Source organism: Streptomyces sp. AA1529 (assembly GCF_000280905.1).
Lineage (GTDB): Bacteria > Actinomycetota > Actinomycetes > Streptomycetales > Streptomycetaceae > Streptomyces.
This window is the reverse complement of record NZ_ALAP01000070.1, coordinates 54,994-99,842: the sequence shown is the minus strand read 5'-3', so window position 1 is coordinate 99,842 and position 44,849 is coordinate 54,994. Positions and strand designations below refer to the sequence as shown.

38 protein-coding genes (1 of these 38 running past the window's edge) are annotated in these 44,849 nt (G+C 73.3%); 22 read left to right on the top strand and 16 right to left on the bottom strand.

Annotated elements, in window-relative coordinates:
* Positions 1–71 precede the first annotated feature (71 nt).
* The 5 genes from A949_RS0119925 to A949_RS0119905 form a co-directional block, all read right to left on the bottom strand.
* The gene (locus tag A949_RS0119925) at positions 72–851 is read right to left on the bottom strand and encodes a succinate dehydrogenase iron-sulfur subunit (RefSeq protein ID WP_019357790.1); all 780 of its coding nucleotides are present in this window, start codon (positions 849–851) and stop codon (positions 72–74) included.
* On the bottom strand, positions 851–2,614 hold the full coding sequence (gene sdhA, locus A949_RS0119920; RefSeq protein ID WP_019357789.1) for a succinate dehydrogenase flavoprotein subunit: 1,764 nt from the start codon (positions 2,612–2,614) through the stop codon (positions 851–853). Before sdhA ends, A949_RS0119925 begins: the two co-directional genes overlap by 1 nt.
* A gap of 31 nt (positions 2,615–2,645) precedes the next feature.
* Positions 2,646–3,143, bottom strand: coding sequence for a succinate dehydrogenase hydrophobic membrane anchor subunit (locus tag A949_RS0119915; protein WP_019357788.1), 498 nt, complete (start codon positions 3,141–3,143; stop codon positions 2,646–2,648).
* Between the two features lie 6 nt (positions 3,144–3,149).
* Positions 3,150–3,530 (bottom strand): succinate dehydrogenase, cytochrome b556 subunit, encoded by a 381-nt coding sequence (gene sdhC / locus A949_RS0119910; RefSeq protein ID WP_037706945.1) that lies wholly within the window; start codon positions 3,528–3,530, stop codon positions 3,150–3,152.
* Positions 3,531–3,734: 204 nt separating this feature from the next.
* Positions 3,735–4,250: a 2-oxo-4-hydroxy-4-carboxy-5-ureidoimidazoline decarboxylase gene (locus A949_RS0119905; protein ID WP_019357786.1), complete on the bottom strand. Its 516-nt coding sequence runs from the start codon at positions 4,248–4,250 to the stop codon at positions 3,735–3,737.
* Positions 4,251–4,412: 162 nt separating this feature from the next.
* Between A949_RS0119905 and A949_RS0119900 the strand changes: the two genes are divergently transcribed.
* From A949_RS0119900 to A949_RS35640, 3 genes are all read left to right on the top strand, one after another.
* Positions 4,413–6,053: a beta-N-acetylhexosaminidase gene (locus A949_RS0119900; RefSeq protein ID WP_026004849.1), complete on the top strand. Its 1,641-nt coding sequence runs from the start codon at positions 4,413–4,415 to the stop codon at positions 6,051–6,053.
* A 466-nt stretch (positions 6,054–6,519) separates the two neighbouring features.
* A complete protein-coding gene (locus A949_RS0119895) occupies positions 6,520–7,251 on the top strand; it encodes an RNA polymerase sigma factor (protein ID WP_019357784.1) in 732 nt (243 codons plus the stop codon).
* A complete protein-coding gene (locus A949_RS35640; RefSeq protein ID WP_019357783.1) occupies positions 7,251–8,630 on the top strand; it encodes a hypothetical protein in 1,380 nt (459 codons plus the stop codon). Before A949_RS0119895 ends, A949_RS35640 begins: the two co-directional genes overlap by 1 nt.
* Positions 8,631–8,958: 328 nt before the next feature.
* On the opposite strand, the gene A949_RS0119885 is transcribed toward A949_RS35640, so the two are convergent.
* Positions 8,959–9,846 (bottom strand): L,D-transpeptidase family protein, encoded by an 888-nt coding sequence (locus A949_RS0119885; protein ID WP_037706943.1) that lies wholly within the window; start codon positions 9,844–9,846, stop codon positions 8,959–8,961.
* A 198-nt stretch (positions 9,847–10,044) separates the two neighbouring features.
* On the opposite strand from A949_RS0119885, the gene A949_RS0119880 reads away from it, so the two are divergent.
* Together A949_RS0119880 and A949_RS0119875 are read left to right on the top strand one after the other, a co-directional pair.
* A complete protein-coding gene (locus A949_RS0119880) occupies positions 10,045–11,532 on the top strand; it encodes an amidase (protein WP_078565480.1) in 1,488 nt (495 codons plus the stop codon).
* A gap of 262 nt (positions 11,533–11,794) precedes the next feature.
* Positions 11,795–12,166 (top strand): VOC family protein, encoded by a 372-nt coding sequence (locus tag A949_RS0119875; protein WP_019357780.1) that lies wholly within the window; start codon positions 11,795–11,797, stop codon positions 12,164–12,166.
* Positions 12,167–12,268: 102 nt separating this feature from the next.
* Here the strand turns inward: A949_RS0119875 and A949_RS0119870 are convergent, their stop codons facing one another.
* On the bottom strand, positions 12,269–13,612 hold the full coding sequence (locus A949_RS0119870; RefSeq protein ID WP_019357779.1) for a polysialyltransferase family glycosyltransferase: 1,344 nt from the start codon (positions 13,610–13,612) through the stop codon (positions 12,269–12,271).
* Positions 13,612–14,658: a glycosyltransferase family 2 protein gene (locus tag A949_RS0119865; protein WP_019357778.1), complete on the bottom strand. Its 1,047-nt coding sequence runs from the start codon at positions 14,656–14,658 to the stop codon at positions 13,612–13,614. Before A949_RS0119865 ends, A949_RS0119870 begins: the two co-directional genes overlap by 1 nt.
* Positions 14,659–14,932: 274 nt before the next feature.
* Between A949_RS0119865 and A949_RS0119860 the strand changes: the two genes are divergently transcribed.
* The 12 genes from A949_RS0119860 to A949_RS0119805 all read left to right on the top strand — a co-directional run bounded on the left by A949_RS0119860 (position 14,933) and on the right by A949_RS0119805 (position 30,507).
* The gene (locus tag A949_RS0119860; protein WP_019357777.1) at positions 14,933–16,408 is read left to right on the top strand and encodes a DUF6716 putative glycosyltransferase; all 1,476 of its coding nucleotides are present in this window, start codon (positions 14,933–14,935) and stop codon (positions 16,406–16,408) included.
* Between the two features lie 236 nt (positions 16,409–16,644).
* Positions 16,645–17,925, top strand: a complete 1,281-nt coding sequence (locus A949_RS0119855; RefSeq protein ID WP_019357776.1) for an acylneuraminate cytidylyltransferase — start codon at positions 16,645–16,647, stop codon at positions 17,923–17,925.
* A gap of 212 nt (positions 17,926–18,137) precedes the next feature.
* Positions 18,138–19,124 carry an N-acetylneuraminate synthase family protein gene (locus A949_RS0119850; RefSeq protein ID WP_051019564.1) on the top strand — a complete coding sequence of 329 codons (987 nt, stop codon included), beginning with the start codon at positions 18,138–18,140 and terminating at the stop codon, positions 19,122–19,124.
* A gap of 266 nt (positions 19,125–19,390) precedes the next feature.
* The gene (locus A949_RS0119845) at positions 19,391–20,608 is read left to right on the top strand and encodes a hypothetical protein (RefSeq protein WP_019357774.1); all 1,218 of its coding nucleotides are present in this window, start codon (positions 19,391–19,393) and stop codon (positions 20,606–20,608) included.
* Between the two features lie 231 nt (positions 20,609–20,839).
* Positions 20,840–22,168 carry an amidohydrolase gene (locus A949_RS0119840; protein WP_026004847.1) on the top strand — a complete coding sequence of 443 codons (1,329 nt, stop codon included), beginning with the start codon at positions 20,840–20,842 and terminating at the stop codon, positions 22,166–22,168.
* A 509-nt stretch (positions 22,169–22,677) separates the two neighbouring features.
* A complete protein-coding gene (locus A949_RS0119835; protein WP_026004846.1) occupies positions 22,678–23,709 on the top strand; it encodes a BMP family lipoprotein in 1,032 nt (343 codons plus the stop codon).
* Positions 23,710–24,032: 323 nt separating this feature from the next.
* The gene (locus A949_RS0119830; protein ID WP_019357770.1) at positions 24,033–25,796 is read left to right on the top strand and encodes an ATP-binding cassette domain-containing protein; all 1,764 of its coding nucleotides are present in this window, start codon (positions 24,033–24,035) and stop codon (positions 25,794–25,796) included.
* The gene (locus A949_RS0119825; protein WP_019357769.1) at positions 25,793–26,929 is read left to right on the top strand and encodes an ABC transporter permease; all 1,137 of its coding nucleotides are present in this window, start codon (positions 25,793–25,795) and stop codon (positions 26,927–26,929) included. The genes A949_RS0119830 and A949_RS0119825 overlap by 4 nt, the downstream gene beginning before the upstream one ends.
* Positions 26,926–28,218, top strand: coding sequence for an ABC transporter permease (locus tag A949_RS0119820; RefSeq protein ID WP_019357768.1), 1,293 nt, complete (start codon positions 26,926–26,928; stop codon positions 28,216–28,218). Before A949_RS0119825 ends, A949_RS0119820 begins: the two co-directional genes overlap by 4 nt.
* Before the next feature lie 2 nt (positions 28,219–28,220).
* The gene (locus A949_RS0119815; RefSeq protein ID WP_019357767.1) at positions 28,221–28,643 is read left to right on the top strand and encodes a cytidine deaminase; all 423 of its coding nucleotides are present in this window, start codon (positions 28,221–28,223) and stop codon (positions 28,641–28,643) included.
* 99 nt (positions 28,644–28,742) lie between these two features.
* Positions 28,743–30,020, top strand: a complete 1,278-nt coding sequence (locus tag A949_RS0119810; RefSeq protein WP_019357766.1) for a thymidine phosphorylase — start codon at positions 28,743–28,745, stop codon at positions 30,018–30,020.
* A 103-nt stretch (positions 30,021–30,123) separates the two neighbouring features.
* A complete protein-coding gene (locus A949_RS0119805; protein WP_019357765.1) occupies positions 30,124–30,507 on the top strand; it encodes a hypothetical protein in 384 nt (127 codons plus the stop codon).
* A 109-nt stretch (positions 30,508–30,616) separates the two neighbouring features.
* Here A949_RS0119805 and A949_RS0119800 read toward each other — a convergent pair whose 3' ends face one another.
* The 3 genes from A949_RS0119800 to A949_RS0119790 all read right to left on the bottom strand — a co-directional run bounded on the left by A949_RS0119800 (position 30,617) and on the right by A949_RS0119790 (position 32,807).
* Entirely contained in the window at positions 30,617–31,345 is a 729-nt protein-coding gene (locus tag A949_RS0119800) for an SDR family oxidoreductase (RefSeq protein WP_019357764.1), read from the bottom strand.
* Positions 31,346–31,776: 431 nt separating this feature from the next.
* The gene (locus tag A949_RS0119795; RefSeq protein ID WP_019357763.1) at positions 31,777–31,965 is read right to left on the bottom strand and encodes a DUF397 domain-containing protein; all 189 of its coding nucleotides are present in this window, start codon (positions 31,963–31,965) and stop codon (positions 31,777–31,779) included.
* On the bottom strand, positions 31,962–32,807 hold the full coding sequence (locus A949_RS0119790; RefSeq protein WP_019357762.1) for a helix-turn-helix domain-containing protein: 846 nt from the start codon (positions 32,805–32,807) through the stop codon (positions 31,962–31,964). The genes A949_RS0119795 and A949_RS0119790 overlap by 4 nt, the downstream gene beginning before the upstream one ends.
* Before the next feature lie 155 nt (positions 32,808–32,962).
* Between A949_RS0119790 and A949_RS0119785 the strand changes: the two genes are divergently transcribed.
* A complete protein-coding gene (locus tag A949_RS0119785; protein WP_019357761.1) occupies positions 32,963–33,403 on the top strand; it encodes an ATP-binding protein in 441 nt (146 codons plus the stop codon).
* Positions 33,404–33,456: 53 nt separating this feature from the next.
* Here A949_RS0119785 and A949_RS0119780 read toward each other — a convergent pair whose 3' ends face one another.
* Both A949_RS0119780 and A949_RS0119775 read right to left on the bottom strand, forming a co-directional pair.
* Complete coding sequence (locus A949_RS0119780) at positions 33,457–37,599, bottom strand: non-ribosomal peptide synthetase (RefSeq protein ID WP_019357760.1); 4,143 nt, start codon at positions 37,597–37,599, stop codon at positions 33,457–33,459.
* 280 nt (positions 37,600–37,879) lie between these two features.
* Positions 37,880–39,244, bottom strand: a complete 1,365-nt coding sequence (locus A949_RS0119775) for an MFS transporter (RefSeq protein ID WP_019357759.1) — start codon at positions 39,242–39,244, stop codon at positions 37,880–37,882.
* A 141-nt stretch (positions 39,245–39,385) separates the two neighbouring features.
* On the opposite strand from A949_RS0119775, the gene A949_RS0119770 reads away from it, so the two are divergent.
* Positions 39,386–40,363, top strand: coding sequence for a LysR family transcriptional regulator (locus tag A949_RS0119770; protein WP_051019567.1), 978 nt, complete (start codon positions 39,386–39,388; stop codon positions 40,361–40,363).
* On the top strand, positions 40,360–41,331 hold the full coding sequence (locus tag A949_RS0119765; RefSeq protein WP_019357757.1) for a class I SAM-dependent methyltransferase: 972 nt from the start codon (positions 40,360–40,362) through the stop codon (positions 41,329–41,331). The genes A949_RS0119770 and A949_RS0119765 overlap by 4 nt, the downstream gene beginning before the upstream one ends.
* A 173-nt stretch (positions 41,332–41,504) precedes the next feature.
* Here A949_RS0119765 and A949_RS0119760 read toward each other — a convergent pair whose 3' ends face one another.
* Positions 41,505–42,302, bottom strand: a complete 798-nt coding sequence (locus A949_RS0119760; protein WP_019357756.1) for a hypothetical protein — start codon at positions 42,300–42,302, stop codon at positions 41,505–41,507.
* 143 nt (positions 42,303–42,445) lie between these two features.
* Here A949_RS0119760 and A949_RS0119755 point away from each other — a divergent pair, with 143 nt between their 5' ends.
* Both A949_RS0119755 and A949_RS0119750 read left to right on the top strand, forming a co-directional pair.
* On the top strand, positions 42,446–43,585 hold the full coding sequence (locus tag A949_RS0119755) for an adenosine deaminase (protein WP_019357755.1): 1,140 nt from the start codon (positions 42,446–42,448) through the stop codon (positions 43,583–43,585).
* Between the two features lie 209 nt (positions 43,586–43,794).
* On the top strand, positions 43,795–44,220 hold the full coding sequence (locus A949_RS0119750; protein WP_019357754.1) for a hypothetical protein: 426 nt from the start codon (positions 43,795–43,797) through the stop codon (positions 44,218–44,220).
* A 115-nt stretch (positions 44,221–44,335) separates the two neighbouring features.
* Here the strand turns inward: A949_RS0119750 and A949_RS0119745 are convergent, their stop codons facing one another.
* Positions 44,336–44,539, bottom strand: a complete 204-nt coding sequence (locus A949_RS0119745) for a PspC domain-containing protein (protein ID WP_019357753.1) — start codon at positions 44,537–44,539, stop codon at positions 44,336–44,338.
* Between the two features lie 153 nt (positions 44,540–44,692).
* Positions 44,693–44,849: the final stretch of a VanZ family protein gene (locus A949_RS0119740; RefSeq protein WP_019357752.1), read on the bottom strand. It continues 542 nt past the right edge of the window; only the last 157 of its 699 coding nucleotides appear in the window; its start codon lies beyond the right edge, outside the window; it ends in the stop codon at positions 44,693–44,695.

The following is a 44,849-nucleotide window of genomic DNA, read 5'->3' as shown; positions in this document are numbered from 1 at the left end:
CGGGGGCACGCGAAAAGGCCCTCGCCCCGGAGGCGGGGCGAGGGCCGGAAGAGGGGTCTTCCGTGCAGGGGTCAGAAGCGGCGGGTGATCAGGGCCCGCTTGACCTCCTGGATGGCCTTGGTGACCTCGATACCCCGCGGACAGGCGTCCGTGCAGTTGAACGTGGTGCGGCAGCGCCACACTCCGTCCCGGTCGTTGAGGATCTCCAGCCGCTGCTCGCCGCCCTCGTCGCGCGAGTCGAAGATGAACCGGTGCGCGTTGACGATGGCCGCGGGCCCGAAGTACTGGCCGTCGTTCCAGAAGACCGGGCAGGACGAGGTGCACGCGGCGCACAGGATGCACTTGGTGGTGTCGTCGAACCGCTCCCGGTCCGCGGCGGACTGGTAGCGCTCACGGGTGGGCTCGTTGCCGTTGGTGATGAGGAAGGGCATCACGTCGCGGTAGGCCTGGAAGAACGGCTCCATGTCGACGACCAGGTCCTTGAGGACCGTGAGCCCCTTGATCGGCTCGACCGTGATCGGCTTCTCGGGGTTGATGTCCTTCAGCAGCGTCTTGCAGGCGAGCCGATTGCGCCCGTTGATCCGCATGGCGTCCGAGCCGCAGATGCCGTGGGCGCAGGAGCGGCGGAAGGTGAGGGTGCCGTCCTGTTCCCACTTGATCTGGTGGAGCGCGTCGAGGACGCGGTCCTTCGGGTCGATCTCCAGCGTGAAGTCCTGCCACTGCGCGTCCTCGGAGATCTCCGGGTTGAACCGGCGGATCCGCAGCGTGAGGGTGATCAGGTGCGAGGCGCTGTTCTCGGCCGAGTCGACGGGCCCGGCGGAGTCGTTCTTGTCCAGCGTTGCGGTGCTCATCAGTACTTACGCTCCATCGGCTGGTAGCGGGTCTGCACGACCGGCTTGTAGTCCAGCCGGATCGACTCGGTGCCGTCGTCGCCCACCTCGCGGTACGCCATGGTGTGCCGCATGAAGTTGACGTCGTCGCGGTTGGGGAAGTCCTCGCGGTAGTGACCGCCGCGGGATTCCTTGCGGGCGAGCGCGGAGACCGCCGTGACCTCGGCCAGGTCGAGCAGGTTGCCCAGTTCCAGGGCTTCCAGCAGGTCGGTGTTGAAGCGCTTGCCCTTGTCCTGGACGCTGATGTCGCGGAAGCGCCTGCGCAGGGCGCCGATCTCCTCGACGGCCTCCTTCAGCGTCTGCTCGGTGCGGAAGACCATGACGTTCTTGTCCATGGTGGCCTGAAGGGCCTTGCGGATGTCGACCACGCGCTCGTTGCCGGTGGCGTCGCGCAGGTTCTCGATCTCGTCGAGGACGAAGGTGGCCGGGTCCTCGGGCAGGTCGATGTGGTCGGCGGTGGCCGCGTGCTCGGCGGCGGCGATGCCGGCCCGACGCCCGAAGACGTTGATGTCCAGCAGCGAGTTGGTGCCCAGCCGGTTGGCGCCGTGCACCGAGACGCAGGCGACCTCGCCGGCCGCGTACAGGCCGGGGATGGGGGTGCTGTTGTCCCCCAGCACCTCGCCCTGCACGTTGGTCGGGATGCCGCCCATCGCGTAGTGCGCGGTCGGCTGGATCGGCACCGGGTCGGTGTAGGGCTCGATGCCCAGGTAGGTGCGCGCGAACTCGGTGATGTCGGGCAGCTTGGCGTCGAGCTGCTCCGGCGGCAGGTGCGTGAGGTCCAGGTAGACGTGGTCCTTGTCGGCGCCGCAGCCGCGGCCCTCGCGGATCTCGGTGTAGATCGCGCGGGAGACGACGTCACGCGAGGCGAGGTCCTTCATGACGGGCGCGTACTTCTCCATGAAGCGCTCGCCGTCCTTGTTCCGCAGGATGCCGCCCTCGCCGCGGGCGCCCTCGGTGAGCAGGATGCCCATCTTCCAGATGCCGGTCGGGTGGAACTGGAAGAACTCCATGTCCTCCAGCGGCAGCCCGCGCCGGAACGCGGCGGCCTGGCCGTCGCCGGTCAGGGTGTGCGCGTTGGAGGTGACCTTGAAGAACTTGCCGTTGCCGCCGGAGGCGAAGACGACGGACTTGGCGCGGAAGACGTGCACGTCGCCGGTGGCCAGCTCGTAGGCGACGACTCCGGCGGTCCTGCGGATGCCGTCGACCTCGTTGAGGAGCAGGTCCAGGACGTAGAACTCGTTGAAGAACTCCACGCCCTCCTTGACGCAGTTCTGGTACAGCGTCTGGAGGATCATGTGGCCGGTGCGGTCGGCCGCGTAGCAGGAGCGGCGCACCGGGGCCTCGCCGTGGTTGCGCGAGTGCCCGCCGAACCGCCGCTGGTCGATGGTGCCGTCCGGGGTGCGGTTGAAGGGCAGGCCCATCTTCTCCAGGTCGAGGACGGAGTCGATGGCCTCCTTCGCCAGGATCTCGGCGGCGTCCTGGTCGACCAGGTAGTCGCCGCCCTTGATCGTGTCGAAGGTGTGCCACTCCCAGTTGTCCTCCTCGACGTTGGCGAGGGCCGCGGCCATGCCGCCCTGTGCCGCGCCGGTGTGGGAGCGGGTGGGGTAGAGCTTGGTCAGCACCGCGGTGCGGCTGCGCTTGGTGGACTCGATGGCCGCGCGCATACCGGCGCCGCCCGCGCCGACGATGACGGTGTCGTACTTGTGGATCTTGACGTTGTTCATCGGGAAAACCTCAGCCTTCAGCCCCGGTACGTCAGCGGATGTTCGGGTCGAAGGTGAAGATCACCAGCGTGCCCAGCAGGACGGTGAAGACGGTGGCCGTGTAGAGCAGCATCTTCAGCCAGAAGCGGGTGTTGTCGCGCTCGGCGTAGTCGTTGATCACCGTGCGCAGCCCGTTGGCGCCGTGCAGCATCGCCAGCCACAGCATCGCCAGGTCCCACACCTGCCAGAACGGCGAGGCCCAGCGGCCCGCGACGAACGCGAAGCCGATCTTGCTGACGCCGCCGTCCAGCACCAGCTGGATCAGCAGGTGGCCCAGGACGAGCACCACCAGCACGATGCCCGACAGCCGCATGAACAGCCATGTCTGCATCTCGAAATTGCCGCGGGACGCCTTGGGCGTCTTCGCGGTCCGCTTGCGCGGCGGTTCGATGACGGGGGCCGGGTGGTCCACGTCGTACAGCGTGACGCTGTCGGTGGGCTCGTCCGCGCCGTCGTTCCTGGCGGCCTCGGTCGTCTCGGTCGTCGACATCACGGATCAGCTCCCGAACAGCTCGCGCAGCGTGTGCTGCAGGACCGGGTAGAAGGCACCGGCCATGAGGACGATCCACACGCCCAGCACGGTCCACAGCATCTGCTTCTGGTACCTCGCGCCCTTCGACCAGAAGTCCACGGCGATGACCCGCAGGCCGTTCAGCGCGTGGAAGAGGATGGCGGCCACCAGGCCGTACTCCATCAGGTTGACGAGCGGAGTCTTGTAGATCGCGACAGTGTCGTCGTACGCCTCTGGCGAGACGCGGACGAGCGCGGTGTCGAGGACGTGCACGAACAGGAAGAAGAAGATGAGGACGCCGGTGACTCGATGAGCCACCCAGGACCACATTCCTTCCCGGCCGCGGTACAGCGTTCCAGCCGGCACGGATAAACCCTCCGGGAGCGGATATTGGGGCCTGCCGGCTTCGGTAGGTCGGGCGGGCCCGGCCGGGTACGGTCCACCGGCCTCGGTCATCGTAGCGACGGGTTGTCGGCACGTTCGCCCAGGGGTGTGCAGGTGTGATCAATCAGGCACGGACGGCCTATCCGCAGTGTGAGCGGGGACACACCGCGGCCCGCGTGGCGGGCCTCAGTCCGCAGGTCCGGGCGCCGCCAGTCGGCCGAGCCGCCCGCGCGCCAGCCGCCGCAGCTCCTCCGCGGTGACCGCCCACTCCTCGTCGGCATCGTTCTCCAACCGCAACCTGATTCCCGCCAGCACCTGGTCCAGCCGCTCCTCGGCGGCGAACCCGTCCAGGCAGTACAGGAACGCGTGCCCGAATTTCCGCTCGTACGCGCCGTGCGCGGCCCGCAGGGCCGTGTGCGCGGCGAGTACGCCCGGCTGCGGCTCGCCCTCCAGGGGGTGTGCGGCCGACTCGCAGACCAGCGCCTCCCGCAGATCGGCCGGGGTCAGGTCGTAGCTCGCCTCGTCGGCCGCCGCCAGCAGGGCCTCCACGTCCGGGTAGGGCCGGTGCGCCACGAGCCGACGTGCCCAGCGGCGGCTGCCGCAGCAGCGCAGCAGCAGCGGCTCGACCGTCGCGCGGGCCGCGCCGTTGAAACGGTCCAGGGGTGTCCGCGTTCCGTGGCGGGGAGGGGTGGGAAGGGTCATGCGCTCCGTAAGTCCGATGGATCCGGATGTGGACCCGGATGCGTCACGGTAGTGGCGACCAGGCAAGATCGGCCGTACGAGTCGTGTTTTTCACCCGTAAGGGAACGCGTGGGCACGCATGGCTGACGGGGAAGGGTTGGGAAGGGGAAATACCGTATCCGTATGGGACGAAACTGGTCGAAGAAGTCGGGGCGGACTGCCATGGGGGCGCTCCGCCGCTCCGGCGCGCCACTGGCGCTCACCCTCGCCGTCAGCCTGCTCGGCCTGACCGCCTGCGGCGGTGACGGCGACGGAGGCGGCGATTCCCCCTCCGCCTCCGGAAGCGGCTCGGCGCAGCCGCCCAAGGGCCCCGACCGGCTCGGCCCCGCACCCTCGGCCGTGCCCTCGGTGCGCCAGTGGCAGGCCGTACGGGGCCCGGGCTGGCAGCGCACGGACCGCACCCGGGTCGTCCCCGCCGCCGACTCGCTCCGCGACGAGGCGAAGCTGCTCGCCGACGAGCTGAAGGTGCCGGTCGCCAAGGCGCCGTCCCGCACCGGCGACATCGAGCTCAAGCGCGGCGAGGACGGCGGGAAGTCCCCCGGCGGCAAGGTGAACGGCGGCCCCGAGAGCTACCGGCTGGTCAGCAAGGACGGCAAGGTCACGATCACCGGAGGCGGCGACGCCGGGGTCTTCTACGGCACCCGCACCCTCCTCCAGACCTGGCGGGCCCAGGGCCGGTTCGCCGAGGGCACCGTCGCCGACGCCCCCGACCGCCCGCAGCGCGGCTTCTCCCTGGACATCGCGCGCAAGAACTTCAGCGCCGACTGGATCAAGGCCCGGATCCGCCAGATGGGCGACCTCAAGCTCAACCAGCTCCAGCTCCACCTCTCCGACGACCAGGCGTTCCGCATCGAGAGCGAGACCCACCCCGAGATCGTCTCCGACCCCCACCTGACCAAGGCGCAGGTCCGCGACATCGTCGACCTCGCCGCCTCCCGGCACATCACCGTCATCCCCGAGATCGACTCGCCCGGCCACCTCGGCGCCGTCCTCAAAGCCCACCCCGACCTGCAACTGCGCAGCGCCTCGGGCGCCACCCCGCGCGGCGCGATCGACATCAGCAAGCCCGCCGCCGCCAAGCTCGTCGACGAACTGCTGGTCGAGTTCGCCGACCTGTTCCCCGGCAAGTGGGCGCACGCGGGCGGCGACGAGTACCAGGCACTGATGACGCAGAACCCGGAGCAGACCTACCCCGGGCTCGCGAAGAAGGCGCGGGAGAAGTTCGGGGACAAGGCCACCGTCCAGGACCTGGCGACCGCCTGGCTCAACGACCGCGCCTCGACCCTGGACAAGCAGGGCAAGATCCCGCAGGTGTGGAACGACGGCATGCACCGCGGCGGCGTCGTCGAGCCGAACAAGCCGCGCGAGGTCGCCTACTGGACCGGACGGGAAACGGGCGAGCGGGAGCCGTCCGAGTATCTGAAGGAGGGCTGGAAGGTCGTCAACCTCAACGACGAGTACCTGTACTACGTCCTCGGCCAGCCCAACAACTTCACCTACCCGACCGGCCGGCGCATCTACGAGGAGTGGACCCCCGCCGTGGTGCGCGGCACCGAACCGGTCCCGGACAAGTGGGCCGGACGGGACCGCATCCTCGGCGGCCGGTTCGCCGTCTGGGGCGACCTCGCCGACGCGCAGACCACCGGACAGGTCGCCCGCGGGATCCGGCTGCCGCTCGCCGCGACGGCCCAGAAGCTGTGGGACCCGCAGCGGCCCGAACGCTCCTGGGACGACTTCGTGAAGCTCGTCGACAAGGTGGACTGACCGGGACCGGCCCGGCCGCGGACCGACCGGCCCCGGTTCGGCGACCGGGGCGAGGGGGCCGGAGAAAGCCGAGGGCGACCGGGGTCGCCACCCCCCACAGGAGAGACCCCGGCCGCCGTCGGACACGGGCTCACTACGCCAGCGGCTTGCCCGTACTCTCCTCAGCGCCAACGCCGCGCAATGTGTTACGCGCCACGCCGCACCCGTTCGCGGGGGGTCGTTCCATGCCCACCGCGGGGGCCGGGTGCTGACGTTGGGCTACCTCCCCCTCACGCACAGCGCGCTGCCGCCCCGCCTCTCCCTTCGGCATGGACGAGCGTGCACACTTGGCCTTAGCGTGCTGCTCGCGCCGCGCCGGGTGGACCGAACCCGGCAGCCGGGACGCGAAAATCCGGCGGCCGGGATGCTGACTCCCGGCAACGGCGCACAGCACAGACACCTTCGCGGAGTGGGGCGAGAGACGGGCGTGCAGGGGGACGACGCGGAGCTGACCGCTGCGGTGCAAGCGGCGCAGGAGGGGGACGAGTCCGCCTTCCGCACCGTCTACCGCTCGGTGCACCCGCGCCTGCTCGGCTACGTGCGCACCCTGGTGCCGGACGCCGACGCCGAGGACGTGGCCTCCGAGGCGTGGCTGCAGATCGCCCGCGACCTGCCCCGCTTCCACGGCGACGCGGACCGGTTCCGCGGCTGGGCGGCGCGGATCGCCCGCAACCGGGGGCTGGACCATCTGCGGATGCGCGGCCGCCGCCCCGCCGTCGGTGGTGACGAGAGCGAACTGACCGTCCTTCCGGCGGGTACCGACACGGCGGACGAGGCGCTGGAGGCGCTGGGGACCAGCAGCACGATGGCGCTCATATCGCAGCTCCCGCGCGACCAGGCCGAGGCGGTCGTGCTGCGGGTGGTGGTCGGGCTGGATGCCAAGAGCGCGGCGCAGGTGCTGGGCAAGCGCTCGGGTGCGGTCCGGACGGCCGCGCACCGCGGACTGCGCAAGCTGGCGGAACTGCTGGAGGAGCGGGCCCTGGGGCCCTCCGGCGACGCGGTCGACGGCGCGGGCGGGGCGGTGGCCGACGGCCCGGCCGGAGATCCCGGCGGGCCGGAGCCCGGCCCCAGGCCGGGCGGTGGCATGGCGAAGGGCAGGACACGCGGCATGGCGCGCGGTGTGACGCATAAAGCCACCCGAACGCTGAGGGAAACGTGATGGCGGACGACCGGTACAGTTGGCTGGACGAAGAGACTGCGGAGCACTTGCTGCGCGGCCTGCCGGTCGAAGCCTGTGAAGACGGCAGACCGGGTTCCGGTTCCGGGCCGGCCGCCGAGGTGCGGGATGCCGAGCCGCGGGGCGGCTCGTCCGCCGAGCACGAACCCCCCGCCGGAGGGCGGGAATCCGACCCGGCCCAGGAGCACACGAACCCCGCGGCCGGAGACCCGGCGCAGGCGGACCCCGTTGCCGGCACCGGACGGTCGGGCCGAAGAGCCGGGGGCCGTCTCGACGTGCCCTCACCCGACTGGTTCCGCGAGGCCGACCGCCGTACGGCGGCCCGGCTCGCCGCAGCGCTGGACGAACTGTCCGCCGCCCACAGCGCTCCCCCTCCCGCCGCACCCGGCACCACGCCGGTCGAACTCCCCGGCGAGGCCGCGGCGCTGGACGCCTTCCGCGCCGCCCGGCTCGCCGCGCGTTCCGGCGGCACCTCCTCGGCCGCCTCCGCGGGCGCGCTCGGCGGCGGCGGTGCGCTGGGCGGTGCCCGCAGCCGTACCCGGCACATCCTCACGGGCCGGCCCCTGCGGGCCGGATTCGCCGTCGCGCTGGCGGGCTGCGCCCTCGGCGGGGTAGCGGTCGCGGCCGGAGCGGGCGTGCTGCCGACCCCGTTCTCGAGCGGCGACGCACCCGGCGTCAGCGCTTCCCCGGCCGCCAGCTCCGGCTCCGAGAGCCCGGAGGGGGACGGCGGGAGCGGCGCCGGTTCGCCGGGCCGGGACAGCGCGGGCGAGCGGCACGGCGGCCGCGACCGGTCCACCCGGCCCGGCGGCGGTGGCGGCGAGAACGGAGACGGCGGGGGCGCCGACGGCGGCAAGGGGAGCGGGCAGGACGGCTCCTCCCGGGACCTCGCCGACGGCGGTACCGGCGGCGACCTGGGCGGCAACGGCCCGCGGAAGGACAGGCCCGGCGGCACCTTCCCCGGTGCGGGCGGGCACCACGGCGGCTCCCGGAAGGAAGCCATCGCCGAGGCGCTGTGCAGGGCGTACGCGGCGGACAAGCTGGAGGCGGACGACCGCCGCAAGCTGGAACGCGCCGCCGGCGGCCGGGCCGTGGTCCGTAGGTTCTGCGCCCGGCACGGGGAGAGCGACGGCTCCGGCGGTGGCGGCGGAGAGAGCGCCGGCGGTGGCGGCGGCGGGCAGAGCACCGGCTCCGGCGGCGGCTCGGGGGAGAGCGCCGGCGGCGGCGACGGCGGTGGGGACACCGGCGGTTCCGGCGGCGCGGACACCGGCGGTTCCGGTGCGAGCGGGGGCGGCGTACCGTCCGAGCCCTCGGATCCCGCACCGAGCACGACGGCGACGACGCCCGCACCCTCGCGGCGGTGACTCGGGCCGCACCGGCGCGGCAGTGACCTCAGCCGTACCGGCTTCGCGGTGACCTCAGCCGTACCGGCGCGGCAGTGACAGGCGCCACACGCTTCCCCCGGCCGACGGTGTGACACTTTCGCCGGGCACGGCGCTGAAGAGAGTGAGCCGACTGGTCATCGGCGGCGCGGTAAGCCCGAGGTTCCCCCCGTACCTCTGGGTTCGCGCGATGGCGCGGGCGGGACACGTTCCCCCGGTCCCGCCCGCGCCCCCTCATCCCCTCGCCTCTTCCCGGCCGTTCGCGCGGCGGCCCGCTGCGCGGGTGGGTGTTCCGCCGCGCTGGGCGCGGTCACTTGTAGACCACGACCTTGTCGCCCGGGCGGATCTCCGCGAAGACCTTCGCGATCTTCTTCTTGTCCCGCACGTTCACGCACCCGTGGGACGCGCCCGCATATCCGCGGGCGGCGAAGTCGGAGGAGTAGTGCACCGCCTGGCCCCGGCTGAAGAACATCGCGTAGGGCATCGGACTGTCGTAGAGGGTCGAGTGGTGGTGCCGGCTCTTGAAGTCGACCTTGAACTGGCCCTCGCGGGTCGGCGTGTAGGCCGAGCCGAACCGCACGTCCATCGCCGTGCGCACCTTGCCGTCGACCATCCACACGGCGGTGCGGCTCGTCTTGCTGATGCACAGCGCGCGCCCCGTGGTGCAGCGCGGGTCCGGAACGGCCGGCGGCCGGCTGGTGGGCGGGTGCAACTCGGTGCGGGTGGGCTCGTGGGTGCGGGCCCGCAGCGCACTCAGCACCGCGTCGGTGACCTTGCCGGTGCGGGCCATGCCGCGCCGCTGCTGGAACGCGGAGACCGAAGCGGCCGTCACCGGGCCGTAGTAGCCGGTCGGATTGCGGTCGAAGTGGCCCAGTTGCCGCAGCCGCGCCTGGAGTTCGCGTACGTGCGCACCGCGCGCTCCGGGCGCCATCCGTACGGCCTGTGCGGCCGGCCGCGCGGCCTTCGGCTGCTGCGGCCGGGTGGGCTGCGCGGGCCGGGCCGGTGCCGAGTGCTCCGTCCGCGTGGGCGCCGGTGCGGGCGGCGGCTTCCCCGCGGCCTTCTGCGGGGCCGTGGAGATCCGCACGGACGGGCCGCTCGCCCCGTCCTCGACCTCGCATCCGGCGAGCGCGCCCACCGTCAGCAGCACCGCGGCCGAGGCCGCGGCACCGCGCACGGCCGTAGCTCCCCTCCCGCGCATCCCCACCCCCGGAGGTTCGACAGGTGTACGGGTCCATCACTGCCCAGCGTGCCGTCCCGTGAACCCGCCGTCGCCGTCGCCGATCGCCGCGGCGGATGCCGCGCCCGCTTTGTTACTGACGGGTTTAAAACCGGGTGCGGATCGGGGACAGTAGGCGCAGGCGTGACCGACGACCGACGAGCAGCCCGCGAGGTGTCCATGTCGACAGGAACCGGGACGGGGTCCGCCGAACAGCCGCAGCCCCGGCCCCAGCAGCCCGGGCCCGCCCGCGGAACCGGTGACGGCGTGCCGGGGCCGCTGCCCGGACTCGCCCGTGCCGCCGCCGCCCTCGCAGCGGGGGAGACCACCTCCCGGGCGCTCACCGAACGGGCGCTCGCCCGGATCGAGGCCACGCAGCCCACGCTGAACGCCTTCCGCCGGGTACGTGCCGAGGCGGCGCTGGCCGAGGCCGACGCCGCCGACCGGGCCCGCGAACAGGGCCGCGGCCGGCCGCTGCTGGGCGTCCCCGTCGCGGTCAAGGACGACACCGACGTGTGCGGGGAGCCCACCGCGTTCGGCTGCGCCGGGGACTTCCCGGTCAAGACCGCCGACGCGGAGGCGGTGCGCAGACTGCGGGCCGCCGGAGCGGTCGTCGTCGGCAAGACCAACAGCCCCGAACTGGGGCAGTGGCCGTTCACCGAGGGCCGCGCCTTCGGCGACACCCGCAACCCCTGGAACCCGGCACACACACCCGGCGGTTCCTCGGGCGGTGCGGCGGCGGCCGTCGCCGCCGGCCTGGTGCCCGCGGCACTCGGCTCGGACGGCGCCGGATCGATCCGGATCCCCGCCGCCTGGACGCATCTGGTCGGTATCAAGCCCCAGCGGGGCCGCATCTCCACCTGGCCGGACCCCGAGGCGTTCAACGGCATCACCGTCCTCGGGCCGCTGGCGCGCACCGTCGAGGACGCCGCGCTGCTGCTGGACGCCGCCGCCGGGAACCGGGAGGGCGATCTGCACCGGCCGCCGCCCGTGGACGTGCGCGGCGCGCCCGGCCGCGACCCCGGGCGGCTGCGGATCGCGCTCTCCACCCGGTGGGCGTTCACCGCCACCCCGAAGCGGCTGGACCCCCGTGTCGACACCGCCGTGCGCGCCCTGGCCGAACGGCTCGCCGTACTCGGACACGAGGTGGAGGAGGCCGACCCGCACTACGGTCCGATCGGGCTGACGTTCCTCCCCCGCGCCACCGCGGGCATCCGCACCTGGGCGCAGCGCACCCCCGACCCGGCGCTGCTGGACCCGCGCACCCGCGCCGCGGCCCGCACCGGGCGGCTGCTGGGCGGTCCGCTGCTGCGCGCGGCCCGCGCCGCCGAGGAGCCGCTGCGCCGCCACGTGGGCCGGATCTTCCGCCGCTACGACGTCGTCCTCGCCCCCACGACGGCCACCCCGCCGCCCCGGATCGGCGACCTGGCCCGGCTGTCGAACTGGCAGACGGACCGCCGGATGATCGCCCACTGCCCCTACGCCTGGCCGTGGAACGTCCTCGGCTGGCCCGGTGTCAACGTCCCGGCCGCCGTGACCGAGCCGGACCGGCTGCCGCTGGGCGCCCAGCTCCTGGGCCCCGCCGACAGCGAACCCCTGCTGGTCTCCCTCGCGGCCCAGCTGGAGGCCGACCAGCGCTGGTACGAACGGCGCCCTCCGGCGGTGTGAGCGTCCGCGGCGCGTGGTGAGCGGCCCTGTGCGGCGTCGGCGGCGCCCGCCGGGTGCGCCTCCCCACCGGGCCGTGGCCTCCGCCCGGGCCCTCTCCCCGGGCCCCTCTCCCCGGGCTCTCTCCGGCACGGCGGGTGTGCTCGGCAGGCCGATGCCGCAGGTGTCTGCCAGGGTGGGAGCAGTACCCGCCAGGCGCGCCGCACCGGGGGCCCGCGGGGCCCCGGAGGTCCGGCGGGGCGCGCGACGCACGAGGAGGGCCGGCATGCCGCTCAACCCCGCACTCACCTACCGCGATCCCCGCGCCGCGCTCGACTTCCTCCAGGCCGCTTTCGGCTTCGAACCCGTCCGCGTGCACGAGGGCGACGACGGTTCGGTGGTCCACGCCGAGCTGCGGTTCGGGGACGGCCTCGTGATGCTCGGCACCGCCCGCGACAGCGGTCTGATGGCGGGACTGGGCCCCGGCGCGGTCTATGTCTCGGTGCAGGATCCGGACGCGCACCACGCCCGCGCGGTGCAGGCGGGCGCGGAGATCGTGCTGCCGCCCACCGACCAGGACTACGGCTCGCGCGAGTACGCCGCCAGGGACCCGGAGGGCAACCTGTGGTCCTTCGGCACCTACGTCGCCACGGCCTGACCTGCTGTGCCCGTCGCGGGGCCCGGTGCGGGTGTGCTGGGCGGGCGGGTGAGCCCCCGTCCGGTGCCGCACCTGCCCCGCCGCCTGCCCCGCCGGGCGGGCTCAGCCCAGGGCCGCGCGTTTGAGCGCCCGCGCCCGGCGGGCGACACGGCGCACCGCACGGTTGCGGGGGACGAAAGCGAACTGGCGGGGCACCGCGCCGGGCAGTGCCAGCGCCGTCAGCCGGCGGCGCGTGAAGTAGCGGCGGGTCGCCGGGGACAACCGCTCCGCCAGGAAGCGCTCCGCCTCCGGCCGCAGCCCCGGGAGCACCCGCGGCTGCATGCAGAACCCGACAGCGCGGACCAGCCCCGCCGGCTCGCCGCGCGGAAGCGGGACGGAGCCGTCCTGCGAACCCTCCTCGTCCTCCAGATCCGGCAGCAGGGCGTCCACCAGCGTCAACGGCACCCGCTCGACGCTCTCGTAGGGCGCGAGCCGCTCCAGCAGCAGGCCGGTACCGGCCCGCGTCACGGGCAGTCCGTAGAGCGCCGACGCCGTCAGCAGCGCCGTCGAACAGCAGCCCACCACCAGGGCCGGGCGCATCCCCTCGTACAGCACCTCCGCCGGCACCCGCGGATCCACCACCGTCAGCGCGACACCGAGCTCGCCCGCCTCCTTCTCCACGGCACGCGGCGGATCCGCCGGCCCGGCCGGATGCGGCTTGAGGACCACCTCGCGGTGACCGCGCGCCGCGAGCCCGCGCAGCATCCGCACCTGGAGCCGCTCCGCCTCGTCCGGGGAGGACGGCTCCGGCGCGGACGGTGACGGGCCCAACAGCACCGCCGCACCCCGCGGCGCGCAGGCCACCGCGGGCGGCGCCTCCTCCGCGAACCCGGCCACCACCGCACGGAACGCCTCGGCCGGGACGGGCTCGGCCCGTACGCCGAACTCCGACAGCAGCAGCGGCGCCAGACCGGGCACCAGGTCCAGATGGAGCAGCCGGCGCACCCGGGTGCCCACCAGCGGCTTGCCGTCCGTGGGACCGTAGCCCGCCAGCCCGCCCGCGAACGCCTCGATCGGCGCGTCCGCGAACAGCTGCGCCACCGCCGCCCCGGGCTCATCCCGAAGCGTGTCCAGCACGAGCGTGACCTCGTCCTCGGGGCCGTCCCCCAGGTCCCACATCCGGCGCAGATACCGCTCCCACAGCGGGGCGTCGTCCGCGCGCGGCGACCAGCCCGCAGGGTGCAGCGGCCGGATCGTCTCGTTCCACGACAGCACCCGGTCGAAGCGGTCGCGCAGCCGCGCGAAGCCCGGCGCGGTCTCCAGCGGCGGCGCCGTCTCGGGAGTCGCGGCGTTGTTGCTGACCAGCAGCAGCCGCTGCTCGGCCGGTTCGAAGCAGCCCGCGTCGACAGCCGCCGCCAGAGCGGCGGCGCCGTACAGGGTGCCGACGAGGAACACCTGTGTCCGCATCAGGCCACCCCTCCCTTGTCGTGCGTGCCCGGATCGGCCGCCTCCGGAGCGGCGCCCGCAGCGCCCGCCGCGCGTCCGGGGCGGGCCGGGCGTCTGAGCAGCCGCCGCAACCGGACGGACCGCTCGCTGTCCATCGAGTCCAGCGCGTCCGACAGCAGCCCGGCGGGCAGCCGCTTGAGTGCCGCCGCGCTCTTCGTCCGCAGCGTGCGCGCCACCGCGGGCTCGAACGCGTCGCTCGTCAGATGGTGCGAGACGAGCGCGCAATAGGTGCGCACCGCCTTGGGCAGCAGCAGCTCGGCGTCCCGGTCCCGCGCGGTCTCCTCGACCACCTGGTCGAAGGCGCGGAGGAAGTCGAGCTGCCGCACGTCTCCGATCCGGGTCAGCGAGGAGGCGACCCCGCGCCGGTAGAAGACGCCCAGCAGCCCGACCGCGGCGAACGAGCGCGCCTCGCGGTGCAGCCGCCAGATCCAGGGCCGGTCCTCGGCGGTGCGCAGCCCGTCGGTGAAGTGCAGCAGCCCCGCGTCCAGCAGCCTGCGGTGGTAGATCCCCGCCCAGGCGTACGCGTAGTCCACGGAGGTGCTGCGGGTCGCGGGCAGGATCGCCGCACGCGGGTCCTCCACCACCCCCCGCCGCCCGTGCGGCACCCGGGCCAGGGTGCGCGAGCGCCCCGTGCACCGGACGTGGTCGGTGCGCACGAAGTCGCAGCCCAGCCGCTCGATGCTGGCCACCAGCCGCGGATAGTGGCCGGGCGCCAGCCAGTCGTCCCCGTCCAGGAACGTGACGAACTCGCCGCTCGCTCGGTCCAGCCCCGAATTGCGGGCCGTCGCCAGACCGGCGTTGCGCACGTGCCGGACCCGGACCACCTGCGCCACGCCCCGGAGATCGCTTTCGGCCCGCTCCAGAATGTCCGGCGTCCCGTCCCGGGAGGCGTCGTCGACCAGAACGAACTCGAAATCCCGGCGGGCGTTCGCCCGGAGACTCCGGAGCGTTTCCGGGGCGTATGACTGCACGTTGTAGAACGGCACGATGACGGAGAGCTTGACCACCCGAAGGACCCTAGGGTTCACGTCCCGCCCCGTCTTGACCTGCGGCGGACCCGTGGGTGAACGGCGCGTGGCCGGATGGTGAACGGGCCTTTCCCGCCGCCGCGTTGGGTATTCGTCGGTGTGCTGTTAACCGGCTGTTGCCGCCGCGTTGGGCCGCCTTCCGGAATCCCTTCCTAGCGTCGGGGACGTGCCCTCACGAGAAATCCCCTCCGCACCGAACACCCCGGCCGCGCCGACCGGAACCGCCCCCGGCGAGCGGTCGGCGCCCCGCCGGGTGGTCGTCCTCGCGGATTCCGACACCCGGTGGAAATGGGGTGTCCTGACGGCCCGCAGGCTGGCCCCCGATGCCGCCGTCGACGGGCTGCTGCTGCGCGGCCGTGCCACACCCACGCCGCGCCAGCTCGCCGAGGTCGGCGTCGCCGTCGACTCCCTCCGTGAGGTCACGACCGCCGAATTCCTCCGCGCCGCCACCGCGCCCGGCGCCTACGACATGGTCGTCCTCGCGTGCGTCGGCGGCGCCGTGCAGGCCATGCTGCACGGGCTGCGGCGGGCCGCGGCCGACGGAGTCGCTTCCGGGGCGGCCGCCTCCGGCGGAGCCGCTTCCGAGGGGGCCGCTTCCCGGGGGGCCGCTGCCGCCGGAGCCGCCTGCGGGGAGTCCGCTGCCGGAGCCGCGGTGGGAAGCGGACCGGACGGCGAGCTGTCCGCCCGCCCCGTGGTCGTCACCGGTTACGTCGGCGTCGTCTACGAGAAGCTCACCGACGGACTGCTGCTGCGGCACGGTGCCGACCTCGTCCTCGCCAACTCGCCCTTCGACGCGGACCGGTTCCGCGCGGTGTACGAGGGCGTGGGCGCCGACGCCGGAAGCGTGGCCGAGTGCGCCCTGCCGTTCCTGGAGGGGACGGCGGCACCCGCCCCGGCCGAGACCGGCGACGGGCCGTTCACCGTGGTCTTCGCCGTGCAGCCCTCCGTCCCGGCCGGCCGCGCCGACCGCGCCTACCTGCTGCGCCGGGCCGTGCAGCACGCGCTGCGCCACCCCGAACGCGAAGTCCTGATCAAACTGCGCAGCAAGCCCGGTGAGCACACCACGCACATCGAGGAGCTTCCCTACCAGAAGCTCGTCCGCAAGCTGCCCGGCGGACGCGACGGCGCGAACGGCGGACTGCCGCCCAACTGCCGCCTCGTCTACGGGCACATGGGAGAGATCCTGGACCGGGCGCGGCACACCGGCGGCCTGCTGGTGACGGTCAGCTCGACCGCCGCGCTCGAATCCCTGCACCGCGGTGTACCCACGGCCGTCCTCACCGACCTCGGCGTCCGCGAAGCCCTGGGCAACCACTACTTCACCGGCTCCGGCTGCCTGGCCTCCTGGGACGAACTCGACGACGGACTGCTCCCGGAAGCCGACGAGAAATGGGTGCTGCGGCAGGGGGTGCGCGGCGGCGACGGCTTCGCCGCGGCCCGCGACCGGGTCACCCGCCTGGTCGGCCGCGCCGCGAGCGGCGGGCTGCCGCCGCTCGCGCCGTACTACACCGTCCGCACCGCACCCGGCTATCTGCCCGGCATCCTGCGGCGCTACGGGCTCGAACAGGACGGATCACCGGGCGCCCGAAGCTCCACCGAGGCCGCCGACGGCCTCGGCGCCGCCGGTCGCGGTGCCGTCCGGCGCGTCGTCCGCGAAGCGGCCCGGGGCGCCTACCGGCACGGGGTCCAGCGGGTCGCCCCGTTGATCCGGAAGGCGGGCGAACTGTGACCGAGCCGCCCCGTGACGCCACCCCGTCCGGTGCCCGTTCCGTGCCGCCGTCCGGTACTCCCGTGCCGTCGTCCGGTGGTCCCGTGCCGCCGGCTGCGCCGCACTCTTCGTCGCCGTCCGCGCCGTCCGCGCCGTCCGCGCCGTCCGCGCCGTCCGTGCCGTCCGCGCCGTCCACGTCGCCGCCTGCGCCCGGTGGCGCCGCCCCGTCCGCATCCTCGCCTCATCCAGGAGCCAACATGTCCCCAGCCCCCGCCGTGCTCGCGGTGATACCCGCCCGGGGCGGGTCGAAGGGCGTGGCCGCCAAGAACCTCGCACCGGTCGCGGGCGTTCCGCTCGTCGCCCGCGCGGCCCGCGAGTGCCTGGCCGCGCGGAACGTCACCGACGTCGTCGTCTCCACCGACGACCCCGCCATCGCCGAGGCGGCCCGCTCCGCCGGAGCCGAGGTCGTCGACCGGCCCGCCGACCTGGCCGGCGACCTGGCCAGCAGCGAGACGGCCGTCCTGCACGCCATGGACGTCTACGAGGAGCGGCACCGGCGACCGCTGCAGACCGTGCTGCTCGTGCAGTGCACCAGCCCCTTCCTGGTGCGGGAGGACGTCGAGCAGGTGGCCGCGGCCGTCATCGAGGACGGCGCGGACAGCGCCCTGACCGTGGCGCCGTTCCACGGATTCGTCTGGCGCGACGGCGCCACCCCGGCGGCAGGGTCCGGTGACGCCCCGGCGGGCCTCTCCGGCGACGCCCCCGGTGCTGCCTCCGGTGCGGCGGGGACTTCCGGCGCCGACGGCGGCGCGTACGGCGTCAACCACGACCGGGCTGTACGCCCCCGGCGCCAGGACCGGCCCGAGGACCTGCTGGAGACCGGCGCCGCCTACGCCATGGACGCCATGGGGTTCCGCGAGTCCGGCCACCGGTTCTTCGGGCGGACGGCCGTCGTCCGCACCGACCCGGCCCGCGTCCTGGAGGTCGACGACCCGCACGACCTCGCCCGGGCCCGCCTGCTGGCGCCGCTGCTGGACGCACACCGCGACGGCGCGGGCGCGCTGCCGACCCGGGAGGACGTGGACGCCGTCGTACTGGACTTCGACGGCACACAGACCGACGACCGCGTCCACATCGACGCCGAGGGCAGGGAGACCGTCGCCGTCCATCGCGGAGACGGGCTCGGCATCGCCGCGCTGCGCCGCGCCGGCCTGGAGGTGCTGATCCTCTCCACCGAGACCAACCCGGTCGTCGCGGCCCGCGCCGCCAAGCTGCGGCTGCCGGTGCTGCACGGCATCGACCGCAAGGACCTGGCGCTCAAGCAGTGGTGCGAGGAGCGGGGGATCGCGCCCGAGCGCGTGCTGTACGCGGGCAACGACGCGAACGACCTGCCGTGCTTCGCGCTCGCCGGATGGCCCGTCGCCGTCGCGGACGCCCACGACGTGGTGCGGGCCGCCGCCCGTGCCGTCACCACCCGCGGCGGGGGAGCGGGAGCGGTCCGCGAGATCGCGGGGTGGTTGGTGGGGGCCGAGCTGTGAGGGCCGGGCCGTGAGGGGGGTGGGGGTTGGGCGCAGGCTCGCCGCCTTGGTTGGGCCCACCCACAAAGGAAGCCCGCCGGAGCCCCGACGCCCCCCACCCGCCGCCTCCTGACCAGCGCAAACCCTACCCGGACCGGCGCTCCCGGCATCCCGTGCAGCGCCTGACGACCTTTTGCACACACCAGAGAAAGAAACTCCCGGAAATGGTGAACATGACCAGCAACGCCCAGCACACCGACGCCCGCCGCGACCTCCACGGCGCCTCCCGCATCCGCACCCTCGGCACCCGGACGGTGGGTCCCGGCCACCCCGTCTACGTCACCGGTGAGATCGGCATCAACCACAACGGCGACCTGGACAACGCCTTCGCCCTCATCGACGCCGCCGCGGAGGCGGGCTGCGACGCGGTCAAGTTCCAGAAGCGGACTCCGGAGATCTGCACCCCGCGTGACCAGTGGGACCTGGAGCGGGACACTCCGTGGGGCCGCATGACGTACATCGACTACCGGCACCGGGTCGAGTTCGGCGAGGACGACTACCGCGCCATCAGCGAGCACTGCGCCGAGCGTGGCATCGACTGGTTCGCTTCTCCGTGGGACGAGGAGGCCGTCGCCTTCCTGGAGAAGTTCGACGTACCGGCGCACAAGGTGGCGTCGGCCTCCCTCACCGACGACGACCTGCTGCGCGCGCTGCGCGCCACCGGGCGGACCGTCATCCTCTCCACCGGCATGTCCACGCCGCAGCAGATCCGGCACGCGGTGGAGGTGCTGGGCAGCGAGAACATCGTGCTCTGCCACGCGACCTCCACCTACCCGGCCAAGGCCGAGGAGCTGAACCTGCGGGTGATCCACAGCCTGCAGGACGCCTACCCGAACGTCCCGATCGGCTACAGCGGCCACGAGACGGGTCTGCAGACCACTCTGGCGGCGGTCGCCCTCGGTGCCGTCTTCGTCGAGCGGCACATCACCCTCGACCGCGCCATGTGGGGCTCCGACCAGGCGGCTTCCGTGGAGCCGCAGGGCCTCCAGCGTCTGGTGCGGGACATCCGCACCATCGAGGAGTCCCTGGGCGACGGCGTGAAGAAGGTGTACGACAGCGAGCTGGCGCCGATGCGCAAGCTGCGCCGCGTCAAGGGTGTCGTGGCCGAGGGTGCGGAGGCCGCGGAGGAGACCGGGACCCGCGAGCCGGTCACGGTCTGAGGCGGACGGGCGCCGCCTGTACGGGCACCGGCCCGTACAGGCCCCAGCCCCGGCCCAGGCCCCAGCCCGGGCCCAGCCCCAGACCCCGGAACCGAGCCCGGGACCGCCCCGGACGGGGCCGCAAGCCCCGCCCCGCCCCCGGCCCGCACAGCACAGCGGACCCGCACCCCCGCATCACCACCCCGACCCCGCATCACCACCCCGACCCCGCACAGCGGAACGGAGCGTATGCGCACATGTCCCGTAGCCGCTCCGCATCAGGAGCGATGAGCCCCTCCGACCCCGCAGCACATGCCTCGGCCCGCTCGGCCGCCGACCGCGCCCCGGACCGTGCGTCCGGCCGGGGGCCGGGTCCGGCGGTCCGGGCCGCTGCCGACCCCGGGGGCGGAGCCACCCCCGGGACGCGGGACGGGGCTCTCGCTTTCGTGGAGAGCCCCGTCCAGCTCCTCAACGTGCTGGAGTGGGCGCACAATCATCCGGCGCCCGGCGCCGTGGGGCCGCTCGCTCTCGTCGTGCTGCCTCCGCATGATCCGATGACTCGCGGCCAGTTGCGCCGGATGGCCGAGCTGGCCCGCGACGAGGGGTTCACGGTGAGCTGGCAGGAGGCCAGGGACGGCGTGGGCGGCGCGCTCAGCAGTCTGCTTGCGCTGGCCCGCCGGGTGCGCAGGGCCCGGACCCTGGTGATCGGGGATCCCTTCTCGCGCTATGTGCAGCTGCTGCTGGCTCTGACGCCCGCGCGGGCCGCGCGGCGGATCACGGTGGTGGACGACGGTACGGCCACCATGGAGTTCGTCTCCCAGCTGGCGCGGGGGGAGCGCTTCGTACGGTGGCATCGGCGCGGTGTGCGGGGAGGGGTGCGCGGATTGCTGTTCGCGCCGGTCTCGCGTCGGGCGCGGCGCCGCCTCACCCCGCGTCGGGACGGTTCCCGCCCGGTCGAGGTGTTCAGCTCGATGCCGGTGGAGCCGCCCGAGAATGTGATCGTGACGGCGAACGAGTTCGCCTGGACCCGTGCCCGGTTCGGTCCGCCGCGTCTGACCCGGGGCGCCGATCTGGTGGGCACCTCGCTCGTGGAGACGGGTGTGGTGGACACCGAGCGGTATCTGGAGGCGGTCGCCTCGCTGGCCCGTGCCTACGGTGCCACCCGGTACTTCGCCCACCGCCGGGAGAGCAGCGAGAAGCTTCAGCAGGTCACGGCCGCCACCGGGTTGGAGATCGTCCGCCCGGATCTGCCGCTCGAACTGGTCGCACGTCGCGGGCCCGTCGGCAGGACCATCCTGAGTTTCCCCTCCACCGTCGTCCACACGCTGCCGCTGGCGCTCGCGGGCACGGCGGTGACCGTGGCGGTGTGCGATGTCGATCCGGCCTGGCTCACCCGGACCGCTTCGCCTCGTGCCCAGGGCTTCCTCGCGGGTGTCACGGGGACGGCCCGGGGGGTGCGCAGGCTGCCCTCGGCACTGCCCGCTCCACCGGGCCGGAGCGTATGAGCCCCGGCGGCACCGTCGGGCAGTCCGCGGTGGCACCGCCGCGCGCCCCCGGGCCCGCGCGGCTGATCTTCCCCCGCCGGTCCACCGGGAGGCGGCACGGGAAAATTTCGCAGGTATACCCAACCGCATAGGGACATAACCGCCGCCCAGCCTAGATTTTCTTCCCCTGAGAGGTTGAACTTTGCTGGATCTCTAGTCAGTTGCGGTGTCAAGGGGCCTACTCTTCGGACCATGAACGAACTCCTGTCCCCTGCAGCACCGGAGGTAGACGCACGCGGGGCCGCCGGCGTACTTCCCGAGCTGCCCGGCCGGCTGACCGATCCCCTCCGCCGTGAGCTCATCGCCTTCCGTCGCGATCTCCATATGCACCCAGAGCTGGGCAATCAGGAGTTCCGCACGACCACGGCGATCAAGACCCGCCTGGAGCGTGCCGGACTGCGCCCCCGGGTGCTGGCCATGGGCACCGGCCTGATCTGCGACATCCACCCCGAGCCCGGCCCAGGGGCCGACCAGCAGGCCGCCGACCGGCAGGCCGCGGAGTCGGCGACCGCCGCGGTGCCGCAGGCGGCGGGCCCCGCCCACGCGGCGCCGCCCATGCTGGCGCTGCGCGCGGACATCGACGCGCTGCCGATCCCGGACACCAAGGAGGTGCCCTACCGCTCGACGGTGCCCGGCCGGGCCCACGCCTGCGGGCACGACGTGCACACCACCGTCGTGCTCGGCACCGGCCTGGTGCTGGCGGAGCTGGCCAAGGCGGGTGCGCTGCCCCGTCCGGTGCGGCTGCTGTTCCAGCCGGCCGAGGAGGTGCTGCCCGGCGGTGCCGCCGACGCGGTGGACTGCGGGGTGCTGGACGGTGTCGGTTCGATCCTGGCCGTGCACTGCGACCCGCGGGTCGACGCGGGCCGGATCGGGCTGCGGGCCGGGCCGATCACCTCGGCCTGCGACCGGCTGGAGGTGGTGCTCAGCGGTGCCGGCGGCCACACCGCGCGGCCGCATCTGACCACCGACCTGGTGACGGCGGCGGCGAAGCTGGCCACCGAGGTGCCGGCGCTGCTGGCCCGGCGGGCGGACGCCCGTTCCGGCCTGTCGCTGACCTGGGGCCGGATCGAGTCGGGGCATGCGCCGAATGTGATCCCGCAGCGCGCGGAGCTCTCCGGTACGCTGCGCTGCCTGAATCTGCCGACCTGGCGGGAGGCTCCGGACCTGGTGCACGAGGCTGTCGACGAGGTGGCGACGCTGCACCGGGCCAAGTGTGAGCTGACCTATGTGCGCGGGGTGCCGCCGGTGGTCAACGAACCGTCCGCGACGGCGCTGCTGCGGGAGGCGATGGCGGCCCGCTCGGGCGCGGCGTCCGTGGAGACGACGGAGCAGAGCCTGGGCGGGGAGGACTTCTCCTGGTACCTGGAGCACGTCCCCGGCGCGATGGCCCGGCTCGGGGTGCGCCCGGTCGGCGACCGCCGCAGTCGCGATCTGCACCAGGGCGATTTCGACGCGGACGAGTCCGCGATCACCACCGGCGTCGAACTGTTCACCGCCGCCGCGCTGCTGCACCGTTCGTAGTCCCGCCCGCCCGCCCGTACGGAGCCGGCGACCCGCCCGCCCGGAGGCCGCGACCCGGCCGCCCGGACCGGCGAACCGAGGGCCGGAGGCCCCGACGTACTCCGGCGCCACCCGCGCCACCGGCGCCACCCGGGCCACCGGCGCCACCCGCGCCACCCTGCCGCTCGGCCGACCCGCGCCACCCGCGCCGCTCGGCCGACCTCGGCCCCACCCGCTGCCCGGCGGCAGGGCCAGGGCAGTGATCCATGCCACCGCCGGGGACACGGCGGCCCGGGCAGTGGTCCTGCTCGGCGCCGTGCATTTCGCCCTTACCCCGGGACAGGGGAAATTCCGCACCGCCACAAAAGGGTCAAAAGTGCATATCAGGGCGCCGTTCGCGACGATCCGATAACAGCGGTTCCCGTCTTCTTCTGCTGGAAATCTACGCGCGTTAATCTGTGGCCGTCTCAAGGGCCGGAACCCGAACTGCGGGGCCGGAACCGGTGCTCCACGATTCGAAGGGGACCCTGTTGCGTCGGGTAACAAAGCTGGCTGCGGCGGTCACGGCCACCGCGGCTCTCGCACTGACGGCCACCGCGTGCGGTGAGAGCTCTACGGAGTCGGGTGGCAAGAAGAACAAGGGCGTCGGACTCGCTTTCGACGTCGGCGGTCGGGACGACCACTCGTTCAACGAGGCGGCGGCCCGCGGCACGGACAAGGCCGAGAAGGAACTCGGCGTCAAGACCAAGGAGATGACCGCCGGCAACAACGAGACGGAGGAGACCCGCGAGCAGCGGCTCACCTCGCTCGCGAAGGCCGGCTACAACCCGGTCATCGGCGTCGGCTTCAACTACGGCAAGTCGGTCAACAAGGTGGCCAAGGACTTCCCCGACACCACGTTCGGCGTGGTGGACGAGCAGTCCCACGCCAAGAACGTCGTCGGGATGACCTTCGCCGAGAACGAGGCGTCCTACCTGGTCGGCGTGGCCGCTGCCAAGAAGACCAAGACGGACAAGGTCTCCTTCATCGGCGGCGTGGACAACGCGCTGATCCAGAAGTTCGAGGCGGGCTACGTCAAGGGCGTCAAGGACACCGACCCGAAGATCAAGGTCGAGGTCGACTACCTGTACAAGGAGTCCGACAAGGGCTTCAACGACCCCGCGCGGGCCAAGAACATGGCCAAGGGCATGCTCTCCCGCGGCAATGACGTGATCTACACGGCGGCGGGCCAGTCCGGTGCCGGCTCCATCGAGGAGATCAGCAAGAAGAAGGGCGCCTGGGCCATCGGGGTCGACTCCGACCAGTACCGGCAGAAGGGCCTGGGCAAGTACAAGGACGCGATCCTGACCTCCTCGGTCAAGAACGTCGACGTGGCCGTCTTCGAGCTGATCAAGAGCGTCAAGGACGGCAAGCCGCTCACCGGCAACCAGACCTTCTCGCTCAAGGAGAAGGGCGTCTCGGTCGCCACCTCCGGTGGCTTCATCGACGACATCCAGGACGACATCGACAAGGCCACCGAGAAGATCACCTCCGGCGAGGTCAAGGTTCCGACCCGCCCGTGACCCGGTGGAGGCGGCACCGTACGCAGCCCGGCACAGCCGCGGCGCGTACGGTGCCGCCCCCGTCCGCCTCGTCGCGGCGTCCCGTCCGGCGGTGCCCCGGGCGCCCGTCCCCGGACGCGGTGCCCGGTGCTCGTCCCCGTGGACAGTGCCCCGGTGCTCGTCCCCACGCAGTGCCCCCGGCACTCGTCCCCGCATCATGAGCCGTCGTGCCCGCACGGCGGAACCATGCCGTCCGGCCCGGCGCGCGCCAGCGCCCCGGAGCCGGTAGCCGCCGGTCCGCGGATCGGCCGGCCCCAGCGCCAGCAAGGGAGCGCGTCAGTCAAGTGTCCAGCCAGTCCAGCGGCAGCAGCGGCGAGCCGTCCGAGGCGGGTCAGGAGCCCGCGGCGGCCGTCGAACTGCGCGGCATCACCAAGCGGTTCCCGGGAGTGGTCGCCAACCGCGACATCGACATCCGGGTCGACCGGGGCACCGTGCACGCCCTCGTGGGCGAGAACGGCGCCGGCAAGTCCACCCTGATGAAGATCCTCTACGGCATGCAGCGGCCGGACGAGGGCACCATCAGCATCGACGGCGACGAGGTCGCCCTGCACAGCCCGGCGGACGCCATCGCCCGCGGGATCGGGATGGTGCACCAGCACTTCATGCTGGCCGACAACCTCACGGTGCTGGAGAACACGGTGCTGGGCGCCGAGCGGCTGTACGGCATCGGCTCCCGCGCCCGCAAGAAGATCAAGGAGCTGTCGGACGCCTACCAGCTCGGCATCCGCCCCGACGTCCTCGTCGAGGACCTGGGCGTGGCCGACCGGCAGCGCGTGGAGATCCTCAAGGCCCTCTACCGCGGCGCCCGCATCCTCATCCTCGACGAGCCGACCGCCGTCCTGGTCCCGCAGGAGGTCGACGCGCTCTTCGCCAACCTGCGCGAGCTCAAGGCCGAGGGCCTGACCGTGCTGTTCATCTCGCACAAGCTGGGCGAGGTGCTGTCCGTGGCCGACGCGATCACGGTCATCCGGCGCGGGACGACGGTCGCGTCCGTGCGGCCGGAGGAGACGACGCCCAAGCAGCTCGCGGAGCTGATGGTGGGCAGCGAACTGCCGTCGGCCGAGACCCGCGAGTCGACCGTCACCGACACGCCGATGCTGCACGTGGACGGGCTCCACCTGTCGGCCGCCGACCCCGACGGCGGTCGCCGCACCGTGCTGGACGGCATCGGCTTCACCATCCACAAGGGCGAGGTGCTCGGCGTCGCCGGCGTGGAGGGCAACGGCCAGGCCGAACTGGTCGAGGCCATCATGGGCATGTGCGACCCGGACGACGGGCTGATCACCCTGGACGGCCAGGACATCTCGCACGCCCCCACCCGGCACCGCCGGGAGAGCGGGATCGGCTACATCCCCGAGGACCGGCACCGGCACGGGCTGCTGCTGGAAGCGCCGCTGTGGGAGAACCGCATCCTCGGGCACGTCACCGAGAAGCCCAACTCCAAGGGGCCGGCGTTCGGCATCCCGGGCGCGCCCCAGCTGCTGGCCCTGGGCCAGGCGCGGGCCGACGCCGAGCGGATCGTCGGCGAGTACGACGTGCGTACGCCCGGTATCGAGGTGACCGCCGCCAGCCTCTCGGGCGGCAACCAGCAGAAGTTCATCGTCGGCCGCGAGATGAGCCACGACCCCAAGCTGCTGATCGCCGCGCACCCCACCCGGGGCGTGGACGTCGGCGCCCAGGCGCAGATCTGGGACCAGATACGCACGGCCCGCCGCGAGGGCCTCGCCGTCCTGCTGATCTCCGCCGACCTGGACGAGCTGATCGGCCTCTCGGACTGCCTGCGGGTGATGTACCGGGGCCGCCTGGTGGCGGACGCCGATCCGGCGACGGTCACCCCGGAGGAGCTGGGCTCGGCGATGACCGGCGCGGCCACCGGCCACCTGGAACACCAGGAGGACACCGCGGGCGAGCAGCCGGAGGACGGCCGGGCGCGGGACTCCGACGGCGCGGACTCCGCCGACACCCCGCGGACCGCCGCGGCCGACACCCCGCGGACCGCCGCGCAGACCGACTCGTCGACCGACCCGGAGAGGGGAGGCGACAAGTGAGCCGCCTCAAGGACAAATTCAGCGCCCAGGCCGTGCTGCAGGCGCTGGCCGCGCCCGCGCTCGCCCTGCTCGCGGCGTTCGCGCTCTCCTCCGCCGTCATCATGGCGACCGGCAAGGACCCCTTCCACGCCTTCTACGTGATGGTCGACTTCGGCTTCAAGAGCGACAGCCAGGTCTGGATCATCAACAAGGCGATCCCGTACTACCTGTCGGCGGCCGCCGTCGCCATCGGCTTCCGGATGAACCTGTTCAACATCGGTGTGGACGGGCAGTACCGGGTGGCGGCGTTCTTCGCCGCCGTCGTCGGCGGGGCGCTGGCGCTGCCCGGTGTGCTGCAGATCCCGGTGATCATCATCACCGCGATGGCGGTCGGCGCGCTGTGGGCGGGCATCGCGGGCGTGCTCAAGACCACCCGCGGGGTCAGCGAGGTCATCACCACGATCATGCTGAACTCCATCGCGGGTTCGCTGATCGGCTACTTCCTCTCCGAGAACAAGCTGGGTGTGAAGGACGGCAACCTCTTCCACACCCCGACCATCCCCGAGTCGGGCCGGTTCTTCCTCCTCCCGACCACCCCCGACCCCATCTACGGCACGGTGCTCATCGCCGCCGTCATCGGACTGGCGTACTGGTTCGTGCTCGGCCGCACCCGCTTCGGCTTCGACCTGCGCGCCGTGGGCCGCAGCGAGTCGGCGGCCGCCGCCAGCGGGGTCAGCGTCCGCCGGATGGTCGTCACCAGCATGCTGCTCTCGGGCGCGGTCGCGGGCCTGGTGGGTATGCCGACGCTGCTGAACAAGTCCTTCAGCTACGGCACCGACTTCCCCACCGGCGTCGGCTTCACCGGCATCGCCATCGCCCTGCTGGGCCGCAACCACCCCATCGGCATGGCGCTGGCCGCACTGCTCTGGGGCTTCCTCGAACGCACCGGCATCCAACTGGAGTTCGAGGGTTACGAGCAGGAGATCGTCGGCGTGATGCAGGGCGTCATCGTGCTGTGCGTCGTGATCGCCTACGAGATCGTCCGGCGCGTGGTGCTGCGCAGGCAGCAGAGCGCGGTGGGTGCCGAGCTGAGCGCCCAGAACGCCCCGAGTACGGAGAGCACCCAGGCAGAGAAGGCGGGGACCACCGCATGAGCACCACCACGTCCGCGCCGAAGAAAGCCCCGGCGTCCGCACCCCCGCGCGCCAAGCGCAAGCTCTCCTACCCGGTCGTCCTGCTGCTCGTCGCCGGCGGGCTGCTGCTGCTCTCGCTCGTCCGCGTCATCACCGGCGACGTCCAGCTCAGCAACAGCCAGCAGTTCTCCTCCGCGCTCGGCGCCGCCGTCCCCATCGGACTGGCCGGTCTCGGCGGGCTGTGGGCCGAACGCGCCGGCGTCATCAACATCGGCCTCGAAGGCATGATGATGCTCGGCACCTTCGCGGCCGGGTGGATGGGCTGGCAGTACGGCCCGTGGGCCGCCGTCCTCGCCGGGATCATCGGCGGCGCGCTGGGCGGGCTGCTGCACGCGCTGGCCACCGTCACCTTCGGCGTCGACCACATCGTCTCCGGTGTCGCCCTCAACATCCTCGCGCTGGGCCTGGTCCGCTACCTGGCCAAGCTGTGGTTCGGTGCCACCGGCAGTGCCGCGGCCCAGGCCGGGGGCAACGACAAGCAGTCGCCGCCGATGGACAGCATGTCCACCTTCTCCGTACCCGGCCTCGCCGACGGACTGGGCAGCATCGAGAAGCACCACTGGTTCCTCGTCTCCGACCTGGCGGGCATCCTGCGCGCCCTGGTCGACGACGTCTCCTGGCTCACGGTCCTCACCGCGCTGCTCTTCGTCGGCAGCTTCTTCGTCCTGTGGCGCTCCTCGTTCGGACTGCGGCTGCGCTCCTGCGGCGAGAACCCGGTGGCGGCCGAGTCGCTGGGGGTGAACGTCTACTTCTACAAGTACGCGGCGCTCACCATCTCCGGCGCGCTGGCCGGGCTCGGCGGCGCGTTCCTCGCCGTGGGCGTGCACATCTACCAGGAGAACCAGACCGGCGGCCGAGGCTACATCGGCCTCGCCACCATGATCTTCGGCAACTGGCGGCCCGGCGGCGTCGCCATGGGCGCGGGGCTGTTCGGCTTCATGGACGCCCTGCGCGTCGTCGGCGGCGGCACCACCGTGCACGCCATGCTGCTCCTGATGGCCGTGCTGCTGGTGGGACTCGCCGTCTGGAAGCTGCGCACCGGCCTGCGGGGCGCCCGTATCCAGGCCGCCGTCAGCCTCGTTATCGCCGTGCTGCTCGTGCTGTGGTACGCGCTGACCGACACCGTGGCGCTGGAGTTCGTCGAGATGACGCCGTACGTCACGACGCTGCTGGTGCTCTCCCTCGCGGCCCAACGCCTCCGTGCGCCACGCGCGATCGGCAAGTCGTACCGACGAGGCGAGGGAACATAGCCGTGCACGAGGCCGCCGCGACCGCACCCGGCACCGACATCGACTGGCAGGAACTGCGCGCCCGCGCCCGGGCCGCCAAGGCCCGGGCCTACGCGCCCTACTCCGGCTTCCCCGTCGGCGCCGCGGCGCTGGTGGACGACGGCCGCACCGTGACCGGCTGCAACGTGGAGAACGCCTCCTACGGGATCGGACTGTGCGCCGAGTGCGGACTGGTCTCCGACCTGTGCGCCACCGGCGGCGGCCGGCTCCTCGCCTTCACCTGTGTGGGCGGCGACGACGGGAACGTCGTCGCCCCCTGCGGCCGCTGCCGCCAACTGCTGTGGGAACACGGCGGCGGCAGCCTCCTGGTGGAGGCACCCTCGGGGGTACGTCCCCTCTCGGAACTGCTCGCCGACGCATTCGGCCCCGAACAACTGGCCCGCTGAGCCGGGCCCGTGCGCGGGCCGCCGGAACGGCCGTCGGAACGAAACCGCCGGAGCGAGACCGTCGGAACGAGACCGTCGGAACGAAAGAGGAACGACAGCATGGACGCCATCTCCGTCATCCGCGCCAAGCGCGACCGCCAGGAGCTGACCGGCGAGCAGATCGACTGGGTCATCGACGCCTACACGCGCGGAGCGGTGGCCGACGAACAGATGTCGGCCCTGGCGATGGCCGTCTACCTGAACGGCATGACCCGCACCGAGATCTCCCGGTGGACCGCCGCGATGATCGCCTCCGGCGAGCGGATGGACTTCGCCGGGCTGGCCCGCCCCACCGCCGACAAGCACTCCACCGGCGGCGTGGGCGACAAGATCACCCTGCCGCTGGCGCCCCTGGTGGCGGCCTGCGGCGCGGCCGTCCCGCAGCTCTCGGGCCGCGGTCTCGGTCACACCGGCGGCACCCTGGACAAGCTGGAGTCCATCCCCGGCTGGCGTGCCTCGCTGACCAACCCCGAGATGATGCGGGTACTGGACGAGGTCGGCTCCGTCATCTGCGCCGCGGGCGACGGACTCGCGCCCGCGGACAAGCGCCTCTACGCCCTGCGCGACGTGACGGCGACCGTCGAGTCCCTCCCGCTGATCGCGTCGTCCATCATGTCCAAGAAGATCGCCGAGGGCACCGGCGCACTGGTCCTGGACGTCAAGGCGGGCTCCGGCGCGTTCATGAAGAACGTCGAGGACGCCCGCGAGCTGGCCACCGCCATGGTGGAACTGGGCACCGACCACGGGGTGCGGACCGTCGCGCTGCTCACCGACATGAACACCCCCCTCGGCCTGACCGCCGGCAACGCGCTGGAGGTCCGCGAGTCCGTCGAGGTCCTGGCCGGCGGCGGCCCGGCCGACGTCGTGGAACTCACCGTCGCGCTGGCCCGGGAGATGCTCGACGCGGCGGGACTGCCCGACGCCGACCCGGCCAAGGCACTCGCCGACGGCTCCGCGATGGACGTCTGGCGCCGCATGATCGCCGCCCAGGGCGGCGACCCCGACGCCGCACTCCCGCGCGCGCGGGAACAGCACGTCGTCACCGCCCCCGCCTCCGGTGTGCTGACCCGGCTGGACGCCTACGCCGTCGGCCTCTCCGCCTGGCGCCTGGGCGCGGGCCGCGCCCGCAAGGAGGACCCCGTCCAGGCCGGGGCCGGTATCGAACTCCACGCCCGGCCCGGCGACACCGTCACCGCCGGCGCCCCGCTGCTGACCCTGCACACCGACACCCCGGACGCCTTCGGCTACGCGGAGGCCGCCCTCGAAGGCGCCTGGGACATCGCGGCGCCCGGCACCTCCCACGAGCCGACGCCGCTGATCCTGGGCCGCGTCGGCTAGCTTCACCCGCACCGAGCCGATCAGTCGGGGAACCGGTTCCCGAGCCCGCCGCCCGGGTCCGGTTCCCCGCTGTGCTGCGGAACGGCAGCAGAAGGGCGGCCCCATGCTCACGTCCATACCCGTCGGATGGCTCTGGCTGCTCGCCGCGGCATCCCTCGCCCTGTCGACTTGGCTGCTGGGCAGCTGGATCCCGCTGCGGAAGTTCCGCATCGCCTATCCGGTGGTCATGACCGCGGGCGGCGCACTCCTGGTCACCGTCTGCCGCTGGAACGACATCGGCCTGAGCGGAGCCCTCGTCATGTACGCCTGCGCCCACATCGGCCTGACCGTCGGCCTGCTGCCGCAGCGCACGCTGTTCCGGGAGATCCTCGACCGCTGGCGCCGAGGCGAACCCACCCACCACCTCAAGGCCCCACCCCGCCACCAGCTCTTCCTCGCCGCCTCGGTCGTCACCGTCCTCCTGGCGGGCTTCGCCCTGACCCGCTGACCCGCTGACCGTGCTGACAACAAGCCGGCCGCTCCGGCCGTCAACGCTGGGGGCGGCCGGACGCCCGGACCGCGATGTGAGTCGCCGTGCGGGGACGTGCCGGCATCGGTCAGACCTGTTCGAAGTGGAACGCCTTGATGAAGCAGTCGCGGGGCTGGGCGACGGCGAAGAGGATGCACTCCACGAGTGACTGCGCGGTGAGGGCGTCCTTGGCCTCGCGCGGTGTGGTCTCCCACTCCTCGGAGAGCGGGTCGAGATTGTCGAAGTCGGGCGGGTAGAGGGAGATCACCCGGACCCCCTGGGGCCGCAGGCGCTTGGAGAGGATCTCGGCGAACCCTGCCTGGGCGCTCTTGGCCGCGTAGAAGGCGTCGTGCGCGTCGGAGCGGTGATGACCGGCCGTTCCGCAGGCGGAGACCATGGTCACCACGTCCGGCCTCTCCGAGTTGAGGAGGAGGGGGAGGAAGTTCTTCACGGTCAGGACGGTGCCGGTGGCGCCGGATGTGATGGTGTCGACGACGTCGGCGTCGGAGGCGGATTGGAGGTCCGGACCTTCGAGGTAGCGGGAGCCGTTGTTGATCAGCACGTCGATGCGGTCGGTGTACGCGGCGACGTCGGCAGCGAAGTCGCCGATCGAGGCCGGGTCCGTCAGGTCGCAGGCGAAGGCGTGGACCTGCTGGTGCCCTCGGCCGCGAATCTCGTCGCGGACACGTTCAGCGGCGGCGAGAGTGCGCGCGGAGAGGAAGACCTCGGCACCGAGGTCCGCGAGACGGATGGCCAGAGTGCGTCCGAAATCGCGTCCGGCGGCGGTAATGACCACGTGGTGCTCGTCGAGTCTCATGCCGGTGCTCCTGGTTCGTGGATCGGAGGGTGAGCTGAAGTGCGAAGGCTGACCTCGGCGGCGTAGGCGGTCCCGTCCCCAGCGGCGGCGCGCTGCCCTCTGACGGCGCGGCGACGTCGATGCCGAGGGCACGGGCGAGGACCGTGGTGGGCAGTTCGCTGGTGGCGCACGGTTGCGGCGGGGGAGGGGAGTGGGGTGCCCCAGAGGAGTGACAGCTCGACGTCGACCGCTGGCGGTTGCTGCGTCAGCACGCGTGCATAGAAGTGCAGTTGCCGGCGTGGAGGCTGGTCAAGCAGGGGCAAGGGCGGCGGGCCGCTCAGCCGCGCATGAAGGCCCCGGCGAGCAAGGCGAACTGGTGCCGGCGACGGGTGGCCGCTCGGTGGCGGGGCGGGTGGGTGGTGCTCCGCCCCGCCGGTGGCCGGGTGGTCAGCTCACGGGGTGGTGGTCGCCGCCTGCGCGGTGAACGCTGCCCATGCGGTGGGCGAGACGGCGAGGGGGCGGATCCCGGTGTCCTTCGAGTCGCGGACGTGGACCGTCTCCGGCCCGACAGCGACCTCGACGCAGTTGTCGCCACTACTGCCGCTGTAGCTGCTCTTGTGCCAGTCCAGTTCGGTGCTCATAGCGCTCCTCGAATCTGCTTCAGCAGGCTCACCGAGGCTTCGTGGCTCAGGGCCTGTGAGCGCATCTTGCCATAGCGCTGGAGCATTGCACTGACAGCTTTCGGGTCGGTGAGGAGAGCGCTGCTCTCGTGCCCCTCCACGTACCCGACCCACTCGTTGGTCTGCGTTTCTGCCAGGTACATCTGGCCGTCAGCACCTACATGCTCGGGCTGGTGAACCGGCATGAGCTGGATCTCGACATTGATCCGGCGTCCCATCTCCAGCAGGTGGTCGATCACTGCGGCGGTCACCTCGGGGCCGCCCAGATCGCGTTCGAGCAGGTACTGCTCGATGATGAAGCTGAAGGCGGTGTTGGGGCGCTCGGCCAGAAGATTCTGGCGCTCCAGCCGGGCCGCCACCTGCCAGTCGATCTGCTCCGGGGTGAGGGGCGGCAGCCTGCGTTCGGACAGGCCCCTGATGTACGCCTCCGGCTGCAACAGCCCCGGGATCGCCCGGCACTCGTAGGCGTACAGGGTGATCGCTTCCTCTTCGATGCCCGCCCACTGCTGGAACCAGGAGGCCAGTCCGGCCTTGCGCCGCAGGCTCTTGGCGGCGGCTTTGAGGATCTTGGCCGCGAGGGGGCCCAGTACCGGTTCGGACCGTTGCGGCAGGTCTCCCGGGGGGAACCGCTTGCCCTGTTCGATCTTGGCGACGTAGTGGGTCGAGTACCGGATGCGCGGGGCGAACTCCTCCTGGGTGAGATCCGCCTCGTCGCGCAGGGCCTTCAGTACCGAGCCGAAGGTCTTGAGTCCGTCCGAGACTTCGGGTTCGCTGGGTGCAGTCGCGTCCTGGTCCGACGTCATCGTCGCGTGCCTTCCGTGCCGTGTGCCGTTCCCCGCTCAACCTGTTCAGCGTCACGGAAGGTGACGCGCCCAGTCCAGTGCGTGAACCGGTACAGCGGGATCTGTACCGGTGCCGTATCTGTCAGTGACCGGAGCGTCCCGGAACGCTGGGGATCATGCACGCTCCCCGGGCCGAAGCGCCCCTCACCACCGATGTGTTCGTACAGCGGTTCTCCGCGACCCGGCGCGGTGCGCGGCTCGCGCGCCGCCTGGCCGCGTACCAGCTCGATGTGTGGGGCGTGCCGTACGGCGCCCCGCTCTCCGAGGCGGTGACGCTGATCGTCGCGGAGCTCAGCTCCAACGCGGTGCTGCACGGCCGCGTTCCGGGCCGTGACTTCGAACTGCGGCTCCTCCGCGACCGGGAGAGCGGGCGGGTACGGGCCGAGGTCTCCGACACCTACCCCGGACTGCCCGTGACGCTGGCGCCCTCCTCGCACCAGGACTGGGGGCGCGGCCTGCTGCTCGTCGACGCGCTGGCCTCCCGGTGGGACGTGGGCGCACGGCTGGGCCCGGGCAAGACCGTCTGGGCGGAGGTGGACGCCCCCGGGCACGCCTGACCGGTGTGCCCGGTTGCAGGCGGTGCGGGGATCCTCCGCCCGCCCGGGGGCCGTTACTCCGCCGGGGTCAGCAGCGGGCTCAGCAGGCGGCCCACCTCGGCCATGGCTTCCGGCTGGCCCATGGCGCTGTGGGTGCAGGGGAGGTCGTGGACGGTGAGGGTGCCGGTCAGGTGGGGGTGCCAGGCGTCGGGGGCGGGTGCCAGGTCCGGGGCGGTGCCGGTGGCGCGGAAGTAGTGGGCGTCGCCCCGGTGGACGGCCGGGGTCCAGGTCGGGCGGAGCGAGGCGTAGTGCGCCAGCATGCGGGTGACGGCCGTCAGCCGGGTGTCGTCGGGCAGGTCGTGGCCCATCGCCTCGGTGATCAGGCGCCGCACCACGGCGGGGCCGGCGTCCGGGTCCAGGCGTGGGGTGCGGTCGAGCGGTGCCGCGTCCAGCAGGGCGAGGACGTCGACGTGTTCGCCTTCGTCCTGGAGTCGGGCGGCGACGGCGTGTGCCAGTGCGCCGCCCAGTGACCAGCCCAGCAGCCGGTAGGGGCCGTGTGCCTGTACGGAGCGGATGCGGGCGGTGTAGGCCGAGATCAGTTCGGGGAAGGTGGCGGCGGACGCGTCCCCGGCGCGCAGGCCCTGCGCCTGCAACGCGTAGACGGGGACGGACGGCGGCAGGTGCGGGGGCAGTGTGGCGTAGCACCAGCCCAGTCCGCCCGCCGGGTGGACACAGAACAGCGGGGCCTCCGTGCCGTGGGTGCGCAGCGGCAGCAGCATCTCGTAGGCGTCCGGGGCGCTGTCGGCGCTGTCGGCACCCTCCCCGGACGGGTGCGGCTGGGCGGAGGTGTCCAGGCGTTTGGCCAGTTGGGCCGGGGTGGGCGACTCGTAGAGGGTGCCGAGGGAGAGTTCCGCGCCCAGTTCGGCCCGGACGCGGCCCAGCAGCCGGGTGCCGGAGAGCGAGTGGCCGCCCAGGGCGAAGAAGTCGTCGTCGGGGCCGACCCGGGGCAGGTCCGCGGGGCTCCGCGGGGGCAGTTCGAGGACCTCGGCGAACAGCTCGCACAGGGCTCGCTCCCGGCCGGTGGCCTGCCGCTCGCGGGGCGCGCGGGTGGCGGGGAGGAGCGGGGCCGCGGCGGTGTGCAGTGCGGCGCGGTCCAGCTTGCCCTGCGGGGTCATGGGCAGCGCCTCATGGGTGTAGAAGGTGGCGGGCACCATGGCGGACGGCAGCCGGGCGGCGGCCCAGGCGCGCAACTCGACCGGATCGAGGGCCGGGGCCTGATCCGGGGCCGAGCCGCATGCCGGGTCCGGGTCCGGGTCCGGGTCCGGAACCCCAGCCGGGTCCGAGCCCGGGTCCGGGTCCGGATGGCGCTGCTCCGGCCGTGGTGCGGGCACCACATGTGCGGCCAGCCGCACGGTGCCGGTCGCCGCGCCGTCGGCGGCCGGCTGTGCGGCGACGGCGACTTGGGCGATGTGCGGGTGCCGGGCCAGTACCGTCTCGATCTCCTGGGGTTCGATGCGTACGCCGTGCACCTTCAGTTGGATGTCGGAGCGGCCGAGGTACTCCAGTACGCCGTCCTCCGTCCAGCGCACGAGGTCTCCGGTGCGGTAGCGGCGGGCGCCCGCCGGGCCGTGCGGGTCCGGGCCGAACCGCTCCGCCGTCGGCCCGGACGCGGCCAGGTAGCCGCGGGAGACCTGGGCGCCGCCGAGGTGGAGTTCGCCGACGACCCCGGGTGGGGCCAGGTGCCCGTGCCGGTCGAGGACGTAGGCGCGGACGTTGTGGCCGGGGCGGCCGATGACCGGGTGCGGGCCCTGCTCGTCCAGGCGGCACCAGACGGCGTCGACCGTGCACTCGGCCGGGCCGTAGCAGTTGTACACGGACGTGTCCGGAAGCGCGCGCAAGCGCTGCCACAGCGTGGGGTCCAGCGCTTCACCGCCGACGATCAGCGCCGCCGGGCGGTGTCCGGCGGAGTCCAGGAGCCCGGCGGCGAGCAGTGCGCGCACATGGGTGGGGGTGAGGGCGAGCAGGTCGATGCGCTGGTCCCGGATCTGCGCGGCGAGCGCGGCCGGGTCGTGGCGTACGGCGTCCTCGATCAGGTGGAGCCGGTATCCGGCGGCCAGGCACAGCCACCCCTCCCAGGAGGCGTCGAAGCAGAACGAGGCGGTCTGCGCGGCCCGCAGCCGGCGGCCGGGTCCGGGCGCGGACGAGGGCGCGGGTGAGGAACCGGGCGCGGGCGCCGCGGGGGGCAGGAGCGCGGTGCGGTGGTCGTGGTACAGGTTGGCCAGCTGCCGGTGCTCGACCTGTACGCCCTTGGGGCGGCCGGTCGTGCCGCTGGTGAAGGCGAGGTAGGCCACGTCGTCCGGCCGCAGCGCGCGGGGCCGGTCGCGGTCGCCGGGGTCGGTGGCCGGCTGCTGCTCCAGGGCCCGTGCGGTCGCCGCGGCGCCGAGGTCGAGGAGCGTGTGCGGCGGACGGGAGTCGGCGCAGGGCGGCGTCCCGGCCGCCAGCACGCACATGGGCGCGGCGTCGGCGAGCAGCTGCCGGGCGCGCGCCACCGGGTGGTCGGCGTCCAACGTCAGGCAGGCGGACCCGGACTTGAGGACGGCCAGCAGTGCGACGGCGTAGTCGGCGGTGCGGGGCAGCGCGATCGCGACGGTGCTGCCGGGGCCCGCGCCCCGGGCGAGCAGCAGGTGGGCGAGCCGGTTGGCGCGCGCGTTGAGTTCGCCGCGGGAGAGGGCGACGGCGGCGCTGCCCGTGCCGCACACCAGCGCGGTCGCCGCGGGTTCCGCGCGCGCCCGCTCCTCGAATGCCGTGTGCAGCAGCTCCCGGCCGAAGTCGGCCTCGGGCCCGCGGCCCCACTCCAGGACGCGCGTCCGCTCCTGCGGCGTCAGCAGTTCGATGTCGGCCAGCGGTGTCGCCTCGGTGGCGCCGGTGAGGGTGTGCAGCAGCGCGAGGAAGCGGCGGTGGTGGGCGGCGATCCGCTCGGCGGGGTAGATCTCCGGATCGGACTGGAAGTCGATGCGCAGGGAGCCGTCCGAGGGGCGGTCGTAGACGTTGACGGCCATGCCGGTGACGGGGCCGTTGGAGAGGTTGTGCAGCGTGGCGGGGTGGCGGCCGAAGCTGATCTGCGGGTCGTGCAGCATGACGTTGATGCCCCAGTCCTCCATCCTTCCGGCCGTCGGCCGCCGTGCGTGCGGGCCGCGTACCAGGTGGACGTAGGAGTAGCGCTGGTGCCGCAGCAGCGTCTTGGCCTGCGCGGCGGTCTTGCGCAGCAAGTCGCCGACGGTTCCGCTGGACGGCTGCGGGACGCGCAGCGGCAGCACGTTGGCGACCATGCACGGGACGTCGCGGCTGGCCGGGCCGCGCGCCGCGACGGTCATGTCCACGACTGCGTCCTCCCGCCGGTCGTCCGCGAGCCGCTGGACGTAGAGGGCCAGCGCCCCCATCGCCACGGTCGCGAGCCCGGTGCGTGCGCTGCGGGCCAGCGTGCGCAGCTTTCCGGCCGTCTCCGGGTCCAGATGGCCGGTCTCCCGTACGAAGGAGGGCGCCGGCCTGGGCAGCCGGCCCGGCGCCTGGTGCGTGGCCGCGGCGCACCGCTCCAGTTCGCCGGACCAGTAGTCGCGGTCCCGCCGCATCCGCTCGGAGCCCGCGTAGCCGGCCTCTTCCTCCAGCGCCTGCCGCAGCGGCGCCAGCCGGGTGGGCGGTACGGGGGCGCCGGCCTCCAGCGCGGTGTAGACCTCGGCGACGCGCGGCAGGAACAGGCTGGTGGCGTAGCCGTCCATCAGGATGTGGTGGCTGCTGATGTAGAGGAGGTACCGGGCGTCGCCGGTGCGCAGCAGTCCGAACGAGAACAGCCCGGCGCCGCGCATGTCCAGCGGTGACTCCAGGTCCGTCCGCATCCAGGAGTGCGCGGCGGCCCAGGGGTCGGCCTCGCCTCGCAGATCGAGGCGGTGCAACGGCCAGTCCTCGCAGGGCTCGACGAGCTGCCGGACGCCGCCGTCCCCTTCGGGCCCCTCGGGGACGAACCGGACGCGCAGCGCCTCCGTCTCCGCGACGGTGCGGCGCAGGGCACGCTCCAGCAGTTCCTCGTCGACGGCGCCCCGGATCTCGATCACCTCGGCGGGCCGGAGGCAGGGGCTGTCCGGCGCGAGCTGCTGGGTGAACCACATCCCCGACTGCGCCGCCGTCAACGGCAGACCCTCACCGATGTCGAACCTGGCCATCCGTACCAACTCCCGATCGCAGCCTCACGTCTGGGAGCACAACGAGACGGACGGGGGAGAGGGCACCTTTCGGGGACAGGTGTTTCGAACATGATGCGGCGGCCGCCGGGCAGGGCCGTTCGGGTGACGTTCCTCCGGCGCACTTCGGCGACTCGCAGCGCGCTCCGCCGCGCGCAGCGCTCGATCTCCGCCGTGCGCCGTGCTGTTCTCCGCCGCGCGCCTGGCACCCGTTCTCCGCCGCGCGCCGCCCGGGACCGGTACGGCGCACGGCGGAACGGGATCAGGCGCGGGCCGGAACCGCCGCGCGGCGGCTCGCGTACAGCGTGATGCCGGCCGCGAGCACCATGGCGCCCAGCGCCAGCGCGACCGTGGCGGCCCAGCCGGCCGCGGCGAACGCGACGGCGCCCAGCGCGCCGCCCAGGGAACTGCCCACGTAGTAGCTCATCTGGTACAGCGCGGACGCCTGGGCGGCCCCGTGTGCCGCGGTGCGGCTGACCGAGCCGGAGGCCACCGCGTGCCCGGCGAAGAACCCGGCGGTGATCAGTACGAGGCCCGCCACGACAGCCGCGACGCTGTCCGCGAGACTGATCAGCAGCCCCGTGGACGCGGTGCCGATGCCCAGATAGAGGGTGCCGCGCCGACCGAGCCGCGCGTTGAGCCGGCCGGCGGTGGCGGAGGCGGCCGTGCCCACCAGGTAGATGGCGAAGACGGAGCCGACCAGGCCCTGCGAGAGTCCGAACGGTTCGGCCACCAGCCGGTAGCCGATGACGGTGTAGACCGCGCCGAAGACCACCATGAACAGCAGCCCGATCGCGTACAGCCGCAGCAGCAGCGGGTTGCCCAGGTGCGTGCGCACGGTCGCGGCGATCCGGCGCGGGTGCAGCGGAGCGGGGGTGAAGTGCCGGGCGGGCGGGACGAGGAGCCGGAAGGCGACCGCGCACAGCAGCGAGGTGACGGCGACGGCGCCCAGCCCGGCGCGCCAGCCCCACGCCTCGGTGACCCATCCGGTGAGGATCCGCCCGCTCATCCCGCCGACGCTGTTGCCCGCGACGAACAGCCCGACGGCACCCACCAGATGCCGCGCCCGCACCTCGTCGGACAGGAACGCCATGGCCGAGGCGGGCACCCCGGCGACGGCCGCGCCCTGGAGCGTCCGCAGCGCGATCAGCACCGGCAGGCTGGGTGCGAAGGGGATGACCAGGGCGAGGGCGACCGCCACCGCCAGCGAGACGGTCAGCATCCGGCGGCGTCCGAACCGCTCGGACAGCGCCGCCAGCGGCAGCACCGCGACGGCGAGCCCGACGGTCGCACCGGAGACGGTCCAGCTCGCCTGCTCGGGGGCGGCGTGCAGCGCCTGCGAGATCTCGGGGAGGAGCGCCTGGGTGGAGTAGAGCAGCGCGAAGGTGGACAGCCCGGCGGCGAAGAGCGCCAGCCGCATCCGTCCGTGCCCGGGGTCGCCGGGGCTCAGCTTGGACGCGTCGGAGTGCTCGGAGCGCTCGGCCGGCTCGGCGGTGCCGGTGGCGGGCTCGGCGGGTGGCGCGGCGGCGACGGCAGTGGTGCGGGAGGCGTCCGTGACAGGGGAGGCGGGACCGGCGGGGGAGGCGTCCACCGGACCGGAGGACGCCTCGGTATCGAGAGCAGGCATGCCCCGAACGTACGACCCGGCCTTTCATCCGTCCAATGCATGAAAGTGCGACAATCGATCCCCTCACGCATCATCGCAGCCAGCCGACAGCGGGAGCGTCCTGTGTCACCGCCGCGCAACAAGAAAGACCCCTCGGCCGCGATGCCGCGCCAGGCCGCTCCGCCCTCGGCGCTCTCCCTCACTCCGCGATTGGCGCAGTTCGCCGCGGTGGCCCGGCACGAACACGTCACCCGTGCCGCGCAGGAGCTGGGCATCCCGCAGTCCTCCCTCAGCCGCGCCCTGGCCCGGCTGGAGGAGGACCTGGGCGTCGCGCTGTTCGCCCGGCACGGCCGTACGCTCTCCCTCACCCCGGCCGGCCGCACCTTCCGGGCCTCCGCGGAACGCGCCCTGGCCGCCGTCGAACAGGCCGCCGAGGACGTGCGGTCCGACGCCGACCCCGCCACCGGCAAGGTCGCCTTCGGCTTCCTGCACACCCTCGGCTGGGAGACGGTCCCCGAACTGCTGCGCGCCTTCCGCGCCGACCATCCGCGGGTCCGCTTCGCACTGGTGCAGAACTACGGTGAGGCCATGCTCGAGCGGCTCCGCGCGGGTGAACTCGACCTGTGCCTCACCTCGCCCATGCCGGAGGCGCCGGACCTGGAGGTCCGGCGGCTGGACGAGCAGCGGCTGCGGCTGGTCGTACCGGACGACCACCGGCTCGCCGCGCGCAGGCGGGTGCGGCTCGCCGAGGCCGCCGAGGAGTCCTTCGTCACCCTGGAGCCCGGCTACGGGATGCGGCGCATCCTCGACACGCTGTGCGCCGAGGCCGGGTTCACCCCGCGGATCGCCTTCGAGGGCGAGGAGGCCGAGACGATCCGCGGGCTGGTCGCCGCCGGGCTCGGCGTCGCGCTGCTGCCGCCGCCGGTCTTCCCTCGGCCCGGCGTGCGCGAGCTGACGGTGACCGCGCCGCGCGCCGTCCGCGAGATCGGGCTCGCCTGGCTCGCGGGGCGCCCCGACCCGCCGCCGGTCGCCGCCTTCAAGAAGTTCCTGCTCGGCCGCAGGGGGCAGCTCCTGCGCGCCCCGTCGCCCCACCCCGTCCCCGACCGGTCCGCACATCCCGCCCCCGAGGAGCGCCCATGACCCCCCATCCGCACGGCCCCCAGCACCCCGGCCCGCGCACCGGACACCCCGGACACCCCGGGTATGCCGGACACGCCGGGCACGGCGGCCACTCCGCGACCGGCGGCCACACCGGGAGCACCGGGACCGAGCCCGACTGGGACGCGCTGGCCGTGCATCTCGAACGGGAGGCCGAACTGAAGGCGCCGTTCCTGGAGGAGGCCGCCGCCTGGCTGCACGACCTGCTCGGCCCGCTCGACGTCACCCGCGTCCTCGACCTGGGCAGCGGCCCCGGGGTCACCACCGTCGCACTCGCGCACGCCTTCCCCGGTGCCGAGACCGTCGCGGTCGACGGGTCACCCGTGCTGCTGGAGCGGGCCCGGGCCCGCTCCGAACGGGAGGGCCTGGCCGCCCGCATCACCACCCGCGCGGCCGAACTCCCCGCCGCGCTGCCGGACCTGGGGACCGCCGAACTCATCTGGACCAGCAACGTCGTCCACCACCTGGGGGACCAGCGCGCCGCGCTGGAGACCTTCGCCGCGGCGCTGCGCCCCGGCGGGGTGCTGGCGGTGCGCGAGGGCGGGCTGCCGACCCGGTTCCTGCCCCGCGACATCGGTGTCGGGCGCCCCGGCCTGCAGGCGCGCCTGGACGCCGCCGAGGAGGACGGGTTCAGCGCGATGCGCGCCGAACTGCCCGATCACACCGGCACCGTGGAGGACTGGCCCGCGCTGCTGGCCGCCGCCGGGCTCGCACCCACCGGCAGCCGCACCTTCCTCACCGATCTCCCGGCCCCGCTGGACCCCGTCGCCCGCGCCCATGTGCGCGCCCGCGTCGAGCGTCTCCGCGAGAGCCTGGCGGACGCCCTCTCCGCCGAGGATCTGGCCACCCTCGACACCCTGCTCGACGACACCGCCGCCGAGGGGCTCCTGCGCCGCCCTGACGTCTTCTTCCTGACGGCGACCACCGTGCACACGGCGGTACGTGCCTGAAGGGGGTCCGTGTCCGGCCGCCGTGCGCCGGCCCGCCGCTCGCGCCCGGTGGGCCGCCGCCCCCGCGCAGCCGCGCCGGAGCGGGCCCCGTGCCCCGGGCCTTGGGCCCTGGCCCGGGGCACGGGCCCGGTGCCGCCGCGGAAGGCGCGGTGGCAGGTCCAGCGGCGCTGCGACTAGCGCAGGTTCTTGCCGAAACCGCTCGCCAGCGGCATCCGCAGCCCCAGCGGCGGCGGCGCGGCCAGCGCGTCGGTCAGCGGGCGGCACAGATCGCGGCCGCAGAGCGTGCCGAGCGCGAAGTCCTCGGTCAGCGCCGCGACCTCGGCGGCGTATCCGCGCAGGCCGTGTCCGTCGGTGTGCACCTCGAAGCGGCACACCCGGGTGTTGACCTTCTTCGCGCGCTCCGCGAGGCGGAAGGACAGCTCGGGGTCGCACCGGGTGTCGTTCGTCCCGTGCACGATCAGCACGTCACGCCCGCGCAACTGCTGCACGGGCTCCGCGCCGTCCCCGCTCCGGCCCGCGGATCCGCTCCCGTTCCCCTCGGCGGGCCCGTCCTCTTCCGCCGGCCCGCTCCGGTGCCCGTCCGGGGCCGTCCGCAGCAGCGGCCCCAGGGCGACGGCGGAGACGACCGCCTCGTGCCCCGCGGCGCGCAGTGCGGCCAGGGCGCCGACATCGGTGCCCACGAGGCACACCGGGATGTCGCCGTACCGCCGCACCACCTCGGTGACCGCCTCCTCCGCGTCGGCCGCGCAGTCCGCCGTGCGGCGTGCGGCGTCCGCTCCGGGGCGGTGCCGCCGGCCGTTGCGGTAGTGCACCAGGTGGGTGACCACGGGGTCGTCGTCCGAGGTCGCGCGCCCCAGCCGACGCGCCAGCGGCAGCGCGGAGGCCGCCGCCAGCACGCTTCCGCCGCGGGCGCCCCCGGGCGATCCGCCGCCCGGCAGGACGAGGACGGCGGCGTGCGGGGCCCTTCCCACGGCCCCGCGGGGCCTTCCCAGTCGTGAGTCCCTCTCGGGCGAAGCTCGCTGAGCCATGGCGCAACAATGGCACGGCCGCACGCGTACGTAAGGCAGTTGGGAAAGCACATGCGATCTACGCGCGTAGGAGCTACAGTGCCGTGATGGTAAGCGAATCTTCGAGCACCGTCCCCACCAAGGAGCAGATCCACCGGGCACCCAAGGTCCTGCTCCACGATCACCTCGACGGCGGTCTGCGCCCCGCGACGATCGTCGAGCTGGCCCGCGAGACCGGCTACGACGCGCTCCCGGCGACCGACGCGGACGAACTGGAGGTCTGGTTCCGCGAGTCCGCCGACTCCGGCTCGCTGGAGCGCTATCTGGAGACGTTCACCCACACGGTGGGCGTCATGCAGACCCGCGACGCGCTCTTCCGGGTCGCCGCCGAGTGCGCCGAGGACCTGGCCGCCGACGGCGTGGTCTACGCCGAGGTCCGGTACGCACCCGAGCAGCACCTGCTCGGCGGGCTGACCCTCGAACAGGTCGTCGAGGCCGTCGACGAGGGGTTCCGCGAGGGGGAGCGCCGCGCCCGCGCCGCGGGCAACCGGATCCGCGTCGGCGCCCTGCTGACGGCCATGCGGCACGCCGCCCGCGCCCTGGAGATCGCCGAGCTGGCCAACCGCTACCGCGACCTGAGCGGCCCCGGAGTGGTCGGATTCGACATCGCGGGCGCCGAGGCGGGCCACCCGCCGACCCGCCACCTGGACGCGTTCGAGTACCTCAAGCGCGAGAACAACCACTTCACCATCCACGCGGGCGAGGCGTTCGGACTTCCCTCCATCTGGCAGGCCCTGCAGTGGTGCGGCGCCGACCGGCTGGGACACGGCGTGCGGATCATCGACGACATCCAGGTCGCCGCGGACGGCTCGGTGAAGCTCGGCCGGCTCGCCGCCTACGTGCGCGACAAGCGCATCCCGCTGGAGCTGTGCCCCTCCTCCAACCTGCAGACCGGAGCCGCTCCGTCCTATGCGGAGCACCCCATCGGCCTGCTCCGGCGGCTGCACTTCCGCGCCACGGTGAACACGGACAACCGGCTCATGAGCGGTACGAGCATGAGCCGCGAATTCGAGCACCTCGTTTCGACGTTCGACTACACGCTGGACGACATGCAGTGGTTCACGGTCAATGCGATGAAGTCGGCGTTCATTCCTTTCGATGAACGTCTCGCCATGATCAACGATGTGGTCAAGCCCGGCTATGCCGCGCTGAAGTCCGAGTGGCTCTTCCAGGACGCACCCGGCTGACCCCCTGTGACCAGCGGTTCAGTCGTCGCCGCACACTCCGTGCGGGGCGGCTGGGCCGGTGCCGCACGGAGCCGGAAAGCGCCGCGCGGCGGCGACTTACGGCAGCACCGGGGTGTTTGCGGCCCCTCGGAATTCCTGGCTACGTTCGCCGGGCTGCTCAAGCTCTTTTCCGGGTTGCTCAAGCCCCCATTCCGAGGACGTAGAAACTGATGAAGCAGGTAGCCAAGAAGACCCTGGGTGTCGCCGCGATGAGCGCGGCGGTCGTCGTGGCGGGCGCCGGTGCCGCCTCCGCGCTCCCCGTCGAAGGTCTCGGTGCCCCCACCGACGTGGTCGGCACCGACGCGGTCGGCGCCGGTGGCCGGGCCCTGGGCCCGCTCGCCGAGACCGCGGGGCAGACCCTCGGGAGCCTCCCCCTCGAGGAGGCCACCCAGGGCCTTCCGGGCGGGCTCTCGCAGCCGGTCGGTGTCGCCCAGGAGGCGCTGTCCGGCGCGCTCACCGGTACCCCGCTGGACGCCACCGAGAAGGTGGCCGGCCAGGCGCAGAAGTCCGTCGAGGGCAAGAGCTCCGCACCCGGCGGCGGCATGATCGGCGGGCTGCCGCTGGGCAGCGCCCTGCCGGTCGGCGGCTCGCACTGACCGAAGCGTCCCTGCCCTCGGGCAGGTGCGGCCGGGACACACACGCGGCGGCGGACACCCTCGGGTGCCCGCCGCCGCGTGCTGCCGCCGCTGCTGCGGCGCCGCCACCGGACGATCACCAGGCGGAACTGTGCGTGCGCCCCTCCTCCGGGAGGAGGATCCACAGCGCGAGGTAGAGCAGGAACTGCGGTCCCGGCAGCAGGCACGAGACGAGGAAGATCACCCGCATCGTGGTGGGTGTGGTGCCGAACCTGCGGGCCAGTGCGGCGCACACGCCGGCGATCATCCGGCCTTCGGTGGGGCGGGCGAGTGTGGACATGTGGAACGCTCCTTAGCTCTCCGGTCCGGTGCGGCTGCGCGGTGGCGCCGTCTGCGCCGGGCGGTTGCCCTGTGGGCGCCGCCCCGGCCGCCGCCGCGTGTGCTGACGTCCTGCTTTCGACGGTAGACCGGACAGACGGTGCGAAACCTCCCCTCAGGGGGCTGTTCCGACCCTGGTCGTTCTCGGGGTCGGACCCTGAGCCTTCCCCTCCCGCAGCCGGAGCCCGGCCCGCGGTGCCGTGCCCCCGGAGCCCGCTCCCCTGGACAGCCGGTCGGCCATCCGCCCGCCCGTCAGCCGCACCTCCGCGGTC

Bases quoted from the DNA above. Each gene is read 5' to 3' on its own strand.
- A949_RS0119765 (WP_019357757.1), top strand. From the start codon at position 40,360: ATGACCCCCCATCCGCACGGCCCCCAGCACCCCGGCCCGCGCACCGGA.
- A949_RS0119925 (WP_019357790.1), bottom strand. From the start codon at position 851: ATGAGCACCGCAACGCTGGACAAGAACGACTCCGCCGGGCCCGTCGAC.
- A949_RS0119870 (WP_019357779.1), bottom strand. From the start codon at position 13,612: ATGCGGACACAGGTGTTCCTCGTCGGCACCCTGTACGGCGCCGCCGCT.
- A949_RS0119785 (WP_019357761.1), top strand. From the start codon at position 32,963: ATGCACGCTCCCCGGGCCGAAGCGCCCCTCACCACCGATGTGTTCGTA.
- A949_RS0119855 (WP_019357776.1), top strand. From the start codon at position 16,645: ATGTCCCCAGCCCCCGCCGTGCTCGCGGTGATACCCGCCCGGGGCGGG.
- A949_RS0119850 (WP_051019564.1), top strand. From the start codon at position 18,138: ATGACCAGCAACGCCCAGCACACCGACGCCCGCCGCGACCTCCACGGC.
- A949_RS0119880 (WP_078565480.1), top strand. From the start codon at position 10,045: ATGTCGACAGGAACCGGGACGGGGTCCGCCGAACAGCCGCAGCCCCGG.
- A949_RS0119875 (WP_019357780.1), top strand. From the start codon at position 11,795: ATGCCGCTCAACCCCGCACTCACCTACCGCGATCCCCGCGCCGCGCTC.
- A949_RS0119840 (WP_026004847.1), top strand. From the start codon at position 20,840: ATGAACGAACTCCTGTCCCCTGCAGCACCGGAGGTAGACGCACGCGGG.
- A949_RS0119750 (WP_019357754.1), top strand. From the start codon at position 43,795: ATGAAGCAGGTAGCCAAGAAGACCCTGGGTGTCGCCGCGATGAGCGCG.
- A949_RS0119915 (WP_019357788.1), bottom strand. From the start codon at position 3,143: ATGTCGACGACCGAGACGACCGAGGCCGCCAGGAACGACGGCGCGGAC.
- A949_RS0119770 (WP_051019567.1), top strand. From the start codon at position 39,386: ATGCCGCGCCAGGCCGCTCCGCCCTCGGCGCTCTCCCTCACTCCGCGA.
- A949_RS0119745 (WP_019357753.1), bottom strand. From the start codon at position 44,539: ATGTCCACACTCGCCCGCCCCACCGAAGGCCGGATGATCGCCGGCGTG.
- A949_RS0119780 (WP_019357760.1), bottom strand. From the start codon at position 37,599: ATGGCCAGGTTCGACATCGGTGAGGGTCTGCCGTTGACGGCGGCGCAG.
- A949_RS0119795 (WP_019357763.1), bottom strand. From the start codon at position 31,965: ATGAGCACCGAACTGGACTGGCACAAGAGCAGCTACAGCGGCAGTAGT.
- A949_RS0119810 (WP_019357766.1), top strand. From the start codon at position 28,743: ATGGACGCCATCTCCGTCATCCGCGCCAAGCGCGACCGCCAGGAGCTG.
- A949_RS35640 (WP_019357783.1), top strand. From the start codon at position 7,251: ATGGCGGACGACCGGTACAGTTGGCTGGACGAAGAGACTGCGGAGCAC.
- A949_RS0119790 (WP_019357762.1), bottom strand. From the start codon at position 32,807: ATGACGTCGGACCAGGACGCGACTGCACCCAGCGAACCCGAAGTCTCG.
- A949_RS0119755 (WP_019357755.1), top strand. From the start codon at position 42,446: ATGGTAAGCGAATCTTCGAGCACCGTCCCCACCAAGGAGCAGATCCAC.
- A949_RS0119905 (WP_019357786.1), bottom strand. From the start codon at position 4,250: ATGACCCTTCCCACCCCTCCCCGCCACGGAACGCGGACACCCCTGGAC.
- A949_RS0119885 (WP_037706943.1), bottom strand. From the start codon at position 9,846: ATGCGCGGGAGGGGAGCTACGGCCGTGCGCGGTGCCGCGGCCTCGGCC.
- A949_RS0119820 (WP_019357768.1), top strand. From the start codon at position 26,926: ATGAGCACCACCACGTCCGCGCCGAAGAAAGCCCCGGCGTCCGCACCC.
- A949_RS0119900 (WP_026004849.1), top strand. From the start codon at position 4,413: ATGGGACGAAACTGGTCGAAGAAGTCGGGGCGGACTGCCATGGGGGCG.
- A949_RS0119800 (WP_019357764.1), bottom strand. From the start codon at position 31,345: ATGAGACTCGACGAGCACCACGTGGTCATTACCGCCGCCGGACGCGAT.
- A949_RS0119775 (WP_019357759.1), bottom strand. From the start codon at position 39,244: ATGCCTGCTCTCGATACCGAGGCGTCCTCCGGTCCGGTGGACGCCTCC.
- A949_RS0119805 (WP_019357765.1), top strand. From the start codon at position 30,124: ATGCTCACGTCCATACCCGTCGGATGGCTCTGGCTGCTCGCCGCGGCA.
- A949_RS0119845 (WP_019357774.1), top strand. From the start codon at position 19,391: ATGAGCCCCTCCGACCCCGCAGCACATGCCTCGGCCCGCTCGGCCGCC.
- sdhA (WP_019357789.1), bottom strand. From the start codon at position 2,614: ATGAACAACGTCAAGATCCACAAGTACGACACCGTCATCGTCGGCGCG.